This is a genomic window from Mesorhizobium sp. WSM4898 (assembly GCF_029625845.1).
Lineage (GTDB): Bacteria > Pseudomonadota > Alphaproteobacteria > Rhizobiales > Rhizobiaceae > Mesorhizobium.
On the sequence record NZ_JARTVQ010000004.1, the window covers coordinates 1 to 56,663 of the forward strand.

Consider the following 56,663-nt stretch of genomic DNA (forward strand, 5'->3'; position numbering starts at 1 on the left):
ATCTGTTATCCCCAACAGAATGCAGAAACTACTTCACTGCCGCAGGCTATGGACGCACATGAAAATCCGCCGCTCTATATCCAGCAGCAATGGCTCGGCGTCGCGATCTGGGCGGTCATCGCGATCGCGATCGTTGCCTATTACGTGCACGGAAAGCTTTATGCGACGGCCGGCGAAGCGACTTGCCACTGCAAGAATACTCGACCGATGGCGGCGCCTGCTTGGCGCCGTCATCCCAATTTGCGATGATCGGCGAGCACTTCGTCGATCACCCGGCGCTGCCTCCCGACCTCGGCCTGGTTGGCGTCGTGACCGGCAACGGTGATGAGCGCCTTCCACAGCGTCCAGCCGCGTCCGCGCGCCCAGGTCGCGTCATCGACGGCGATGCGCGCGCGGAATGCCTCGCGGCTCTCGCCCTCGAACAGCGTCCAGGCAATCGCCAGATCGCAGGAGGGATCGCCGACGCCCGACGTGCCGAAGTCGATGACAGCGCTCAGACGGCCGTCCTCGACCAGCAGATTGCCTGAGGCGACATCGCCGTGGAACCAGACGGGCGAGCCGTGCCAGCCGGCAGCAAGCGCCGCCTTCCAGACGGCAGTGGCGGCTTGCGTATCGATCCGGCCTTCAAGCGCAGCGATGGCCTGTCTCGCCTCGCCGTCATAGACGGCCAGCGGGCCGCCGCGATAAAAATTGTGCTGGCCAGGTGCCGGCCCCGCGGTCGGATCGATCCGTTTCAGGGCTACGAGGAACTCAGCCAGCGAGACCGCGAACGCGCGAAGGTCGGCGATGTGACCGACTTTCGCCGTCTCGCCTTCGATCCAGCGGTAGACGGACCAGTGCCAGGGATAGCCCGCCGCCGGCTCGCCCATGGCGAGCGGCTCGGGAATCGGCAGTGGCAGAAGCGGCGCAAGCTTGCGCAGCCAGCGATGCTCCTTCTCGACCTGCAGTGCATAGGGAGCAGCACTTGGCAGCCTGACCGCCATCGCGTCGCCGAGATGGAAGGTGCGGTTGTCCCAGCCGCCGAACGCGACCGGCTTCACAGGCAGATGCCGCCATTCGGGAAACTGCGCGTCGACGAGCCGCCGCACGAGAGCGGTGTCGATATCTATCTTCGGGCTGTGCATGTCGTTATCCCAAAACCGCGTCGCTTTTGGGCGACATGGATCAGTTGGGAAACTCCAATCCCATCTCGCGATAGCGCTCGCGGTCATCGCCCCAGTTCTCGCGCACCTTGACGAACAGGAAAAGATGCACCTTCTGCTCGAGGATCTCGGCGATCTCGGCGCGCGCGGCCTGGCCGATGGCGCGGATCGTCTCGCCCTTGTGGCCAAGCACGATCTTCTTCTGGCTCTCGCGCTCGACATAGATGACCTGCTCGATGCGCACCGAGCCGTCCTTCTTCTCCTCCCACTTCTCGGTCTCGACATGCGAGGAATAGGGAAGCTCCTGATGGAGTCTCAGATAAAGCTTTTCACGCGTGATGTCGGCCGCGAGCTGGCGCATCGGCAGGTCGGATATCTGGTATTCCGGATAGTACCAGGGACCGGCTGGAAGCGTCTCGGCAAGATAATCGAGCAGGTCCTTGCAGCCGGAGCCGGTGAGCGCCGAGACCATGAAGGTGCGCTTGAAAGGCACTCTTTCGTTCGCTGCCGCGGCCAAAGCAAGAAGCGTCTCCGGCTTGACCCGGTCGACCTTGTTGAGGACGAGCAGCATCGGCTGCTTGACGTCCTTCAGCCGGTCGAGGATGGCGTCGGCATCGCCTTTGATGCCGCGTTCGGCATCGATCAGCAGCACCACGACATCGGCATCCTTGGCGCCGCCCCAGGCGGTGGTGACCATTGCCGTGTCCAGCCGCCGCCTCGGCTTGAAGATGCCGGGCGTGTCGACGAAGACGATCTGCGCGTTGTGATGCGTGGCGATGCCGCGCACGATGGCTCGGGTGGTCTGCACCTTGTGGGTGACGATCGACACTTTCGCGCCGACCAGCTGATTGACCAGCGTCGACTTGCCGGCATTGGGCGCGCCAATCAGGGCGACGAAGCCTGAGCGCGTAGGAGGCGTTTCGGAGGTTTCGGTGGCGGTCATGCAGCGCTCCATACGCCTTCGCGCAGCAGCAACGCGGCCGCCGCCGCCTGCTCCGCTTCGCGCTTGGAACGGCCGCTGCCGATCGCCGGCGCGAAAGAGCCGACCTTGACGCTGACGGTGAACAGCGGGTCGTGGTCGGGCCCTTCGCGAGCATCCACCCGGTAGGCCGGCACCGCGCCCGACGCCGCCTGGTGCGCCCACTCCTGCAGCTCGGTCTTGGCGTCGCGGCGGGCAGCACCGATCGCCTGCGAGCGCGGCTGCCAGTAGCGATGGATAAACGCGCGGGCAGTCTCAAGGCCACCATCCAGATAAAGCACGGCGATCAGCGACTCCAGCGCGTCGGCACGCAGATTGGTTCGCTTGCGGCCTTCGAGATTGCGCACGTCGGAGCCGGCGCGGATCAGCTCCGGCAGGCCGATCTCCTCGGCGATCTCGGAGAGCGCCTCGGCATTGACCAGCGCGTTGAGGCGAAGCGACAGCTCGCCCTCGGCGGCATCCGGAAAGGCAGCGAGCAGCATGTCGGCCACGACCAGGCCGAGAACGCGGTCGCCCAAAAATTCGAAGCGTTCGTAGTCGACGCCGGCATGCGTCGAACGCGCGCTGGCATGGGTCAGCGCGCGCTGCAGACGCTGGCGGTCGGCGAAGGCGTGGCCGGTGCGCTCGACAAGCGCTTCGGCAAGGGCATCGGCGGTCAAACGCTTGGTCGCCGCCATGACCTTAGTGGACGAGATGGAACAGGCGGCCGGCACGCATCAGCGACGGCCACTTCCAGATTTCCAACGGGCTTGCGCCGTCGGCGATCGAGAAGAAGATGACGTTGGCGCGGCCGACGAGGTTCTCGGCCGGCACGAAACCGACGGTGAAGCGGCTGTCGGAGGAATTGTCGCGATTGTCGCCCATCATGAAATAGTGGCCGGGCGGCACGTCGAACTCGCGCGTGTTGTCGCCGATCGAATTGGCCGTCAGATCGAGCGTGTCATAAGTGACGCCGTTGGGCAGCGTCTCGCGATAGACGTCGACGGGACGGTCGACCTCAGTGATGTCGGGATTGTCGATCTGGCCGACCTTTTCGCGCGGCACGGCGGTGCCGTTGATGAAGAGCTGGCCGTCCTTGACCTGGATCTTGTCGCCGGGCAGGCCGACGACGCGCTTGATGTAGTCGACGGACGGATCCGGCGGGAACTTGAACACGACCACGTCGCCGCGCTTGGGCTCAGAGCCCCAGATGCGGCCGGAGAAAATGTTGGGGCCGAAGGGCAGCGAGTAGCGCGAATAGCCATAGGCCCATTTGGTGACGAACAGATAGTCTCCTTCGAGCAGCGTCGGCCGCATCGAGCCGGAGGGGATGGAGAAGGGCTGGAACAGCAGCGTGCGGATGACAAGCGCGAGCAGCAGAGCCTGGATGATGACGGAAAAGGTTTCCCCAAGCCCGCCGGATTTCTTCTGCGATTTTTCAGCCACGCTCATGTCGTCCTCGATTGTGCGTTGGTTGGTATAGAGTCTCGGCGCGCGCTGGGCAACGTCATGCCGCCCGTGGTCAGATGGAATCAATGTGGCGCTTGTTCGGCGGGCACTGCCTCGATGATCACAAAGGCTTGAGCAAGTGGAAAATCGTCGGTGATGGTGAGGTGGATCAGCGCATGGTGGCCCTTGGGCAGGATTTTTTCCAGCCTGGCGGCAGCGCCGCCGGTGAGCGCCATGGTGGGCGCTCCGCTGGGCAGGTTGACCACGCCCATGTCGCGCCAGAAGACGCCCTCGGCCATGCCGGTGCCAAGCGCCTTGGCGCAGGCCTCCTTGGCGGCGAAGCGCTTGGCGTAGGAAGCGGCACGGGCCGCGCGCTTCTCCGACTTGGCCTGCTCGACCTCGGTGTAGATACGCTGGATAAAGCGCTGGCCGTGCCGTTCCAGGGACTTCTCGATACGTCTGATGTCGATCAGGTCACTGCCGATGCCGATGATCATTCCGCGGGAACTTCCCGTCCGCCCTGCCGGGCCTTCCTGGCTCGCTCGGTCATTCGCCGCTGCCGTTGCGCGCGAAAAGCGGTCATGCCCCACCGCGTGACACCATAGAAGACGAGCCCAAAGACCAAGCCGAGGGGCACCGCGCCGAGAAGCATCGGCTCCAGGATCGGGTGCCACAGCTTGGCGAAGGAAAGCGTGTGCATCATTTCCCCGAGATGCTCCGGCGGCCCATGCCTGGGCAGATGTTCATGCAGGATGAGCTTGCCAGTCTCCCAGGACGCGCCCCAGAGCAGCGGGAAGGACAGCGGATTGCCGAAGAACACCGCACCGAGGGCTGCCGCCACCAGATTGCCGGCGATCACCCAGCAGAGCACGGCGGCGATGATGAAGTGGAAGCCCAGCGGGAAGAAGGAGGCGAAAACGCCTGCCGCGACTCCGGCGGCCACCGAATGGGGCGTCGCTTTCAGCCGCAGAATGCGCTTGGAGAAATACTGAACGGAGCGCGAGAACGAGCGGCGCGGCCATAGGTAAGTACGCACCCGCTCAAGGAGGCCATCAGGCTCTCGGCGTCGAAAAAGCACTCTGTTTCGGTTCCTGGTCCAACACACGCTTCCCTGCCAGCCGGGTCGCGTCAACATATCTTGCGCTTCACCGGCGCAGGAAGGCAACAAAACTTTGCTATAGCGGCGATTGCCAGACCACGGAACAGCGAAACGTCGCCGCGATGGTCTGCCGCAGGCTCTTACATGAGCGCCATTCTGGCGAAACTGAGGAAGACTGGGCAAAGCATGTTTGGCCATTCGTCCTTGCGCGACCGCGGCGCCGAGGTATCGGACGCGGTCAGCCTGGGCTTTTCAGCTAAGTTCGATATTCGCTGACCTCGACCAGGTTGTCGTCGGGATCCCGGAAATAGACCGACATCATCCTGCCGCGACCACCGGTGCGCTCGACAGGTCCGACTTCGACCGCCACACCGTTGGCTTCGAGGCTGGCGCGGATGTCGGCAAGAGGCACCGCAGCAATGAGGCAGAAATCGCCGGAGCCCGGGGTCGGCGCCTTTGCCTTCGGCTCAAAGGTGCGAGCGACCTCGTGCAAGTTGATCTTCTGCGATCCGAACAGAAGCGCGGTCGGCCGGCTCGGCTCGTCCAGCCGCCCCATGCCCAGCACGCGCTGATAGAAGTCGCAAGTCGCTTCGACAGACCGGACCGTCAGGACGAAATGATCGATGCCGGCTATCATGGGGCCTCTGCGCGCTTCGCTGGCAAAGAGATTCAACCGGCACCCTCAGGTGCTTGTTTTCATTCATCGCCAGATCAGATATTTCGGCTTCCCGGCTTAACGGCAGGGATGGCGGCAAGTTCCGGCGGCAGGCGGTCGGGCGGGTAGGCCGGCACCTCATATTCGGCGAGCGCAATCAGCGGCACGCCGACATCGGTCTTGCCGGCCGAGCGGTCGATGATGCAGGCGGCCGCCACCACCTCGGCGCCGAGCTGGCGAAGGCAGTCGATGGTCTCGCGAATCGAGAGACCCGTGGTGACGATGTCCTCGACAATGACGACGCGCGATCCGTTGGCGATCTCGAAGCGGCGGAGCCGGAACTCGCCCCCTTCCCGCTCGACCCAGACCGCCGGCGCGCCGAGATGGCGCGAGGTCTCGTAAGCCGGGATCAGGCCGCCGATCGCCGGGCCGACGACATAGTCGATCCTACCCGGCACCGCTTCACGAATCTTCTCGGCCAGCGCCTTGCACAGGCGCTCGGTCTTGTCGGCATGCATGAAGACGCGCGCCTTCTGCAGGAAGATGGGGCTGCGCAGGCCGGACGTCAGGATGAAATGCCCTTCGAGAACCGCGCCGGCCTCGCGGAAAATGCCCAGCACTTCATCGGTTTTCATTGTTCGCTCCATGCCCTTGGCGAGCGGTGAGTAGTGAGTAGTGAGTCGAAGGGTGAATGGTGAATGGTGAATGGCAGTGAGAGCAACCTATTCACTATTCACATTCACTATTCACTATTCACCCATTCACACGCCGTGCGTCGCTGACGCTCGAATTGTCCTTTAGCTGTGACAGCAGCCGGTTGAGGTGCTTCAGGTCCCAAACCTCGAGGTCGATCAGCATCTCGGTGAAATCGGGCGCGGTGCGCACCATCGACAGCGTGTGGATGTTGGCATCGTTGGACGCGACGACCTGCGCGATGTCGGCGAGCGAGCCCGGCGCATTGATGGCTGTGACCGAGATGCGGGCCGGGAAGCGCTCCTTGGTCCGCTCGTCTATATCCCAGCGCACATCGATCCAGCGCTCGGGCTGGTCGTCGAAAGCCTGCAGGGCCGGCGACTGGATAGGATAAATGGTGATACCGGTTCCCGGCTGGATGATGCCGACGATGCGGTCGCCGGGCACCGCCCCTTCCGGCGCGAAGCGCACCGGCAGGTCGCCGCGCACGCCGCGGATGGGCACCGCACCGTCGCGCTGCTGGTCCTTGCCCTTGCGCGCGGCGCGGCCGGGCATCTGGAACAGCATGCCGGCGGCGTTGCGGATCTTGGACCAGCCTTCCTCGCGCTGCTTGGGCGCCGCGACCGTGACGCGCTCGTCCTTGTAGTCGGGGAAGACTGCTTTCATGACATCGGTCGAGGCAAGCTCGCCGCGGCCGACAGAGGCCAGCACGTCCTCTATGTCCTTGCGCGCCAGGCGATGCAGAACCGGCTTCAGGCTTTCCTTGGTGAAGTTCTTGCCGGCGCGCTCGAAGGCGCGTTCGAGGATGCGGGCGCCGAGCCCGGAATATTGCTTGCGGATGGCATTCTTGGTGGCGCGGCGGATGGCGGCGCGCGCCTTGCCGGTGACAACGACCGATTCCCAGGCTGCCGGCGGCACCTGCGCCTTGGAGCGGATGATCTCGACCTCGTCGCCGTTCTTCAACTCCGTCATCAGCGGCATGATGCGGCCGTTGACCTTGGCGCCGACACAGGTGTCGCCGACATCGGTGTGGACGGCATAGGCGAAGTCGATGGGGGTGGCGCCGCGCGGCAGGGCGATCAGCATGCCCTTGGGCGTGAAGCAGAACACCTGGTCCTGGAACAGCTCGAGCTTGGTGTTTTCCAGGAAATCCTCGGGATTGTCGCCCTCGGCCAGTTGCTCGATGGTGCGGCGCAGCCAGGCATAGGCGTTGGTCTCCTTGGAGATCGCGTGCGCTGCGCCGTTCGGCTTGCCGCCGCTGTCCTTGTAGATCGAATGCGCGGCGACGCCGTATTCGGCGATCTTGTTCATCTCGCGGGTGCGGATCTGCAATTCGACGCGCTGGCGCGACGGGCCGACAATGGTGGTGTGGATCGAGCGGTAGTCATTCTGCTTCGGCGTCGAGATGTAATCCTTGAAGCGGCCAGGCACCATCGACCAGGTGGTGTGGATGGCGCCAAGCGCGCGGTAGCAGTCCTCGACGGTGTCGACGATCACACGGAAGCCGAAGATGTCGGAGAGCTGCTCGAAGGAGAGCGCCTTGGCCTCCATCTTGCGGAACACCGACCAAGGCTTCTTCTGCCGGCTTTTGACGCCGGCTTTGATCGCGTGTTTTTCGAACAGGCCGGACAGCGCCTTCTCGATCTCGTCCAGCACCCCCTTGTTGCGCTCGAAGATTTCGGCGAGCCGCGCGGTGACGGCGCGATAGGCTTCCGGATTGATGTAGCGGAACGCGATCTCCTCAAGTTCCTCGCGCATGCCCTGCATGCCCATGCGGCCGGCGAGCGGCGCATAGATATCCATCGTCTCCTCGGCGATGCGCAAGCGCTTGGACTCGGGCATATGGTCGAGCGTGCGCATGTTGTGCAGGCGATCGGCGAGCTTGACCAGCAGAACGCGAATATCCTCGGAGATCGCCAGCAGCAGCTTGCGCAGGTTCTCGGCCTGCTCGGCCTTCTTGGAGACGAGGTCGAGCTTCTTCAGCTTGGTCAGTCCCTCGACCAGCTTGCCCATCTCGGGGCCGAACAATTCATCGATCTCGGCCCTAGTGGCGGTCGTGTCCTCGATCGTGTCGTGCAGCAGGGCAACGGCGATGGTCGCCTCGTCCATATGCATCTCGGTGAGGATGGCCGCCACTTCCAGCGGATGCGAGAAATAGGGATCGCCCGAGGCGCGCTTCTGGTGGCCATGCTTCTGCATGGCGTAGACATAGGCCTTGTTGAGCAGCGCCTCGTTGACGTCAGGCTTGTAGCGCTGCACGCGCTCGACAAGCTCATACTGACGCATCATGGGCGAAATCTCGCGGTGATGAAATGATTGATGCGCCGCACCGGCGTGCGACGCATCCCATAGATAGCCACGAAACTGACGATACGGAAGTCCCGGATGCTTGATCCAGGCCCGTGTCCAAGAGCTTAGTAGTCGTCGCTCTTTTCCGGCGGCACCAGACCCTCGATGCCGGCCAGCAGGTCTTCCTCGCTCATGCGGTCGAAGGCGATGTTCTCTTCGGCATCGTCGGTGTCGGCAGCAGCGGTGGCAGCGCCGGTCTGATCGGCGATGGCCTCGCCCTCGGCCTCCGGCTCGTCGACCTCGACATGCTTCTGCAGCGAGTGGATCAGGTCTTCCTTGAGGTCGTCCGGCGACAGCGTCTCGTCGGCGATCTCGCGCAGCGCAATGACCGGATTCTTGTCATTGTCGCGAGGAACGGTGATCTGCGCGCCCTGGCTGATCTGGCGGGCACGGTGGCCGGCGAGCAGCACGAGCTCGAAACGGTTGTCGACCTTGTCGATGCAATCTTCAACGGTTACGCGGGCCATGGACTGCCCCTTTCATGCGTGGATTTGATGGAAAACTGGCGGGCTCCATAACAAGGACGCCGCCGAAATACAAGCTTTATGGCGGGCACCGCCGAAGCACGAGCCCCTGTCCGCTCAATATCGGACTTCGCCTTGCTTACCTGGTGCCGATCACAATTGCTTGCAATGCGCGCCCTGCCCTTGGATATCCATAAATCTGGCGTTATCTCGAAAGGGGCGGGAAGAGGGACCATTATCGGGCCTACCCGTCACGTCCTTTTAGACGACAGAAATTTTTGAAAAGGGATATTTTTCAATGTTCGATCCCCGTGAAAAGATCGCTCTTTTCATCGACGGCGCCAACCTCTACGCCACCTCGCGGGCGCTGGGCTTCGACATAGACTACCGCAAGCTTCTGTCGAGCTTTCAGAAACGCGGCTACCTGCTCAGGGCCTATTACTACACCGCGCTGGTCGAGGATCAGGAATATTCCTCGATCCGGCCGCTGATCGACTGGCTGGACTATAACGGCTTCAAGGTGGTGACCAAGCCAGCCAAGGAGTTCACCGACTCGACCGGCCGGCGCAAGATCAAGGGCAACATGGACATCGAGCTCACCGTCGATGCGCTGGAGCTTGCCGATGTCGTCGACCACTATGTCATCTTCTCCGGCGACGGCGACTTCCGCACGCTGGTCGAGGCGCTGCAGCGGCGTGGCCGCAAGGTGTCGATCATCTCGACCATGGCCTCGCAGCCGCCGATGATCTCCGACGACTTGCGCCGCCAGGCCGACCACTTCATCGACCTCATGACGCTGAAGCATGAAGTCGGCCGCGATCCATCGGAACGGCCGGTCCGCCGGCCTGAGCCAGCTGAAGCCGACGAGGACGATTATTGAGCGCGGCAGCCTTGAGCGCTGCGCCCTCCCCCGAGCCTGACCGCGATTGTCCGCTTTGTCCGCGGCTGCACGACTTCATCGCCGCCTGGCGCCAGCGCGAGCCGGGCTGGTTCAATGCACCGGTGCCGACCTTCCTGCCGCCGGAGGGCGAGGACTCGGTCAGGCTCCTCATCGTCGGGCTGGCGCCCGGCCTGCGCGGCGCCAACCGCACCGGGCGTCCCTTCACCGGCGACTATGCCGGCGACCTGCTCTACGCAACGCTGATCGCTCAAGGGTTGGCGCGCGGGGAATTCAAGGCCAGGCCCGATGACGGGCTGGAGCTCGTCGGCACCGCGATCACCAATGCGGTGCGATGCGTGCCGCCGGAAAACAAGCCGGTCGGCGCCGAGATCGCCACCTGCCGCACCTTCCTCAAACCGACGATCGCGCGCTTTGCCAATCTGCGGGCCATCCTGACGCTGGGCTCGATCGCGCATCAATCGACGGTGCGGGCGCTGGGCGGGCGCGTCGCCACCCTTCCGTTCCGCCACGGCGGACGCCAGCAGGCCGGCGGCATCACGCTGTTCTCCAGCTATCACTGCTCGCGCTACAACACCAACACCGGTGTCCTGACGGAAGCGATGTTCGTCGATGTCTTCAAGGAGATAGCAGCCTTCCTGAAGAGCTAGGGTCCGGCGCCGCGGCAAACAACTCCGACAGCCTCGCCGGCCCGCCCTTCAGCACATTCAGGTCGACGTCGCCGTCGATGCCGTCGACACGGCCTGTGTCGAGATATTGCCAATAGACCCAGTCGTCGTCGTTCAGCGGCCCCCGCACAGAGCGCAGCCAGCGCTGGCGAACCGCGATATGAGCGGCATAGGTCGGTGCCGTCTCATCGGTAATATAGAGAATGGCCGGCTTGCCGTAAGCCGCCTCGACCGGGCCAAGGAATGCCAGCAGTTCGGCGTTCAGCTCGGCGGGCGAAGGGCGTCGCGGACAATTGCCGTGGAACTCGATGTCGACTACCGGCGGCAAGAGCTGCTCGCCGCGCGGCACGACCGAGATGAAATTCCTGGCCTGGTCGGCACCCGGGCGGCAGAAGGTGAAGAAATGATAGGCGCCGACAGCGAGGCCCGCCGCGCGGGCCTGGCGCAAATTCTCAGCAAAGGCATCATCGACATAGTCACCACCTTCCGTCGCCTTGATGATGGCGAAGACGACATCGTCGGCCGCGACGCGCGGCCAGTCGATCCTGCCCTGGTGATGCGAAACATCGATGCCCCTTATGGGGAATTCGCTGCGATCCGGCGGGAAAGCACGGGGTCGGAAAAAGCCCTCTGCCCATGTGGCAAGCGCCAGAACCACGAAAGCCAGGGCCAGGGCAATCAAGCCGTTCCTCAAGCCTTGGCTCCCTGCTCGCCTTGCCCGCATATCGAAGGTGGCTTTATCCGCGCTCCTTAAGGAGCCGCCCCTTCTCGCGCGACCAGTCGCGCTGCTTTTCGGTCTCGCGCTTGTCGTGCAGCTTCTTGCCGCGGGCGATGGCGAGCAGGAGCTTGGCGCGGCCGCGATCGTTGAAATAGATTTTCAGCGGCACCAGCGTCATGCCTTCGCGCTCCACGCTCTGGGCAAGCTTAGCCATCTCGCGCTTGCTGACGAGCAGCTTACGGCGCCGGCGCGGCTCGTGGTTGAAGCGGTTGGCCTGGAGATATTCCGGCAGATAGGAATTGATCAGCCAGATCTCGCCGCCTTCGGCGGAGGCGTAGCTCTCCTGGATGTTCGCCTGGCCCTGGCGCAGCGACTTGACCTCGGTGCCGGTCAGCACCAAGCCGGTCTCGATCGTGTCGAGCACCTCGTAGGAAAAGCGCGCCTTGCGGTTTTCGGCGACCGTCCTGTTGTTGGGGTCGGCTTTCTTGACTTGATTCATAATGCGGAGAGGTGGCGCCTCATCCCTAATTAATCAAGCCGGCGTGCTTCAGCGCCGCGTCGAGCTTCTCGGCGGTCGAAGCTTCGACCGTCACCAGCGGCGAGCGGACCACGTTCTCGACCTTGCCCAGCTTCGACAGGGCGTATTTGGCGCCGGATACGCCGGGCTCCACGAAAATTGCTTTATGCAGCGGCAGGAGACGATCCTGCAGTTCTAGCGCCTTGGCGCTGTCGCCGGAGAGCGTGGCTTCCTGGAACTCGGCGCAAAGGCGCGGCGCGACGTTCGACGTCACCGAGATGCAGCCGACGCCGCCATGCGCATTGAAGCCGAGCGCGGACGCATCCTCGCCGGAAAGCTGGATGAAATCCTTGCCGCAGCTCATGCGCTGTTCCGAGACGCGCTCGACCTTGCCGGTCGCATCCTTGACGCCGGCGATGTTCTTGAAGTCGTGGCGCAGCCTGCCCATCGTCTCCGGGGTCATGTCGATCACCGAGCGCGGCGGGATGTTGTAGATGATGATCGGCAGCTTGGTTGCCCTGGCAACGGCTGCGAAATGCTCGTAGAGGCCGCGCTGGGTCGGCTTGTTGTAGTAAGGCGTGACGACCAGGGCTGCATCGGCGCCTGCCTTTTCGGCATATTGCACCAGGCCGACGGCTTCCTCGGTGTTGTTGGAGCCGGCGCCGGCCACAACTGGAACCCTGCCCCTGGCGACCTCGATGCAGACCTTGACGACATTGCGGTGCTCGTCATGCGACAGCGTCGGCGACTCGCCGGTGGTGCCGACGGGCACGAGGCCCTTGGTGCCCTCGGCGATCTGCCATTCGACAAACGCGCGAAAGGCTTTCTCGTCGAAACGCCCGCTCTTTTCGAACGGTGTCACGAGCGCAGTCAGCGAGCCTCTCAGCATATTGTCCAAACTCCTTGGGACTTTGTTGGTCTAAGCATGTCGCTCTCCCAAAGCCGGGTGCCCACTTTGGGCGACATGCATCAGCGTTTTGTCGATGCGTTAATTTCGGCGCCTTCTAATCGAAAGCGAAGCCGCGCACCATAGTCTCGACACGGTTCAGCGGCAAGCATTGCTGTAGTGCCAGCAAGCGTAATTCGAACGGCCTCGATAACCTTTTGTTTACGAGCCTTTCACGACCTAAGTTTAGGCTCCGGGTCGGCCTCGAAGGCCCAGCCTGCTGACAATGTGCCGGGGTGGAACATGCCGACAAATCGGCCTCATCTGTTCGCGCTTTTGAGCGCGGCCGTCGCGCTGATACCGGGTATGGCGATCGGCGGCAGCGTCGACGTGCGTGTGACGGCGGCGATTGCCGCGCCGGGCTCGCCGTCGGCCGCGGACCAGGCGCAGCAGCCTCAGCCCCCGGCCAGCATCGCGCAATTGAAGAGCGGTCTCGACGCGCTCGCGGTGAACAACATCGCCGCGGCGCGCAATGCTCGCGACACGCTGCCCGCCACCTCGCTCGACCGGCACATTCTGGCCTGGGCGATCGCGCTCTATGGCGGCGACCAGGTGCCGAGCGGCGAAATCGCCGATGCCGCCAAGATGCTGCCTGGATGGCCGGGCACGATCGCGCTGCGCAGGAACAGCGAGCGCGCGCTCTATCGCGAGAACCCGCCGCCGCAAGTGGTGGTGCGGGCCTTCGGCCGCAGCCAGCCGCTGACGCCGGAAGGCGTGATCATCCTTGCCCGCTCGCAGGTGGCGCTGGGCGATCAAGCGGCGGCGCGCGCAGTGCTGGTGCCCTTCTGGCGCACGGAGAAGCTGGATGCCCAGGACGAAACTTCCATCATCAAGGAATTCGGCACGCTGATCCCTGCGGCCGATCATCGCTATCGCATGGAGCGCATGTTCTATGCCGACCGGCCGTCCTCGGCGCTGCGCGTCGCCGGCATTGCCGGCGCCCAGCAACTGGCGGATGCCTGGGTGGCGGTCGATAAAGGCGAAAAAAACGCGGCGAAACTGTTGAAGGCGGTGCCGGCGGCGCAGCGTTCGGCCGGCTATTTCTTCGCCGAGGCAGAATATCTGCGCAAGCAGCAAAAACTTGCCGATGCCGCGGCAGTCGTGATGAAGGCGCCGACCAATCGCGACGCGCTGGTCGATCCCGATGCCTGGTGGGTGGAGCGGCGCGTTCTTTCGCGCGAGCTGGTCGATCAGGGCGACATAAAGACCGCCTACAAGATTGCCTCCATGCATGCGGCCGAAAGCGCGGCCAGCGCCGCGGAAGCCGAGTTCCATGCCGGCTGGTATGCATTGCGCGGTCTCAACGACCCGGCAGCGGCCGCCTCGCATTTTTCACGCATCGCCGAGCTCGCCCAGGGACCGGTGTCGCTGTCGCGCGCCTATTACTGGCTTGGCCGCGCCGCGGAAGTCGGCGGCCCGGGCAGCGCCAAGGACTATTTCACCCGGGCAGCCAGCTACGGCACCACCTTCTACGGCCAGCTTGCCGGCGAGCGTGTGGGCCTCAGAACCTTGAGCATCGTCCATCCCACTCCCAGCGCGGCCGACCGCCAAAGCTTCGAGGGCCGCGAGGCGGTGAAAGCGATCAAGCGGCTGCAGGAGGCAGGGTATGACCGCTATGCCGAGACGCTCTACCGCGACCTCGCGGGGCAGCTGACCAGCCCCGGCGAGCTTGCGCTGCTGGCGGGGCTTGCCGAAAAACAGGGCAACCATTTCATGGCGCTGAAGGTCGGCAAGATCGCCGCCCAGCGCGGCATCGATGTGGGTGCGCTTTCGCATCCGTTGGGTGTCATTCCCGATTCGGCCGATATCTCCGGCTCCGGCAAGGCGCTGGCCTATGCCATCGCCCGCCAGGAGAGCGAGTTCAATGTCGCGGCGATTTCCAGCGCGGGCGCGCGCGGCCTCTTGCAGTTGATGCCGGGTACCGCCAAGCAACTGGCGAAGAAGGCCGGCATGACCTTCTCGCAAACGCGGCTGACGACCGATGCCGGTTACAACGCGACGCTGGGGTCAGCTTTTCTCGGCGAGCAGCTCGACCGCTTCAACGGCTCCTATGTGCTGACCTTCGCGGGGTACAATGCCGGCCCAAACCGCGCCGCCCAGTGGGTGGCGAAATACGGTGATCCGCGCGGCAAGGACGTGGACGCCGTCGTCGACTGGGTCGAGCGGATCCCCTACACGGAAACAAGAAGTTACGTGCAGCGCGTGATGGAGAATTATGAAGTCTACAAGATGCGTATTTCCGGCAAATACGACATCGTCGGGGATCTGGTGAACGGGCGGAGTTGATCGCCGTGGGGCGTATGCAAGCCTCAGGTTGGCGATCCTTCGCGCCCCTCTGTCCTGCCGGACACCTCCCGCACTTGGAGATTGGCAGTTTCGCTGCCGGCTCGTTCATGCCGCTTTGGCGATGGGTAAAAGCTTAGATGACAGTCAATCCCCTTGCGGGGAGATGTCCGACAGAACAGAGGAGATGCTGTCCCGCCAGCGTGGCAAGGTTGTGTAACGTGCCTTCCCATCATTTGACCGCGGCCGCCCTCGCCTGTAGCTGTCGGTCACCTCAGCGAGGAGCAGCATCCCGATGGCGAGCGACGGTTTCTCCGACTTCTTCTATGCCGCACCCGATGGGCTGAAACTGCATGCCCGCATTTATGGCGAGGCGAACGGTGGCTGGCCGATCGTTTGCCTGCCCGGCCTCACCCGCAATGCGCGCGACTTCCATGAGCTCGCGCTTTACCTCTCCGGCAAGGCGAAGACGCCGCGCAAGGTCGTCGCTTTCGACTATCGCGGCCGTGGCCGATCCGACTACGATCCCGACATCAGCCACTACAATGTCGGCGTCGAAGCCGGCGACGTGCTCGCTGGCTTGTCAGCGCTGGGTATCGAAGAGGCTGGCTTCATCGGCACCTCGCGCGGCGGACTGATCATCCATGTGCTCGGCGCGCTGAAGCCGGCCGCCTTGAAAGCCATTGTCCTCAACGATATTGGCCCGGTGATCGAGGCGGAAGGTCTGGCCCATATCCGCTCATATCTCGATCGCGCGCCGAGGCCGAAGACATTCGCCGAGGCGGTCGACACGCAGCGGCGCGTGCATGGTGCCGGCTTCCCTGCGCTCACCGATGCCGACTGGGCGCGTATGGTTGGCGCCATCTGCCGCGACACGGATGCCGGGCTGGTGCCCGATTTCGATCCTGCCCTGGTCGAGACCCTGGCCAATGTCGACTTCAGCAAGCCACTGCCGGATCTTTGGCCACAGTTCAACGCGCTTGCCGCCGTGCCGTTGCTCGCCATACGCGGCGGCAATTCGACGCTTCTCTCCACCGCGACGATCGAGGAGATGGCAAAGCGTCATCCCGGCATGGAGACGATCACGGTGGAAGGCCAGGGACACGCGCCCTTGCTGGAAACCGGCAACCTGCCGAAGAAGATTGCGGATTTCCTCGATCGCGCCGAAGTCAAGTCCACGTAAAGTAAAGCCCGAGACTAACTCCGCCCCGGGCCTGTTTTTGAAATATAGATTCCCGGCGCGTGTCGTGCCGCCTATTTGCCCTTCGAGCTCTTTCGGCCTGCCTTCGCCGGCTCCGAGCCGCTCTCCTTGCGGGCGGCTTTGGTCGGTGACGGCGTGGTCAACGGGGACGCAAACACCGAGTTCTCTGCCGGCCGCGGCGCCTCTTCGGCGCGCGGCTTCTCGAGCACCACGACGCAGCCATCGAGGTCGTTGGTGGCGAGGTGCGCGTAACGCATGGTCATCGACAGCGTCTGGTGGCCGAGCCACATCTGCACGCGCCGGATATCGATGCCGCCCTGGACGAGTCGCGAAGCGCAGGTGTGGCGCAGGATATGCGGCACCACCTGCTCATCGGCGCCAAGACCGACTTCGGCCTTCGCCTCGTTCCAGATGGCGCGGTACTGCGCCTGGGTGAGCTTGGTGAACGGACCCTTTGGCCGGCGGCCTTCGGTGGTCGGCGGCAGCTTGATCACCTCCTTGACCCGTTCGGTCATCGGGATGGTGCGGCTGCGGCCCGACTTTGTGATCCAGAAGCTGACGCGGTGTTCCTGGATGTCGTTCCAGATCAGGCCGAGCGCCTCGCCGAGACGGCAGCCGGTGTCGACCAGGAAGACGGAAAGTCTGTAAGCATCCTCGCTGCGGCTCTTGATGGCGGCGAACAGCCTTGTCTCTTCGTCCCTTTCGAGGAAACGAATCCGTCCCGCCCGCTCCTTCTGGCGGCGGAACTCGGGCAGGCTGTGGATATCTCCCATCTTATGAGCCTTGCGCAGCAGCTTGCTGAGTGCAGCCATCTTGCGATTGATGGTTGCGTTGCTGTTCCCGCGCTGGCGCAAGGTGCCGACAAGATTGTCCAGGGTGTTCTGGTCAAAGGTGCTGAAACGCTCTCCCAGAAGGATCTCGTCTATTTCACCGATGAATGAGCTGACATTGTATTTATGCCGCCCATCATCCCAGAGTATATCCCGGTATGCTGTAAAGAGCTCACTGACCCTGTACGATTTTACTTCCCGGATCTTGTTATAGGTGTACCTAAACTTCGAATTCTGAGAAGAAAATACCGCAAAATGACCAGAGGGCTCCCCCTCTTGAACCGCTTCGTTCGACATTTTTAGCCACACCCCCTGTGGTTAAGGGACCAGCCCTAACCGCTCGGGAGCATCCTTTCAAGAGTTTTTCGAGTCTGGCCTCCGACCCCATCCGCCGATGGCGGATCCCACAAAGTCGCTCTACAGACCCGATCAGCTTACCGTTTTCACCCCCATCCTTTCGTTGCGTCGATCCATCGCGAAAAGCAAAACGGCCCGGGCGCAGAGATGCCCGGGCCGGATTTCAGTTGTAGCAGTCCAGCCCTTAGAAGGAGCGCTGGAAGCGGAGCATGCCGCCGACGCTGTTCTTCTTGTCAGCGCCGGTCCAGTTGAGCCTGTCGGTGCTGGTGGCGAAATCGTCGAACCTGCCAGCGTGCAGGTAGTCGACTTCGGCCGTGATCGTCATGCCGGGAACGATGTCGTAAGCGACGTTCGCGGCGATGCCGAGATTCTTCCATTCATCATAAGACGCCTGGAGGTTGAACGAGGTCTTCTCGTTGAACTTGTAGGTGCCGCCGCCCCAGACTGCCCAGTTGCCGCCCCACTGCTTGTAGAAGCCGCGGCCACCGGCCGGGATCGCCCAGGTCGCGTCGCTGAGGTTGTCGTCGGTGCCGTAGCCAGCCATGATGAACAGCGAGATCGCGTCGGTGGCGTTCACGTCCAAGCGAACCTTGCCGGCCACTTCTTCATAGTTGCTGTCGTAAGCGATGACGCCAGTGATGGCGCCCCAGCCCTGCGTCCACTTCAAGCCGCCGACGACGTGCGGAACATAGCTGTCGATGGTGCCGATAACGCCCGAACCTTCTTCGAGCGAGAGGACTGCCGAGAAGCCGTTGCCGGCGTCGAAGTAGTACTGGACGACGTTGGTGTCGAAGTCGCCGTACGGGACCAGCGTATCGTTGATGACGTTGCCGGCGTAGCCGATGAACGTATTGAAGGCCGATTCGTCCTTACCGACGCGGAGGCCACCGAGCTGGATCCAGGCGAAGTTCAGCGAGACGGCCTTGTTGCCAGCGGGATTGCCGAGGAGGGCGGTACCGCCGCCGGTCGTCGCGGTGACGGCGCCGAAGCCGTTGCGGTTGCCGAAGTTGAAGCGCGTCTCGGTATAGGTCTTCAAAGTGCCGAGCTCGGTTTCCTGGCCGGTCCAGGTCTTCAGCGTGAAGCGGGCGTTCTTGTAGAACGTATCCTGCTCATCGCCGTCCTCGTGGTCGAAGGACCTTGCGCCGGTGAACGAGCCGACGTCGCCGACGCCGATGTCGTAACGGACATAGCCGCCGATGCGCAGGCAGGTTTCGGTGCCGGGGATGTAGAAGTAGCCCGAACCGTACACGTCGCAGATCTTGACGTATTCAGCCGGTTCCGGCTCGGCGACAGTCACCGCGTCGGCGGCGCGAGCACCGGAAACTGCGATCAGGGCCGCAGCTGAGCCGAGAAGAAGGCTCTTGATGTTCATTTTCTGACCTCCAGTCAAAAGTTAAAAAACGGGTCTGGGTATTTTTTGCTGAAGGACAGCGTTCCCTGCCCCATCCCCACTTACCGAAAAAGATGCGCACCGCGCCGCTCCTTCGAACGCGACCTTTACCCAGGCGGCGGCGTCGTTCAACCATGATCGTATCGGCAGAAGCCCCGTCCAGACGCTATCACCGGACGTTGTTGCACAAATGACACGATTTGGCCTCACTCCGAAAGTTCTCATTAACCATTAAGGCCTGCAGCCGGGCGAATCCGGCGATGGCGGCCGAAATTGCGGCGCCAGCTGCGAGTCGCCGGCCGGGAATCGCCATGGAATCGCCGCATGAGGCCATCCCTATTGCCGCCGATGCCAAATTTTCGGCGATTATGGCGCCGGCTTGTTGATTGTGGCGGCGCTTTTCTTTATCCAGCGGCGCGACGGAGAGGTGGCCGAGTGGTCGAAGGCGCTCCCCTGCTAAGGGAGTAGAGGTCAAAAGCTTCTCGTGGGTTCGAATCCCATCCTCTCCGCCATCCTGCTTCGCGCTGCGCGCTTCGCAGGACAAGCCCTACAGTTCGTGCGAAGCAGGATGGCGGAGAGGATGCCCTCCGAAGCCTTGGCGAAGGAGGGCCGGTTCGTGTGAGTACGCATGCCTGATTGAGAGCGAGGCTTTCGTAGGCGAGCGTTATATCGGCATAACATCGGACCTGCGGCGACGATTGCTGAGCATAACGCCGGAACGTCCAGTCACACTTCCAAATTTCTCCCGTGGCGAATCGTGACCTACATGGCCTTTTCAAGCCGAGCAAAGGCGACTTCGTTCGAGCGCTATCTCAAATCGGGATCCGGGCACGCGTTCGCCAGCAAACGCCTGTGGTAGCGGCCACTCGGCAAAAAAATACAGCAATAACAAAGCACTGGCACCGGTGACAGTCGAGTGAAATCGACGCTGCCGTTCGATTCTGACTGGAGGTCAGAAAATGAACATCAAGAGCCTTCTTCTCGGCTCAGCTGCGGCCCTGATCGCAGTTTCCGGTGCTCGCGCCGCCGACGCGGTGACTGTCGCCGAGCCGGAACCGGCTGAATACGTCAAGATCTGCGACGTGTACGGTTCGGGCTACTTCTACATCCCCGGCACTGAAACCTGCCTGCGCATCGGCGGCTATGTCCGTTACGACATCGGCCTCGGCGATGTCGGGTCGTTCGACGGCGCGAAGTCATTCGACCATCAGAATGGCGACGACCACAGCACCTGGTTCAAGAATACCCGCTTCACGCTGAAGACCTGGACAGGCCAGGAGACCGAGCTCGGCACTTTGAAGACCTATACCGAGACCCGTATCAACTTCGGCAATCATAACGGCTATGGCGCCTTCGACACAGCCGGCGACCCGATCGGCAATCCGGCCGAAAACAAGGGCATCACGCTGAACTTCGCCTGGATCCAGCTCGGAGGCCTCCGTGTCGGTAAGGACGAATCGGCCTTCGATACGTTCATCGGCTACGCCGGGAACGTCATTAACGATACGATCGTCCCCTACGGCGATTTCGACACCAACGTCGTCCAGTACTACTTCGATGCGGGCAACGGCTTCTCGGCGGTGGTCTCGCTGGAAGAAGGCGAAGGTCCGGTCGGCACGATCGACAGCTACGTTCCGCATGTTGTCGGCGGCGTAAAGTACACGCAGGGCTGGGGCGCCATCACCGGCGTCGTTGCCTATGACAGCAACTACGAGGAAGTGGCCGGCAAGGTTCGCCTGGACGTCAACGTCAGCAACGAACTGTCGCTGTTCGGCATGTTCGGTTACGGCACCGACGACAATCTCAGCGACCCAACCAACACCATCGACGCTCATGACCGCGGCTTCTATAAGATCTGGGGCGGCAACTGGGCATTCTGGGCCGGCGGCACTTACAAGTTCAACGAGAAGACCTCGTTCAACCTCCAGGTATCAGGCGACCAGGACAAGAACTACGGCGTGGCGGCAAACGTTGCCTACGACATCGTCCCCGGCTTCACGGTCACGGCCGAAGTCGACTATGACCATTTCGGTCGCTTAGACGACTGGAATAGCGGCGCAGACATCACTAACTGGACCAATGCCGACAAGAAGAACAGCGTCGGCGGCATGCTCCGCTTCCAGCGTTCGTTCTAATCAGCAGCGTCCAACTGAAATCGAAACCCGGCGGGCAACTGCCGGGTTTTCTCTTTTCTGCGGCAGTTCCTCAAAGCACCATTGCGCAGTGCTGCACTCGGTAGGATGGCAGACATCCGCCGATCACGCCCGGATCCTGGTATCCGCCGCTTCCCTCCTTGCTTCGCCAGAGAATGATGAAACAATGAACGTTCCGCCAATCGCCACACGAGCAATTTTGCGTTGTACCCTTCCGGCCAGAATTTCTCTACTAGGAAACTAAATTACAGGTCAACCTCAGCCAAATTGCCCAGGGCTTCGATCAGCGGTTGGATCTCGCCTTCATAGTTCTTCCAACGCTTGACGGACGACTTGTATATCGGCTGGCGAACCTGCCAACGGCTGTAAGTATTTACCGAGCCGTCCCTATCGAAAAAGCGCAAGCAGGCATCGTCCCAGGGCAGCCCGAGATAATCTATGAGACGACGCGACTGCTGCTCTTGATCCTCGATCATTGTTTCGTATCGGTTCTCAAAAATGCGGCCCGGGAAAATACTTTCCCAGTGACGCATCAGTCGAACATACTCCCGGTAGTAAAGTCCCAGCGTCTGAAGGTCGCCACTGTAGCTGTGCGCCTCACTGAATTGCAGCACGAAACAGGAGATGCAATTGTCGATAGCATCGCGGCGGCAATGAACTATACGCGCGTTGGGAAACAGAATGCCGATCAGGCCGATCAACTCGAAATTGTGGGGCATCTTGTCGACGATTCGGAGCGCGGCGGGACTCCGCTCGCGGAGATAGGACAGGTGCTCCTCGGCCAAAGTCCTGGTCAGATCCGGAGTAATCGTCGCGACGGATTTGCCGAGGCTTGCGTCGGAGCCTTCTTTGAGGCCTATCGCATTGGCCATTCGTCTAAGCTTGCTGAGCTCGCCGGCGCCATGAACCTCAGGATGGCTGGCGCAGATCTGCTCCGTCAGCGTCGTGCCCGAGCGAGGCATGCCGACGATGAATACAGGTACCTCCGAGGGGTTGCCGTGAGCCGCCAATGAAGCCACCAGTTCCGGCGTAAAGATTTCGATCGTGGCATCGACCCAGCGACGGTAGTTTTCCAGATCGAATTTTTGGCCCCTGGCTTGATTCCCTTGCTTGAAGTGGTCCATCGCTTCCTTGTAGCGACGGAGGTCGTTGAGTACCTTTCCGGCGGCGTGATGGAGCACTGCCGCTCCGTGCGACCCATGGCCCGGGTCTCGGAGCTCCGTTAGGATTGCCGCGAGCTCCGCGGGCTCTTCGGCGAATTTGCGCGTGTGTGCTAGTGCATTGTAGGCGGTTGGTACCGCGATGCGCCGCTTTATCGCCTCTTTCAGATGAACTGCGGCTTCATCCATACGACCCAGGCCAGCGAGTGCACTAGGCAGCCCGATCCGAGCCAGAGGATGATCCCGGTCGATCTCCAGCGCCTTCTCAAAGAGCGGCAGCGCCAACTCCCCCTTATCAAAGGAATTGTAAGCATCGCCCAGGGCGCAAAGCGCTTCCACCAGATCCGGCTTCAGGGCCAAGGCCTGTTGAATGTGCCTGATTGCCGGCGTAAACTCGCTTAGCTTCAGGTAGGTCTCACCGAGGCTAAGGTGGTAATAAGGATTTCGCGGCTCCTCTCCCACGGCCCGGGCGAAGTAGCGCAAGGCCTTCTCGTTGTCGTATCCGATGCCGAGGGTTCCCAGGATATAAAAAGCCAGCGGATGGTTTGGGGTACGCGCGAGGACACGAAGGCAGAGTTCCTCTGCCTCCGGCAATTGCTCAGCTTTCTGAAGCTCGAGCGCCTGCCTCAACAGCATGTCGTCGGCTTCCGCGCGAGACGGACCGGGCTTCAGCTGTGCTTTGGGTGCCACGGTTTTCGGCGGTGCCGCCTTAGCCGAGGATTGAGTTTTCAGGTGCTTTGCCCAGGCGGGCGGCAATCGGTTGCTCATCCTGCGTCGCTAGCAAAAGCGGGCGGGAGAATCTAGTCCGGCTATGGTGCGTCTTCGGCCGCTCCTCGCGCAACTTGCACCTACGCACCAGCCACGCTAGCAAGAAGCCTCCTCTCAACCGAGCTATTGCCATGCGCCCGCGCCCTTCCCTTACGCCGATCGTCGGCGCGCTTCCCACCACGGTGCCGTTTGTCGGGCCGGAGGCGCAGGAGCGCGAGCGCGGCCGGCCTTTCCGCGCCCGCATCGGCGCCAATGAGAGCAGCTTTGGCCCCTCGCCGCGCGTGATTGCCCGCATGGAGAGCGTTGCGCGCGACCAGTGGATGTATTGCGACCCCGACAATTTCGAGCTGAAGGTCGCGGCGGCCGCGCATCACAATGTCGGCGTCGAGAACGTGGTGGTCGGCGAAGGCATTGACGGACTGCTCGGCCTTGTGGCGCGCATGTATGTCGCGCCGGGCGACGCGGTGGTGACCTCGCTTGGCGCCTATCCCACCTTCAACTTCCACATCGCCGGCGTCGGCGGCCGGCTGGTGACGGTTCCCTACGCCGACGACAAGGAGGACCTCGACGGACTGCTTGCCGCTGTCGCCCGGGAACGAGCGCCGCTCGTCTATCTCTCCAATCCGGACAATCCGATGGGAAGCTGGTGGGAGGCGCCGGACGTCGTCGGCTTCATCGAGGCCCTGCCGGAAACCACCATGCTGGTGCTGGACGAGGCCTATGGCGAGCTCGGACCGGCCTCGGCGCTACCGCCGATCGACGTCGCGCGGCCGAACGTCGTGCGCATGCGCACCTTCTCCAAGACCTACGGGCTTGCCGGCATTCGCTGCGGCTATGCGGTGGCCGAACGGGAAGTGATCCGCGACTTCGAAAAGATCCGCAACCATTACGGCGTCAGCCGCATGGCGCAGATCGCCGGGCTCGAGGCGCTGGCCGATCAGGACTATCTGAATTCGGTGGTGGCGCGCGTGGCCGCGGGGCGCCGGCGCATTGCGGCCATCGCCGAGGAAAACGGGCTGAAGCCGCTGCCCTCGGCGACCAATTTCGTCACCATAGACTGCGGCCGCGACGGCGCCTTCGCGCTGAAGGTGATGCAGGCGCTGCTCTCGCGCGACGTCTTCATCCGCAAGCCGATGGCGCCGCGGCTCGACCGCTGCATCCGGGTCAGCGTCGGCCTCGACCATGAGCTCGACATCTTCGCCGAGGAATTGCCTGGCGCGCTGGCGACGGCGCGGGGGAACTAACGGCGATCCACAGCCGTTGCGTTTGCGCGGCGCCGAGCCGGATTCCGTAAGGCTTCGAAGGCGGAGACGAGCATGGTCGAGCAGAAGAGAACCGTTCGGGCGCGCATCTCCGGCAAGGTGCAAGGGGTCAGCTACCGGGTTTGGGCGCGGGACGAAGCCGTGCGCCTCGGACTGACGGGCTGGGTGCGAAACGAGCACGACGGTTCGGTCACGGCGCTCATCGCCGGCGCCGACGCAGCGATCGACTCGATGGTCGATCGGCTGTGGCGGGGGCCTAGGGGCGCGACGGTCATCAGGGTCGAGGTCGAAGAACGCACGGACGACAGTGCACCTATCGGCTTCAGGATCATCGCCTAGGCAAGTCCGCCGAAATCAGCTTCCATCCACCCACGATATATGTGCGTATATTCCGATTTGTTACTTTAGCGCCGCATGATGAACATATTTGCTCCATAGCCGGAAAGGCGGGTGACGGAGATCAGGGGGCTCACCAAACAGTATCAACGGGGATATCCGATGCCGCAGCACAGTGCCAACGAGCAGTATCTGCTCGAGCTCATCAATGCTGAGCGCGCCAAGACCGGCGCCCAGCCCCTGGCCTTCGACAACGATCTCAGCGAAGCCGCCGAGGGCCACGACAAGTGGATGCTGGCCACCGACACATTCTCCCACACCGGTTCCGGGGGTTCGTCGCCGACGACGCGCATGACGAATGCCGGTTATACGCTGAGCGGCTCATGGGCCACGGGCGAGAACATCGCCTGGGCAACGACCCGCGCGCCGACCGGCTATGTCGACGAGGTCAAGCTTCTCCACACCAATCTGATGAATTCTCCCGGGCACCGGGCCAACATCCTCAATTCCAACTTCCGTGAAGTTGGGCTCGCCTTCGAGGTCGGCGACTACAAGGGCCGCAGCAGCGCCTTCGTCACCGAGGATTTCGCCAAGAGCGGCACGGATCTCTTCCTCACCGGCGTCGCTTTCGACGACAAGGACGGCGACCGTTTCTACGATCCGGGCGAAGGGCTGGGCACCATCACTGTGACCGCCAGGAACTCAGCCGGCCAGACCTTTAAGACCACGACCTCGGCCGCCGGCGGCTATGATCTAGCGCTGAAGCCCGGCACCTATAACGTCACTTTTTCTGGCGCCAATATCGCCACTTCGACGCAGACGGCGACAATCGGCACCAAGAACGTCAAGCGCGACCTGATCGACCCGGCAATGAAATCGGGCACGCTCGCGGCGACGGCATCGGCAGAAGATTCAGGATCCGATTCAAGCCACGCCCCGGCCGCGCCGACCAGCGGACCGAACACGGGCAACGGCACCAAAAACTGGCTCGCCGACTTCTTCGGCAAGCATCCTGTTGGCGACCGGGGCACGCCTGGTCTCACCGACTCCACCGACGCGCCCAAGCATGATGCGGTGGCCTTGGACAGCGACCAATTCTTGTTCCGTCACGCCTCGCACGCCAATCCGGACAACGCGCCGGATCCGTCGGACCATGTCCAGCAGGCTGTGGAACGGGCGGCAGCGGGGCTGCACGACCACCTGCCGGCCGACAATCCGGTCTTTGCCGACGCGGCCGATGCGGCGCAGTCCGCGATCACCAAGATCCTGGCGCAGATTGCCGGCCATTCCGACCATCAAACGACGGAACTCGTCGGCTGATCCATTCACCGCGGGCCGCGCCTCGATCGCGGCCCGCCAACCCGCCTCAAGCCGGGCGCGGTTTTTTCGGGGGTAACCATCTGACACGCTCGCCTTTAGCTGACCTGAAACCTTCCGAGCTTCGCAAGGCGCTCGCCTCCTTCCGCGGCCCGTATGCGGCCGTCGCCGGCCTCAGCGGCCTCATCAACGTGCTGATGCTGTCCGGTTCGCTGTTCATGCTACAGGTCTATGACCGCGTTCTGCCTAGCCGCAGCGTGCCGACGCTGGTGGCGCTGATCATTCTGGTCGCCGTGCTTTATGCCTTCCAGGGCGTCCTCGAAGCGATCCGTGCGCGCGTGCTGACACGCATCGGCGCCGGCATCGACGAGCTCATCGCCGGCCGCGTCTTCAACTGCCTCGTGCGGCTGCCGCTCAGAACGCCTGATCGCGGCGAAGGCCTGCAGGCGCTGCGCGACCTCGACCAGGTCAGCGGCTTCCTTTCCAGCCCCGGCCCGGGTGCGCTGTTCGATCTGCCATGGATGCCGCTCTATGTTGTGATCTGCTTTCTTTTCCATCCGTGGATCGGCGTCGCGGCGCTCATCGGCGCGCTGCTGCTGATCGCGCTGACGGCACTCACCGATCGCCTGGTCCGCGCCCCGACCAAGGCAATGTCCGGCTTCGGCACAAGGCGCGGCGCGATCGCGCAGGCGAGCGCCCGCAACGCCGAAGTGCTGGCCGCCATGGGCATGGGCGAGAGGCTGGCCGGGCGCTGGAGCCAAGCAAACAACGCCTTCCGCGAGGCGCAGGCGCAGGCGAGCGACCTGACGAGCGGATTGGGTGCGGCTTCGCGCATCATGCGCATGATGCTGCAGTCGATGGTCCTGGCGCTCGGCGCCTATCTGGTCATTTACCAGCAGGCCACGCCCGGCATCATCATCGCCAGTTCAATCCTGACATCGCGGGCGCTGGCGCCGATCGAGCTCGCCACCGCGTATTGGAAGCACTTCCTCAGCGCGCGCCAGAGCTGGCAGAGGCTGGTCGATCTGTTTGCCGCCTTTCCGGTCGACGATGGCGGCATGGAGCTTCCGGCGCCAAACGCGACACTCGCTGTGGAAACCGTCGGGGTGACGGCGCCTGGTGGACGGCGCATCCTGCTGGAGGATATCGACTTTTCGCTCGACGCCGGCTCCGGCATGGGCCTGATCGGCCCGAGCGGCTCCGGAAAATCCTCGCTCGTGCGCGCGCTCGTCGGCGTATGGCCCACGATGCGCGGCAAGATCCGTCTCGACGGCGCTGCAATCGAGCAGTGGCCGGCGCAGGCGCTTGGCCGCCATATCGGCTATCTGCCGCAGGATGTCGAATTGTTCGCCGGTACGGTCGCCCAGAACATCAGCCGCTTCGACGAGAACGCCATGCCGGAGGCGATCATCGAGGCCTCCCAGGCTGCCGGCGTGCACGACATGATCCTGCGCCTGCCCGAAGGCTATCAAACCGAGATCGGCGAGAGCGGCGCGGCACTTTCCGCCGGACAGCGTCAGCGTCTAGGCCTGGCGCGCGCGCTGTTCGGCAATCCGTTCCTCGTCGTGCTCGACGAGCCGAATTCCAACCTCGATGCCGCGGGCGACCAAGCGCTGACGCGTGCCATCGAAGGCATCAAAGCGCGCGGCGGCATCGTCATCGTGGTCGCGCATCGTCCCAGCGCCCTCGCCGCGCTCGACCACTTGCTGGTGCTGAATGGCGGCAGGCAGCAGGCATTCGGGCTGAAGAGCGAGATCGCACGGCAGGCTTTGCAGCCGGTGACGAAACCGCTGCATGCGGTCGGATCGGCGGGCTGAGATGAGGTCGGCAACTCCCGATTTCAAAGCCGATGCGTTGCGCGTGGTGCGCGACTTCGCATTGTCCGCCAGAGCGCGCGCGATCGCGCTGCTCGACCGCGGTTCGAAGCCGATCGAAGGTGCTTCGCCCCAGCAGCAGCGCTTGCGTCAGGCCATTCGCAGGAACGTCCGGGCGGGAGCGATCGCAGCGGCGCTGCTTGTCGGCGGGCTCGGCCTTTGGGCGGCATCAAGCAGTCTTGCCGGAGCCGTGGTCGCAGGCGGCCATCTGGTCGTCGGCTCGAACGTGAAGTCCGTCCAGCATCCGCAAGGCGGCGTCGTCGGCGCTCTCAACGTGCAGAACGGCAGCACGGTCGAGGCGGGCGACGTCCTGGTGCGGCTGGACGACACGGTGGCGCGTGCCAATCTCGCCATCGTCGACAACGGTCTCGACGAGCTCTCTGCCCGCCGCGCCCGGCTGATTGCCGAACGCGACGGCGCCCAGGCGGTGCTCTATCCCGAGCAGCTGTCGGGAAACGCGCATGCCCCTCAGATTGGTCATCTCATCGACGGCGAGAACAGGCTGTTCGCGCTGCGGCGGCAGGCGCGCGAGGGCAAGATTTCACAGCTACGCGAGCGCATCGTGCAGTTCCGTCAGGAGATCGCGGGTATCGAGGCCCAGCTCAGGAGCAAGCAGCAGGAGATATCCCTCACCAAGATCGAGCTCGAGGGCATGCGGGACCTCTGGAAAAAGAAGCTGGTGCCGATCTCGCGTCTGGCCGATCGCGAACGCGCCGAGGCAAGGCTCGACGGCGAAAACGGGCAGTTGATCGCCGCCGCCGCGCAGACGCGCGGGCGCATCAGCGAGATGGAACTGGCGATCATCCAGATCGATCAGGACCTGCGCAGCGAAGTGGCGGGCGAACTGAGGGAGATCGACGGCAAGATGAGCGAACTGCGCGAGCGTCAGATCGCGGCCGAACAAACGCTGAAGCAGATCGATATCCGCGCCCCGCAATCGGGCCGGGTGCATCAGCTGGCCGTGCACACGATCGGCGGCGTGATCGCGCCCGGCGAGGCGATCATGCAGATCGTGCCGAGCGCCGACGCGCTGGTGGTCGAGGCGCGCGTCGCGCCGCAGGACATCGACCAGGTGCGCATCGGACAGAACGCCACGCTTCGCCTTTCGGCCTTCAGCCAGCAGATCACGCCGGAAGTCGAGGGCCAGGTTGACCGTATCTCGCCCGACCTCATCGAGGACCAGAAAGCCGGGGTCGCCTATTACGCGGTGCGCATCGTGCTGACGCAAAGCAGCCTCAAACAGGCGGGATCGCTGGAACTGAAGCCGGGAATGCCGGCGGAGGTGTTCCTGAGAACCGGCGACCGCACGGTGCTTTCCTATCTGCTTAAGCCCCTGACTGATCAGGCGAGCCGCGCTTTCCGCGGCGATTAAGTCGCTCCGCTCTACAGATCCAGCCGAGGCTTGCGTCAGACCGAGTGCAGGCCCTTGCCCTTCGGCCTGAACACCTTCGCTTGCCCGCTTGAATTAATTGAACGTTCGTTTTATTATCTGCTTCGCAGAGGCAAACATGGCACGCACCACGGGTTCAGATGGCGAAAAAACCGAGGCGGCCGTTCGCGAGGCGGCGGTCGGCCTGATCGCGCGGCTCGGCTATGAGGCGATGTCGATGCGCCAGCTGGCGACCGAAGTCGGCGTGCAGGCCGCCGCGCTCTATCGCTATTTTCCCACCAAGGAGGATCTGCTGTTCACGCTGATGCGCGAGCATATGGAAGGCCTGCTCAAGGCCTGGGATGACGCGCGCCCGGCAGCGGCCGATCCGGCGGCGCGGCTCGCCGCCTATGTCGAGAACCACATTGCCTTCCATATCGAGCGGCGCCGCGCCACCCATGTCTCCAACATGGAATTGCGCAGCCTCTCGCATGAGCGGCTGACGCAGATCCTCAAGATGCGCACGGCCTATGAGAAGGAATTGCGCGCGATCCTGCGCGACGGCGCCGACGCCGGCATCTTCGAGATCGACGATGTCGGCCTGACCGCCATGGCGCTGATCCAGATGATGACCGGCGTCATCGTCTGGTTCCGTCCGGGCGAGCGGCTGTCGATCTCTGAAGTCACCACGACATATCTTTCGATGACAAGGCGGCTCGTCGGCGCGAAGATCGGCGCCGGCAGCGCAACGCGTCCCGTCCGACGCGCAAAGGAGGCCGCGGCACTTTGATTTCGCGCATTATCCTTATCGAAGTCGATTTCGGGGTCATGCGCCGGGAGGAACGCCATGTACACCAATACGCTGAACTTCGGGCTTGATGCCGACATCGAGGCGTTGCGCAATACCGTAAGGCGCTTCGCACAAGACAGGATCGCGCCAATCGCGGCCGATATCGACCGCTCCAACGAATTCCCGGCACATCTGTGGGGGGAGCTCGGCGAGCTCGGCCTGCTCGGCATCACCGCCGATCCCGACTTCGGCGGCAGCGGTATGGGCTATCTCGCGCATGTCGTGGCGATGGAGGAGATTTCCCGCGCATCCGCCTCGGTCGGCCTCTCCTACGGCGCGCATTCCAATCTCTGCGTCAACCAGATCAACCGCTGGGCAACGCCGGCACAGAAGGAGAAATACCTCCCTGCGCTCTGCTCGGGCGAAAAGGTCGGCGCGCTGGCGATGTCGGAATCCGGATCAGGCTCGGACGTCGTGTCGCTGCGGCTGCGCGCCGAAAAGCGCAACGACCGCTATGTGCTCAACGGTTCGAAAATGTGGATCACCAACGGACCCGATGCCGAGACCTTGGTGGTCTATGCCAAGACCGATCCGGAGCGCAATTCGCGCGGCATCACCGCCTTCATCATCGAAAAAACCTTTGCCGGGTTTTCGGTGGCCCAAAAACTGGACAAGCTCGGCATGCGCGGCTCGAACACCGGCGAGCTCGTCTTCGAGAATGTCGAGGTGCCGTTCGAGAATGTGCTGCATGAGGAAGGGCGCGGCGTCGAGGTGCTGATGTCGGGCCTCGACTATGAGCGCGCCGTGCTCTCCGGCGGGCCGATCGGGCTGATGGCGGCCTGCCTCGACGTGGCGGTGCCTTACGTGCATGAGCGCAAGCAGTTCGGCCAGCCGATCGGCAGTTTTCAGCTGGTGCAGGGCAAGCTTGCCGACATGTATTCGACGATGAACGCGGCGCGCGCCTATGTCTACGCCGTGGCCGGTGCCTGCGACCGCGGCGAGACCACGCGCAAGGACGCCGCCGGCTGCGTGCTCTTCGCGGCCGAAAAGGCGACGCAGATGGCGCTCGATGCCATCCAGCTGCTCGGCGGCAACGGCTATATCAACGATTATCCGACCGGGCGGCTTCTGCGCGACGCCAAGCTCTACGAGATCGGCGCCGGCACCAGCGAGATCCGCCGCTGGCTGATCGGCCGCGAGATCATGGCGGAGGGAGTGTGATGTCTCCCTCCGTCACCTCAGCAGAACGCCTTGGGCAGGTCGTCGGTCGGCTTGGCGACGATCTGATGCTCATCGCGCCACAGAACCTCACGCTGGCGCCGGGACGTGATCGAGCGCACAGGCAAGCCGCCCTCCTCGATCAGCCAGGCGCAATAGCGCGCACGGCTGATGGCTTCCTTGGCGTTCGGGTGGAACCAGCAGACGCCCCAAATCGGCTCACGGCGCTTGAAATGCCGCCCAACCCGGCCAGGAATGGGCAAATGCCGATTGAACCAGTCGAACTGATCCTCCAGTTCGCCATCGATCCAGTCCGGGCAGCCATTCCGGTACAAGTACCAGGACGCATGGAAAAAGCCGCTCTCTACCCGGCTCTTCGGATGGATCAGCGGCGTTACAAACCGCACATACATAGTGACACCCACAGCGCTTGCAGGCGCCGTGTTCCTTTTGCTCAAATCCGGGACGTGGAAAGCCGCCCTTCGGCGGCGTCAGGCCATGGCCGAGGGGAGACATTTGGTGAAACGCATATCGATGCCTTTCATCGTCGCCTCCTGAGGTGTCATTCGTACAAAAGATGCCGCGCTGCGCACGCAGCATCCGGGTGCGGGCTGTTACACTGGTTGCGTTGCGGCATCAAGAGGTGTGAGGAATAACGTGGCCACACTCCAAACCCAAATCTCCCCCTCCTCGGAAAGCTTCCGCGCCAATGCCGAGCGCATGCGGGCGCTGGTCGACGATATCGCCGAGAAGGCGGCGGGCATCGAGCGCGGCGGCTCGGACGAGGCGCGCGAGCGCCACCAAAGCCGCGGCAAGCTGCTGCCGCGCGAAAGATTGGCGCAACTGCTCGACACCGGCTCGCCTTTTCTCGAGGTCGGCCAGTTCGCGGCATGGTCGATGTATGGCGAGGATATTCCGTCGGCCGGCATCATCACCGGCATCGGCCGTGTCGAAGGCCGGGAGGTGATGGTCGTCGTCAACGACGCGACGGTGAAAGGCGGCACCTATTATCCGGTGACGGTGAAGAAGCATCTGCGCGCGCAGGAGATCGCGCTGCAGAACAAGCTGCCTTGCGTCTACCTGGTCGACAGCGGCGGCGCCAACCTGCCCAACCAGGACGAGGTCTTCCCCGACCGTGAGCATTTCGGCCGCATCTTCTACAACCAGGCCAACATGTCGGCAGCCGGCATCCCGCAGATCGCTTGCGTCATGGGCTCCTGCACGGCGGGCGGGGCCTATGTGCCGGCGATGTCGGACGAAACGATCATGGTGCGCAACCAGGCGACCATTTTTCTTGGCGGCCCGCCGCTGGTGAAGGCTGCCACCGGCGAGGATGTCAGCGCCGAGGAGCTCGGCGGCGCCGAGGTCCACACCAGGCTTTCCGGCGTCGCCGACCACTATGCCATGGATGACGAGCACGCGCTGGCCATTTGCCGACGCATCGTCAAGAACCTGAATCGGAACAAGGCCGTAAGCCTGAACTTACAGAAACCAGTATCACCGCTTCACGATCCGCATGAACTCTACGGCATCGTGCCGACTGATTTGCGCCAGCCCTATGACGTTCGCGAGGTGATCGCGCGTCTGGTCGACGGTTCCGAGTTCGACGAGTTCAAGCAGAATTACGGCACCACCTTGGTCACCGGTTTTGCGCATCTGCACGGCATGCCGGTCGGCATCCTCGGCAACAATGGGGTGCTGTTCTCGGAAAGCGCGCTGAAGGGCGCGCATTTCATCGAGCTCTGCTGCCAGCGCGGCATTCCGCTGATCTTCCTGCAGAACATCACCGGCTTCATGGTCGGGCGCAAGTATGAGGCCGGCGGCATCGCCAAGGACGGCGCCAAGCTGGTCACGGCGGTCGCCACGGCACGCGTGCCGAAGCTTACGGTGATCATCGGCGGTTCGTTCGGCGCCGGCAATTACGGCATGTGCGGCCGCGCCTATTCGCCCCGCTTCCTGTGGATGTGGCCGAATGCGCGCATTTCGGTGATGGGCGGCGAGCAGGCGGCGACGGTGCTCGCCATGGTCAAGCGCGAGGGCATCGAGCGCAAGGGCGGTGAGTGGAGCGCCGAAGAGGAAGCGAAATTCAGGAAGCCGATCCTGATGAAATACGACCATGAGGGTCACCCGCTCTATTCTTCGGCAAGGCTTTGGGACGACGGCATCATCGATCCGGCCAGGACGCGCGAGGTGCTGGCGCTCAGCCTCTCGGCGGCGCTCAATACCGGGGTCGAGGAAACGAAGTTCGGCGTGTTCAGGATGTGACGATGAGCGGCGTCAGCGATAGGATCCGCGTGCATACCGGCGACATCACCAGGCTTAAGGTCGATGCCATCGTCAATGCCGCCAATTCCTCGCTGCTCGGCGGCGGTGGTGTCGACGGCGCTATCCACCGCGCCGCCGGGCCGGAGCTGGTCGCCGAATGCCGCACGCTGAACGGCTGCAGGACCGGGGATGCCAAACTGACGAAAGGCTACCGGCTGCCGGCGCGCTATGTCATTCACACTGTCGGCCCGGTCTGGCACGGCGGGGGCGAGAGCGAGGCGGAGTTGCTCGCCTCCTGCTATCGGCGCTCGCTGGAGATTGCCACCGGTAAGGACTGTCGAACGATAGCATTTCCGGCGATCTCGACCGGCATCTACGGCTATCCGAAAGATCAGGCTACCGAAGTAGCCGTCGGCACGGTTGCTGTTTTTCTAGGCGAAAACGCCATCCCCGAGACCGTCACTTTCTGCTGCTTCGACGATCTGACTGCCAGACTATACAGCTCAGCCGTTGCTGCGATTGGGGGAGCCTGAACTTTATGACAAAGACGTTCCACCCGTTCACGAGATCGAGATTCTTGAGTGACCATCTAGCGACGCCGGCAAATATTCGATATTGCTCATCCTGCATTGTCTCATGGGGATGGGGTAAAAATGGCACGAGAATATCTGCGGAAAGCATCCGCGTCGATACTTGCAGGAATGCTTATGTGCGCCTCGTGCGGCGCTGTCGTCGCCGGGTCGCTGGCTGGAAGCGAGGGGGACAAGCGCTTTCCACCCTACATCCCACGCAGTCCCAAGGATCCGTGCAACAGGGCGTACAAGGCCTATCTGGCGGCGAGCGGCCATTCAGCCTACGCGACCACGCCTTATGCCCGGATCATGTCGTCTTATATCATCTGTGGTGGACACCTGAATGCGCCGTCCCAAAAAGTTGCGGAAGAGCTGGCGATGAAATCCTGCCTGGCCACGCGCGCGCACTACAAGGTGACTACGGGCGGCGCCTGCGAGATCGCCGCATCGAAGTAGGCCCGCGCCTGCCGAATTGGCGCTGCCCGTCGCAAACTCGGGAGGCTTCATGTTCGGCAAGATCCTGATCGCCAATCGCGGCGAGATCGCTTGCCGCGTCATCCGCACCGCGCGCAAGCTCGGCGTGCGAACAGTCGCCGTCTATTCGGAGGCCGACGCGCGAGCGCTGCATGTCGAGATGGCCGACGAGGCGGTGCATGTCGGCCCCTCGCCGGTCGGTGACAGCTATCTGCGCGGCGACAGGATCATTGCCGCGGCGCTTGCCACAGGCGCCGAGGCAATCCACCCCGGCTACGGCTTTCTGTCGGAGAACCCCGACTTCGTCGACCAGGTGACGGCGGCGGGCCTCATCTTCATCGGCCCGTCCGCCGCCTCGATCCGCGCCATGGGGCTGAAGGATGCCGCCAAGCGGTTGATGGAAAAGGCCGGCGTTCCGGTGGTGCCCGGCTATCACGGCGAAGCGCAGGAGATTGTGCTGCTTGCCACAAAAGCGCGCGAGATCGGCTACCCGGTGCTGATCAAGGCGCGCGCCGGCGGCGGCGGCAAGGGCATGCGGCGCGTCGACCATCCGGACGACTTCTCCGAGGCGCTGTCCGGAGCGCGGCGCGAGGCCAAGGCTGCCTTCGGCGACGACCGCGTTCTGGTCGAAAAATATGTCGACAAGCCGCGACACATCGAAGTCCAGGTGTTCGGCGACAATTTCGGCAATGTCGTGCATCTTTTCGAGCGCGACTGCTCGGCGCAGCGCCGCCACCAGAAGGTGATCGAGGAGGCGCCCGCCCCCGGCATGACGCCGGCGCTGCGCAAGGCGATGACGGAAGCGGCGGTGAAGGCCGCCAAGGCAATCAGCTATTCGGGCGCCGGCACGATCGAGTTCATCGTCGATGCTTCCGAGGCCCTCAAAGCCGACCGCTTCTGGTTCATGGAGATGAACACACGGCTGCAGGTCGAGCATCCCGTCACCGAGATGGTCACCGGCGTCGATCTGGTCGAATGGCAGCTTCGTGTCGCCGCCGGCGAAAAACTGCCGAAGGCGCAGAACGAGATCGCCCTTGCCGGACATGCCTTCGAGGCGCGCATCTACGCCGAGGACGCGGCCAAGGGATTCCTGCCGGCGACGGGCACGCTTTATCATCTCAAATTCCCCGACACAGTGCCGGAGGATGCCGCCATGCGCATCGAGACCGGCGTGCGGTCCGGCGATGCGATCTCGCCCTTCTACGATCCGATGATCGCCAAGCTGGTGGTGCACGCTAGGGACAGAACCACCGCGCTTGGCGCGCTGCGCAAGGCGCTGGCCCGAACCGAAGTTGCCGGCTCGACGGTCAACACCGCCTTCCTTGCAGCACTCGCCGCCGACGCCGATTTCGCGGCGGTCGATATCGACACCGGCCTGATCGGCCGGCATCAGGATGCTCTCGTCGCTGTTCCCCCGCCAAGCGATGAAGCGATCGCCGCGGCGGCGCTGGCAGCGACCGACGCAAGCACGGCGGGTCCGGCCGCCGATCCGTGGTTCTCGCTCGCCGGCTATGCGCATTTCCATACGCTGGCGCGCCGCACCCGGTTGCGTTACGGCGAGGAGAACATCCTGGCCCGGGTATCGGCGCGGCCTGACGGCCGCTTCCGGGTGGCGCTGGAGGCGCCGCATGACGCGATCAACGCGCACGACCTCAGGAGCATGCCGCGCAGCGCGCGCTGGCCGGGCCATGTCACGGTGTTCGAAGGAGCGGTCGGATATACATTCACGGTGCCGGATCCGCTGGCCAAGGCGGATGAGGCCGCGGCCGCGTCGGACAGCCTGCGCGCGCCGATGCCGGGATTGGTCAAGCTGGTGCGCGCGGCAGCGGGCGATACCGTTATCAAGGGCCAGCCGCTCCTAATCCTCGAAGCGATGAAGATGGAGCACACGATCGCCGCACCCCATGATGGGGTGATTGCCGAGATCGCGGCCGAAGGCGCGCAAGTGAGCGACGGCACGGTGCTGGTGCGGTTCGAGGACGCACGGGGCTGAGCTGCCGGTCGCCTTGGATCGGCAACGGGACAAACTGGCTGGGGCGGCAGGACTCCAGGGGGGCGCCGTAGAGCGCCGAACTGGCCTCCAAATCAGTGCCAAGGCACATACGAAAACGGCCGGGACAAATCCCGGCCATTTCCAATCGATCTGCAGAACGAATTACGGCTTGATCGGCGCGTATTTGCCGTCGTGCCACTGGTTGATGTCGTAGCTGGCGTTCTTCAGGTCGCCCTTCTCGTCGAAGATCACGTCGCCGACCACGGTGCTGATCGGCTTGCCGTCCTTCAGCGCCTCGGCGACCTTGGCCGGGTCGTCGGTGCCGGCGCGCTTGACGCCTTCGGCCACCGCCTGGATCACTGCATAGGAGAACAGCGTGAAACCTTCCGGTGTGAAGCCGCCTTGCTTGATCTTGGCCACGGCCTCCTTCGCTTCCGGCTTCGACTGCGGATCCGAGGGGAAGACGAACATGGTGCCTTCACCGGCCGGGCCGGCGATCTGCCAGAATTCCGGCGAGGCGATCGAGTCCGGCATGATCAGCTGGAACTTGACGTTCTGCTCCGCTGCCTGGCGCAGGATCAAGCCGGCCTCCGGATGGTAGCCGCCGAAATAGACGACGTCGGCCTTGAGCTCTTTCAGCTTGGTGACCAAAGCCGAATAGTCCTTCTCTCCGGCATTGATGCCTTCATAGTCGACCTCCTTGAGGCCGCCGGCATTCATGGTCGCCTTGACAGCATCGGCAACGCCCTGACCGTAGGCGCTCTTGTCGTGCAGGACGACGACGTTCTTGCCGGCATATTTCTTGGCGATCCATGGACCGATGAAAGCGCCCTGCGCATCGTCACGCGTGTAGAGGCGCATAATCGTCGGCCAGCCGGCCTTGGCCGCGGCGTCGGTCAGTTCCGGATTAGACGAGGCCGGGCTCATCATCAGGGTGCCGGCTTCGGCGTAGACGGCGGAAGCGGGAATGCTCGAGCCCGAGCAGGCATGGCCGTCGACGAACTTGACGCCGTTGGCAACGATGCGGTTGGCGACCGACACCGCCTGCTTCGGATCGCATTGGTCGTCCTGGATGTCGATCTTGATCTTGTTGCCGTTGACACCTCCGGCGGCATTGATGGCATCCGCCGCGGCCTGCGCGCCCTGCTTGAACTGATCGCCGATGTTGGCGAGCTGCCCGGTCATCGGGCCGACCACCGAAATCGTGATGTCGTCGGCGAAGGCAACCGATGCGCTCATCGTCAGGCCCAATGCGGCCGCGCTCAAAATACCCAATCTTTTCATGACAATAGAACTCCTCCACTTGCGCGCGGCCGTTCCGGCCACGCTTCTTCCAGAGAGCCGGGACAATTTCACCCTTCGCCGGAACTGTCGAGAGCACAATGTATCGGGATTTGGTTCATTCCGACGGGGAGTTCTTGGGCCAAGCCGCCGTTCCCATACAGGCGGTGACTGCGCAAATGCAAAAGCCGCGCCGGCCTTGTCCCGGCCGGTCGCGGCTTTTGCAGTCGAGCTTCCCGGCACCCCGCGCACCTGAACCCGCTCGCTTCCCTGTGTTGTCGCACGGCTTGAGTTCGTTGACCTGCCGCGTTCTTGGTCTGGTTAACCGGCCTTTTGCGGCCTTGTCCCTTAAGAGCTTCCGGCCCTTACCCCGCAAAATCAGTGCATCGTCATCCATTCGCGCGCTTCGCGCAGCGCCTTGGCGATCTCGGCCTTCGACATCGATGCCGACAATTCCGAGCGCAGCTCGGCGGCGCGGAGCGATCCCTTGATCGCGGCGATGTTGAACCATTTGTGGGCGGCAATGACGTCGGTCTCGCAATCGCGGCCGGTCGCATACATCATGCCCAGTTCGAAAAGAATGTCGGCCTGGGCAGTTGCCCCCATGGCGCCGAAGCCGGCTTCAAGCATTTCAAAGCGTGCCATTTCAATCCCCTGTCTGCTCCCGAGAGCTGCCTCCTTCTGTCCCTGGAATTCCCCTGGGCGGGCCGCTCTTTCGATGCTTTCGAGGATGACGGCTCGCCTTGAATCCGTCGTTAAATGGCTTGCTTAATTTGAAGAAAACAAAGCTAAAACAAGAGGTAAACGCGAAGAACCGTTAAGCATAGGAATCCAGCAATTCAGCCGATCTGCGCCAAATTCGTCGAAAATTTGAGGCGCGGGAATCAAGACTTCGCTAACCACGGAAACCGAAGCCTTTTTCGCCATCCGTTCATTTCCAGCGACCGACGCGGCCGAAATCCTTACAAGCTTCCGTCGCGGCACCGCTTTCGTTTTGGCGATGGCTGGATTAGCTTTACGTTTGCGTAAGGGACAGAGAGGCGGAACGAGGCCCGCCGGAACCCTAAAGGGAGGACAAGCATGTTTCGAAAAGTCAGCCTGGCCCTGGCGGCCACCTTGATGATGGCAGGCGCCGCGTCGGCCGACCCGATCGAGGGCAATTGGAAGACGCAGGCCGGATCGACAGCGGCGATCGCCGGCGGCGGGGCGTTTTCCATCACGCTCAAGTCCGGCAAATATGCCGGCAAGACGATCGGCTCCTTCAAGGCGACCGGCGACAACAAGTACACCGGCACAATAACAGACCCGGAAACCGACAAGACCTATTCCGGCAAGGCGACGCTTTCCGGCACCTCGCTAAAGATGAGCGGCTGCGTTCTGGGCGGGCTGATCTGCAAGACCCAGACCTGGCACAAGCTCTGACAGTCGAACGGATGACGATGCAAAAACGGGGCCCGGCGCCCCGTTTTCTTTTTGAGCGCCGTTTCTGAGCGCAGCGCTGGACAAGGCATTTCGCAGGCCTTGGCCGGGTCATGACCCCATCAGCCAATTTGAACCGCAGATGAATACCGGTCTCAGAACCGGTTCAGAGGCGTTCGGGCATTCTCCTCGCCATTGAAGGAGAGACCAATGCTTGTCCGCCGCTTCACCATCGTCTGCCTGCTGATGAGCCTGTTCGGCATGTTCTTCGCCATCCTCGTGGCCGAAGCCGGCCGTCCGGCGCGCTCACCGCGAATGGCCGATACCTGCCGGCTGGACTGCATGAACCATTTCGGCCGCTGACCAATACTCGAAACCGGAACGACCACCATGAACCGCATCGCTGCCTCCACCCTCAAAGCTCTTCGGCTCCTGCCGCGGGCGATGCTCATCCTGATGGTGCTTGCCGCTCCTGTGCTGGCGGTGCCGATGATGCGCGCCAACGCCGGTTCGGTCATCGAGGCGCCAACGCCGAAGAAGGCAGGCATCGGCTTCGTGCTGCTGGTCAGCCTGCAGCGTGGCTGACACGGCCAGAGAAAAATACTCCGCAAGGCGGGCTTCGCGCCCGCCTCCCCCTCCCAAGCGCTCTTCCAAATCCCTATATTGGGCCATGGAAAAGCGAATCTACCCCCAAGCCATCGAATCGGTCGTCATGCCGGAGCCTTTCGGCAGGCAGAGTTTTGACGACGCCAAGAAGGCGGTCGCGGCGCTGGAGGCGCTCTACGACCGCAACACCAAATTCCTGCGCGATTCCTTCGCCAAGCTCGCCGCCGGCGGCGACGAGAGCAGGCGCTACCGGGCCTTCTATCCGCAGATCGGCGTCACCACCACCTCGTTCACGCAGATCGACTCGCGCCAGGCCTACGGCCATATGCCGACGCCCGGGCATTTTGCCACCACCATCACCCAGCCAAAGCTGTTCGAGAACTATCTCGTCGAGCAGCTTCGGCTCATCATGCGCAATCACGGCGTCCAGGTCACGGTGTCGGAATCGACGACGCCGATCCCGCTGCATTTCGCCTTTCTGGAGGGCACCTATGTCGATGGCACGGCTGCCGAGCGGATCAGGCGGCCGATCCGCGACCTGTTCGACGTGCCGGATCTCGACGGCACGGACGACCAGATCGCCAACGGCACTTTCGAGGTGGCGTTCGGCGAGCCGAGGCCGCTGGCGCCGTTCACGGCCCAGCGCATCGACTATTCGCTGCACCGCATGACGCACTACACGGCGACCAGCCCGCAGCATTTCCAGAATTTCGTGCTGTTCACCAATTACCAGTTTTACATCGACGAGTTCGTGGCGCGGGCCCGCGAGCTGATGGAGAGCGGCGGCGGCGGTTACAGCGAATTCGTCGAGCCGGGCAACCTCGTGACTAAGGCCGGGGCCGGCGCGGCGAGCGAAGGCACCCCGCCACAGCGCCTGCCGCAAATGCCGGCCTACCACCTGAAGAAGTCGGGCCATGGCGGCATCACCATGGTCAATATCGGCGTCGGCCCGTCCAACGCCAAGACCATCACCGACCATATCGCGGTGCTTCGGCCACATGCCTGGGTGATGCTCGGCCACTGCGCCGGCCTGCGCAATACGCAGGCACTGGGCGACTATGTGCTGGCCCATGCTTATGTGCGCGAGGATCATGTGCTCGACGACGACCTGCCGGTCTGGGTGCCGATCCCGCCGCTGGCCGAGATCCAGGTGGCGCTGCAGGAAGCGGTCGCCGAGGTAACGGGACTTTCCGGCTACGATCTCAAGCGCATTATGCGCACCGGCACCGTCGCCACCATCGACAACCGCAACTGGGAACTGCGCGACCAGCGCGGACCGGTGCAGCGCCTTTCGCAGTCGCGCGCCATTGCGCTCGACATGGAATCGGCGACGATCGCCGCCAACGGCTTCCGCTTCCGCGTGCCCTACGGCACGCTGCTGTGCGTCTCCGACAAGCCTTTGCATGGCGAACTGAAACTGCCCGGCATGGCGACGGAATTCTACAAGCGGCAGGTGGCGCAGCACCTCACCATCGGCATCAGGGCGATGGAGAAGCTGGCCGAAATGCCGATGGAGCGGCTGCATTCGCGCAAGTTGAGAAGCTTCTCCGAGACTGCTTTCCAGTAGCCGAGGCAACTCATCGTCTTGCCCGGGCCGCAATTTTGCCGATAAGCAGGCCTGAGCGAGAGTATGTCGCTGCAAAAAGATGCCGGCGACATTCGGCAGAACACGACTGACCATGACAACAGGCGGCGCGCGCTCAAACATGACGGCTGGGGTGGCATTCCTGGCGATGACGGCACTCACGGCCGCGCTGCTGGCCGGATTCCTCGGCGCGCTGCATCCGGCCCTCGATTCGTTCTCGCATTTTCGTATTCACCTGAGCGTGCTCACGGCGCTCCTGGCGGTGGCGCTGCTTGCCAGTTCGTACCGGCTGCAAGCGGCAGCAGCGCTGCTCTTCGCCCTCGCCTGCCTCGCCACGACGGCCAGCGCACTGCCCAGGTTGTGGCCGCAGCAGGCGGTCGCCAAACCTGCCGACCGTATCGTCTACAGCCTGCTGCAGATCAATCTTCGCTTCGACAATCCGACACCCAAGAAGGTGCTGTCGCTGATCGGCCGCACCAATCCTGACGTGATCACCCTCGACGAGGTGTCGGGAATGTGGACGAGAGAGCTCGGCTATATCACCGGCGCCTATCCGTACCGCATCCTCTGCCCCTACCCCAACGGCGTGTTCGGCGTCGCGCTGCTCTCGCGACGGCCTTTTGCCGCCGGCACGGCGCCGCATTGCGAGCCGCGCGGCGCGATGGCTACCGCCACGATCGATTTCGGCGGCACCGGCGTCGATGTCGCGGCAATCCATTTGAGCTGGCCGTGGCCGCGCGAGCAGTACTGGCAGATCGGCGAGCTGGCGGGGCCGCTTGCCGCGCTCGGCGAAACCGCCATCATGGCCGGCGACTGCAACGCCGTGCCGTGGAGCGCTGCAGTGCGTCGTGTCGCCTCGCTCGGCGGACTGAGCGTTATGCCGTCGGCCGGGCCGACCTGGATCCATCGGAAGCTACCGGATTTCATCCGGCGCTTCGCCGGCCTGCCGATCGACCAGGTGTTCAGCAAGGGCGCCGTGACCATCCACTCGGCGACGCGGCTGGAAGACGCCGGGTCCGACCACTTGCCGGTGCTGATCGAGTTCTCGTTGCGGTCCGACGGCCGACAGCCCGAGGACGAGCATCAGTCGGCGCTGGCGGCAAACGCACAACTTGGCAACACGGGCGGTTAGCGTCGCATTGCTTCCCGCCGCATCGCCGGTTTCTGCTTGTGCCGCTAAGGCCTGATCAAAGCAGCGACGAGGTGCTCGACATGACCGCCTTCGCGGTGCTCGCGGGCATCGAAGGCATTTTGCCTGGCCTCGTATTCGGCATAGACGGCCTGGATGCGCCGGCGCGCCTCGCTGCGCGCCTTGTAGCAATAAGGGTCGTTAGCGACCCTAAGACCGGTGATCGAGCGATCGGTGACGCGCATCATTTCCCGGGCAATGCGGCCATGGGTTCCCTCGTGGGCGCGCACGCCGGCGAAGAACCGGTTCCAGCGCTTCTTCAATGCAGGCGTGGCTGGCGACGCCAAGCGGGGGAAAGTGTAGAAGAGACTGAGCGTTCCGTTTGCCTGCCGTATCCGGCACGAGCCCTTGTCCTGGATAACGCCAAGCTCCCAGTCGGCCGTATAGGCGGTCTGGGCGATGGCATGCGTCATGAAGCCGTGCTTGGGACCTTTGCTGCCCATCGCCTCGATGAGCGCCGCGCCCGAATTGCCGGCAATGTCATAGGTGCGCGTCTGGACCAGCACCCTGGTGCCGGCCGAAGCCTGCGGCGCGCAGAGCGCGCCGAGAGCGACAAGGCATGTCAGAACCGCCATGCGCATAACCGTCTCCTCCCTATCCTTAGGGAAAGGGAACACAAGCAGGCAGCGGATTCAACAGCCTTGAGGTTGCGCCGTCGCAACCGGTATTGCTCGTAGGTGCCGCCTGTTACCCGGCTCTCGCCAGCCGCAGGATGGCGGCTGGCGAGCCGGCCCGGCCAGACGTGGGGCTCACATGCCTTGGTAGACCGGCCCCTCTCCGCCTTGCGGGGGCACCCAATTGATGTTCCGGTTCGGGTCCTTGATGTCGCAAGTCTTGCAGTGGACGCAGTTCTGCGCGTTGATGACGAAGCGCACGTCCTTGGCGGACGGATCGGCAGCGGCATTGCCGTCCTTGTCCACCCACTCATAGACGCCGGCCGGGCAGTAGCGGGTCGATGGCCCGGCGAACACGTCGTGCTCGGAACGCTGCTGCAGCGCCATGTCGCCGACGATGAGGTGCACGGGCTCATTTTCCTCATGGTTGGTGTTGGACAAAAACACCGAGGAGAGCCGGTCGAAGGTCAAGACGCCATCCGCCTTCGGATAAGCGATTTTCTGGTGCTTGGAGGCGGGCTCGAGCGTCGCATAGTCGGCCTTGCCGTGCTTCAGCGTGCCGAAGGGCGAGAAGCCGAACAGCGTGTTCAGCCACATGTCGAGACCACCGATGCCGACACCGACGATGGTGCCGAAGCGCGACCACAGCGGCTTCACGTTGCGCACCTTCTTCAGGTCCCTGCCGATGTCGCTGCCGCGCCAGGCGTCTTCATAGGAGGCGAGCTCGTCATTGGCCCGGCCGGCGGCAATGGCGTCCGCGACATGCTCGGCCGCCAGCATGCCGGACAGCACCGCATTGTGCGAGCCCTTGATGCGGGGCACGTTGACGAAGCCGGCCGCGCAGCCCATCAGCACGCCGCCCGGGAATGAAAGCTTCGGCACCGATTGCCAGCCGCCCTCGGTAATGGCGCGCGCGCCATAGCCGATCCGCTTGGCGCCCTCGAAGGTGCCTCTGATCGCCGGATGAGTCTTGAAGCGCTGGAATTCCTCGAAGGGCGAGAGCCAGGGGTTCTTATAGTTCAGATGGACGACGAAGCCGACCGCCACCTGGTTGTCTTCGAGATGGTAGAGGAAGGAGCCGCCGCCGGTTTTCATGTCGAGCGGCCAGCCGAAGGAGTGCTGCACCAGCCCCGGCTTGTGGTTCTCAGGCTTGACCTGCCAGAGTTCCTTGAGACCGATGCCGAATTTGCCGGGCTCGCGGCCGTCGGCAAGCTGGTATTTGTCGATCAGTTGCTTGGCCAAAGAGCCGCGCGCGCCCTCGCCGATCAGCACGTATTTGCCCATCAGCGCCATGCCCGGAGCGTAGGCCGGGCCATGCGTGCCGTCCTTCTCGACGCCCATGTCGCCAGTGATCACGCCGGTCACGGCGCCGGCTTCGTTGTAGACAAGGCTCGCCGCGGCAAAGCCCGGATAAATCTCGACGCCGAGCGCCTCGGCCTTGGTCGCCAGCCAGCGGCAGACATTGCCGAGCGAGACGATGTAATTGCCGTGATTGTTCATCAGCGGCGGCATCAGGAAGTTGGGCAGGCGGAAGGACCCGGCGGGGCCGAGCACCAGAAAATGATCGTCGGTGACAGGCGTCTTGAAAGGGTGCCCTTCCTCCTCGCGCCAGCCCGACAAAAGGCGGTCGATGCCGATCGGGTCGACGACGGCGCCGGACAGGATATGGGCGCCGACCTCGCCGCCTTTTTCCAGCACGACGACGGAAAGGTCGGGGTTGAGCTGCTTCAGGCGGATCGCCGCGGCAAGGCCGGCCGGACCGGCGCCGACGATGACCACGTCGAATTCCATGCTCTCGCGTTCGATTTCGCTCATCTGCCCCTCGCTGGCTTGCCCTATTCTCGCATTTTGCTGGCTCACGCGCTGCATAGCGCATCAATTCGCGACGCGAAACCGGCGCTGACGTGACAAAGCCGATTTCGACAAAAAGTCGCGGTGTTCCATGCGAAACAGCCATCAGACAGGCGACGGCGAAGCATAGGCCAGGGCCATGCAGTTGGAAGGCCAGGCCTGTCCGGCACGTTTTTAATTGTTCGACGGCTTGCTTATCGGCAATACTTGGCCCCATGCGCACTCCCGAGCCAACCGGCTTTTCATTGAAGCGCTTACTCTTCACGCCCGGCGTGCTCTGCCGCGCGGTTCTTCCGCTCCTCTTTTCGCTCGGCGCGGCCCAGGCCGATCCGCAGAAAGTCTGGGCGGCCGGCGCCTACTCCTTTTCCGACGAGCTCGGCGGCTTCCGCATCACCGGCGCTTCCGGAATTGGCACCAAGGATGACCCGCTGGTCATCACCGAGGAACTGAATTCGGCGACGCCAGTGACGCTGACCATCCGCGCGATCAGGCCGATCGAAGCCTTCGGCAGGGCCGGCAACGTGGCCAATGGGGTTATGTACATGCGCATCGACGTGCTCAACAACAGCTCCCTGCCCTGGGTCGAGTTCCAGTTCGAGTTGCAGGAAATCCTCGACCAGCCGAGCGTGTTCGGCGACGGCCTCTCCTTCGACCAGCGCAACAAGAATCCCGACAACATCGTCTCGAGCAACTTCGCCGATTTCGACCGCCAGTTCGAACCCTATGACCGGCTCTTGTTCAAGAACGGCAAGGTCGACCCGCTGAAGACGGCGACGTTCGAGTTCCTGATCACCGACTACACGCCGCGCTGGACATTTTTCCTGGTGCAGGATCCGCGCATACCGACGGGCTGACAGACATTGCGCTGAATGGCGAATTCCCGGCGGTTGCAAATCTTTGCCGCGCGGACGATGGTGGCGCCATGACTGCCGCCTCCCCCAACAACCCGATCGATATCGCAGAGCTGCTGGCCTTCTATGCCAGCACCGGCGTTGACGAGGCGCTGGAAGACACACCTGTCAACCGCTTCGCCGAGGCCAAGCCGAAGCAAGCCGAGCGCGCGCCGGCGCAGGCGGCGACCGCGCGTGAAAGCATGCCCCTGGAGCGGCCGGCATCGGAGCCCGGATTGGAGGCAGGCCGGGCGGCGGAACGGCCGGCGGCATCGACGGGACTTGACGCAAGCCAAGTGCCCGATGCGCCGCGGCGCCCGACGCTCACCACCGCCACGGTCCCCGACGAGGGGCAGATCAAGCTCGCGCGGCAGCTGGCGGCGAGCGCCTCGACGCTTGACGAACTGCGCCAGCAGATGGCGGCGTTCGACGGCTGCAATCTCAAATTCACCGCCAAGAACCTGGTCTTCGCCGACGGCAACCCGAATGCCGACCTGATGCTCGTCGGCGAGGCGCCGGGCCGCGACGAGGACCTCGAAGGGCTGCCCTTCGTCGGCCGCTCCGGACGGCTGCTCGACAGCATGCTGGCAGCGATCGGCCTCGACCGGACATCGGCCTATATTGCCAACGTCATCCCGTGGCGCCCGCCGGGCAACCGAACGCCGACGCCGCACGAGACCGAGATCTGCCGCCCGTTCATCGAAAGGCAGATCGAGCTGGTCAATCCGAAGGTGCTGGTCAATCTCGGCGGCCCTTCCGCCAAGACGCTGCTCAACACGACCGAGGGCATCCTCCGCCTGCGCGGCAATTGGCGCGTCCACACCACCCAGTCGGGCATTGCCATTCCAGCGATGCCGACGCTGCATCCGGCGTATCTGCTTCGCACGCCTGCACACAAGAAGCTGGCGTGGCGGGATTTTCTCGAGGTGAAGGCGAAACTGAGGGCGTTGGGGTGAAGCACCTCCCCTTCTCCCACAACAAGGGAGAAGGGGAGCGATAACCTCTAAGGTAATTGAATTACTCCCCTCGCCGGCCTACTCATCCCCCATGACAACACCCGACGTCTCAGCCGGCAGCCTCATTCGCGAGTGGCGCACGCGCCGGCGCATGAGCCAGCTCGACCTCGCCATGGAAGCCGATATCTCGCAGCGGCATCTCTCCTTCGTCGAAAGCGGCCGCGCCCAGCCTTCGCGCGAGATGGTGCTGCATCTGGCCGAGCAGCTTGCCATTCCTCTACGCCAGCGCAACCAGCTTTTGCTCGCGGCCGGCTTCGCGCCGAGCTTCAGCGAAAGGCGGCTGACCGATACGACGCTGGCGCCGGCGATGGCTGCGGTCGAGACGGTGCTCAAGGGCCACGAGCCCTTCCCGGCGCTGGCGGTCGACCGGCACTGGAACCTCGTTTGCGCCAACGCGGCGATCGGCCCGTTCCTGGCCGACGTCTCGGAGCCGTGGCTGCTCAAGCCGCCGGTCAATGTGCTGAGGCTCAGCCTGCATCCCGGTGGCGTCGCGCCGCGCATCGTCAACCTCGCGGAATGGCGCGCGCATCTGCTCGAGCGCCTCAAGCACCAGAACGACGCCACCGGCGATTCCATGCTGATCGAGTTGGAGAAGGAATTGCACGGCTATCCGTCCGGGCTGAGGAGCAGCCGGCCGGCGCCGGTCGAGCCAAGCGGCATCGTCCATCCGCTCAGGCTCGCGCATGGCGATCAGGTGCTGTCCTTCATCAGCACGATCACCGTCTTCGGTACGCCGCTCGACGTGACGCTGTCGGAGCTGGCGATCGAATCCTTCTTCCCCGCCGACGACCAGACGCGGACCGTGCTGGTGCGGCTGGCGAAGGAGCGGACGGCCGCTTCGTAGGCTTACCCCTGCGGCGGCGTCGCCCTTCGGGTGCGCGTGCGCTCGAGGCCAAGTTGCCTTTCGCGCCAGATGATGAAGATGCCGGCGGCAATCACAATCACGCCGCCGATCAGCGTGTTGAGCGACGTCACATCGCCGAACACAAGATAGCCGATGACGACGCCGAGAATCATCGAGCTATATTCGAAAGGCGCCACGACCGAAGCCTCGGCGTGGCGGTAGGCGGCCGTCATCAGGATCTGACCGAGCCCGCCGCAGAAGCCGGCCATGACAAGCAGCGCGGCTTGCATCGGCGTCAGCATCTGCCAGCCGAAAGGCAGGGTGAGCAGCGCCAGCACGCTCGCCGTCGAGGAAAACCACAGCACGATGGTCGCCGTCTTCTCGGTCTGCACGAGATTGCGTACCAGAAGCATGGCGACGGCCGAGATCGCCGCGGCGATCAGCGCCGCCATGACGCCAAGCACTTCCTGGTCGTCGAGCGCCTCGCCGGAATTCAACAGCGTCAGTTCCGGCCAGGAAACGATAAACACGCCGACGAGGCCGAAGGCGACCGCGGTCCAGCGATAGACGCGGATCGTCTCGCCCAGGAAGATCGAAGAGAACACCACGACCAGCAGCGGCTGGGCATAATTCAGCGTGATCGCTTCGGGAAGTGGCAACCTGGTCAGCGCGAAGAAGCCGAGCCCCATGGCGCCGACGCCGACGACGCCGCGCGCGATGTGGTTGAACGGCCGTTTCGTGGTGAATGCGGTGGCGAGCTGTCCCTTGAAGGCCAGAAAGGCGATGATCGGCAAGATGGCGAAGAAGGAGCGGAAGAAGACGATCTGTCCGGCGGGCACGGCGCCGGCCGCCTTGATGCAGGTCTGCATGCCGACAAAGACCGCCACGGAGACGATCTTCAGCGCAATGCCGCGCAGCGTATTGTGGCCGACGGGATGATCGACGGTCATCTTGCCTCGTGACGATGGTCGGAAAACGAAGCTCAGAAATAGACCCTGGCGCAGTTTTGTCGAGTGACCGTTTGGTGTAAAGAGCGCGGACTTTAGAATTCCCTCACCAGCAAAGCCTACTGCCCACCCGAATTGATAGGAAAAACGACGGAAATGCGCACAGATACCGGCCATGTCTTCAAGCTCGAAGACTACCGCCCCAGCGACTATCTCATTCCGCGGACCAGCCTCGATTTCCGTCTGTCTCCGGATGCCACCCGCGTCACTGCCGTGCTCACCGTCGAGCGACGCCAGGGGGTCGCCGCTTCGACGCAGCTGGCACTCGACGGCGACGGGCTGAAGCTGCTCAGCGTTGCCATCGACGGGCAGGTACTCCCGGAAGCCGACTATCAGGCTACGCCCGACCAGCTGATCATTCCGACGCCGCCGGCGGCACGGCGCTTCGAGCTTCGTCTCGAGACCGAGATCGCGCCGTCCAGCAACGAGGCGCTGATGGGCCTTTATCGCTCCAACAATGTCTATTGCACCCAATGCGAGGCGGAGGGGTTTCGCCGCATTACCTATTTCCTCGATCGTCCAGACGTCCTCTCGGTCTACACCGTGCGCATCGAGGCGCCGCACAACGAGGCGCCGCTGCTGCTGTCCAACGGCAACCCCGTAGAAAGCAGGGCGCTCGCGGATGGCCGGCACTATGCCGTCTGGCACGACCCCTTCCCGAAGCCTTCCTATCTCTTTGCGCTGGTGGCTGGCGCGCTCGGCATGGTCGCGGGAAGCTTCACCACCCTATCCGGCCGCAAGGTCGAGCTCGGCATCTATGTCGAGCCCGGCAAGGAGCGGCTCGCCGGCTACGCGATGGATGCGCTGAAGCGCTCGATGAAATGGGACGAGGAGGTCTTCGGCCGCGAATACGACCTCGACGTCTTCAACATCGTCGCCGTGTCAGACTTCAACATGGGCGCCATGGAGAACAAGGGCCTCAACATCTTCAACGACAAATATGTGCTGGCCGACGAGGAGACGGCGACCGATGCCGACTTCGCCAATATCGAGGCGATCATCGCGCATGAATATTTCCACAATTGGACAGGCAACAGGATCACTTGCCGCGACTGGTTCCAGCTCTGCCTGAAGGAAGGGCTGACGGTTTACCGCGACCACGAATTCTCGGCCGACCAGCGCTCGCGCGCGGTAAAGCGCATCGCCGAGGTGCGCACGCTGCGCGCGCATCAGTTCCCCGAGGACCAGGGGCCATTGGCGCATCCGGTCAGGCCGCGCCGATACCGCGAGATCAACAACTTCTACACGGCAACAGTCTACGAGAAGGGCTCGGAAGTGGTGCGCATGATCCGCACCATCCTCGGCGCGGAGACCTTCCGCGCCGGCATGGACCTCTATTTCGAGCGGCATGACGGCGAAGCGGCGACGATCGAGGACTTCCTCAAAGTGTTCGAGGACGTCTCGGGCCGAGACCTCGGGCAGTTCGCGCTCTGGTACCATCAGGCCGGCACGCCGAACCTGACGGTGAGTTCCTCCTACAATGCGGCGGCCAAGGCATTCACGCTGGAGATCGAACAGTCGGTGCCGCCGACGCCGTCGGAAAGCCGCAAGCGACTGATGCATATTCCCCTCGCCTTCGGCCTGGTCGGCGCCGGCGGCAAGCCTGTCGCCTGGACAGCCGTCGATGGCGCCACCGTCGAGGACGGCATCATCCATGTCCGAAAGCGGCGGCACACGGTGCGCTTCTCGGGGGTTTCGGAGCGGCCTTCGGTGTCGCTCAACCGCGGCTTCTCGGCGCCGATCACGCTCTCGGTGCAGCAGAAGGCCGACGACCAGTTCTTCCTGGCCAGCCATGACAGCGATCCTTTCTCGCGCTGGCAGGCCTTCAACACGCTGCTCACCGACGCGCTCATAGCGGCGTTCCGCCAGCTGCTGGGCGGCAAAGAGTCGGCCTTCGACGCAAAGCTCGCCGAGCTTGCCGGAAGCATTGCCCGCGACGAGACGCTGGAGCCGGCCTACCGGGCGCTGGCTCTGTCGCTGCCCGGCGAGGCCGATATTGCGCGCGACATCGGCCAGGGCATCGATCCCGACGCCATTTTCGTCGCCCGCGAGGCGCTGGCGCGGACGATTGCCATGGCGAATCGCGAGATCTTCTCGGCCCTTTACGCCAGCCTGGCCGACAACGGTCCGTTCACGCCCGACTCGGCAAGCGCTGGGCGCCGCGCGCTGCGCAACATCCTGCTCGATTACCTGTCGCTCCTGCCCGATGGCGCGGCGCTTGCCGCGCGGCATTTCAACGCCGCCACCAACATGACCGACCGCGCCGCGGCGCTGACCGTGCTGGCGCACCGTCATGCCGGCTCCGCGCAAGCGGAGGAGGCACTGTCGGCCTTCGAGATGAGATACCGCGGCGATGCGCTGGTGCTCGACAAATGGTTCCAGATCCAGGCCGGAGTGCCGGGACCGCTGACCGTCGAAAACGTGCGCGCGCTGATGCAGCACCCTGCCTTCTCGATCGCAAATCCGAACCGGGTGCGCTCGCTGATCGGCACCTTCTCCAGCGCCAACCAGACCGGCTTCCATCTTTCCGGCGGCCACGGCTACCGCTTCTTCGCCGAGACAGTGCTGGAGGTCGAGAAGCGCAACCCGCAAGTGGCAGCACGGCTGGCGACGGCGCTCAGGTCCTGGCGCTCGCTGGAACCGGTCCGGCAGAACAAGGCAAGGCAGGCACTGCTGCAGATCGCGAACGCCGACAACCTGTCGGCCGACTTGCGCGACATCGTGGAGCGGACGCTGGTGTGATTAGCAATCTCCCCCCTCGTGGGGGAGATCAGCAGTTTCGACGAATTTCAATCAACTTTTAATCTTTTTTGGCCGCGCCTCTGGACAAGGCGAATCACCTTTGATTCCTTATTGACGATTCGGACGTGCGGCGTAGCCGGATCGTCAAGTATGCGGCAAATCGGGGAGTGCCATTTATGGCCAAGACGGACGCGTGGGGCGCGCCCGGAGGGAGAGCTTTTGCGCGTCGCGAGGCAAGGAGCGGCGGGCCTGCCGGCAATGCGCGTCTGATCGCCGAACCCGCCTACCAGCGGCTGCTGGCGGCGGAACCGCTGCTGCGCCGCTCCATCCCGGCACTGATAATCATCTTCCTGATCGTCATCGCCGCACTGCGCTTCCTGTCGCTGGTGAACGACCGCGACGAGGTCGAACGCGACGCCAAGTCGGTGCTGGCGTTAGCCGCCGGCCAGATGGCACAGGCGATTACGGCCGACCCGAACGCAGCCGGCGTGAATGCGACGGACCTTCTGGAGAAGACCAGCCGCCAGGGCGCCATGGGTCGCAACCACGTGCTGGCCATCACCGACGGCGCTTTCAAGATCGCCGCGGTAACGCCATTGTCGACCGGCTGGCAGGGACGCTCGCTGGACAGCCTCGTGCTCGGCGGCCAGCCGCTGTTCATGTTCGGCGACCGCGCCGGCGTTATGGATGTCAGCATCGGCGGCAAGGACTGGTTCGCCGCCGTCAGCCTCACCGGCGACCGCAAGAACGCCGCGGCGGTGCTGGTGCCCAAGGAGGCGGTGTTCGACAGCTGGCGCAAGACGGTGTCGCTCAACGTCACGTTGTTCGTGCTGACGGCCGGCGTGCTGATCGTCATCCTTTACGCCTATTTCGGCCAGGCGGCGCGCGCCCAGGCGGCCGACCGCATCTATCTCGAAGCGCATCAGCGCATCGACATGGCGCTGGTGCGCGGCCGCTGCGGGTTGTGGGACTGGGACATGGTGCGCGGCAAGATGTACTGGTCGCGCTCGATGTACGACATGCTAGGCTACGAGCCTTGCGACACAATGCTGTCCTTCGGCGAGGTCGACGAGATCATCCATCCCGAGGACGGCGACCTCTTCGAGCTCGCCAACTGCATCGTCGAGCGCGAGATCGACCATATCGACCAGGTGTTCCGCATGCGCCACGCCGACGGCCAATGGGTGTGGATGCGCGCCCGCGCCCAGGTGATCGACCCGGAAGCGCCCGAGATCCAGCTGATCGGCATCGCCGTCGACGTCACCGAGCAGCGGCATCTCGCGCTGCGCTCGGAAGCGGCGGACATGCGGCTGCGCACGGCGATCGAGAACATCAACGAATCCTTCGTGCTATGGGATGCCGCCGAACGGCTGATCATGTGCAACTCCAAATTCCAGCAGGACAACGGGCTCTCGGACCGCGACGTGATGCCGGGCGCAACCCGCGACATGCTGGAGGAGCGCATGCTCGCCTTCGCCTCGGAGCGCAGGCTGGCCAACGCCAACGGGCCGCATGGCGGTGTGACGCTGGAGCGCCAGCTCGCCGACGGACGCTGGCTGCAGGTCAACGAGCTCAGGACCAGAGACGGCGGCATCGTCTCGGTCGGCTCCGACATCACCCAGATCAAGCTGCATCAGGAAAAGCTGGTCGACAGCGAGCGCCGCCTGATGGCGACCATCCACGATCTTAGCCTCGCCCGCCGGGCCGAGGAGGAACGCGCCAAGGAGCTTGTCGAGCTCAATCGCAAATACATGAAGGAAACCGAGCGCGCCGAGGCCGCCAACCGGGCGAAGTCCGAATTCCTCGCCAATATGTCGCATGAACTGCGCACACCGCTCAACGCCATAATCGGCTTCTCCGAGCTGATGCAGCAAGGCCTGTTCGGACCGCTGGGTTCGGAGCGCTACGAGGAATATGCCAGCGACATCAACGGCAGCGGCAAATACCTGCTCGGCGTCATCAACGACATTCTCGACATGTCGAAGATCGAGGCCGGCCAGTTCTCGCTTGACCGCGAGGAAATCGACCTCTGCCCGCTGATCAGGGAAACGGTTCGCGTCATCTCGCTGCAGGCGGCGGAGAAGTCGATCACGGTAGAGACGCGCATCGCCGATGCGATGCGGCTCTACGCCGACCGCCGCGCGATCAAGCAGATCGCAATCAATCTGCTCTCCAACGCGGTGAAGTTCACCGGACAGGGCGGCAAGATCACGGTCAGGGCGCGCAGCGCCTCAGGCGCGCTGGTGCTCACCATCGAGGACAATGGCTGCGGTATCCCGAAGCAGGCGCTGAGCAAGCTCGGGCGGCCGTTCGAGCAGGTGCAAAACCAGTTCTCCAAGAACCACACCGGTTCCGGCCTGGGCCTCGCCATCTCGCGTTCGCTCGCCGAACTGCAGGGGGGCGCGCTGAAGATTCGCTCCACCGAAGGCGTCGGCACCATCGTTTCGGTGCGCATCCCGCTGAAGAAGGCGCCGCCCATGGTCAAGGTGGCGGCTTAGCTGGCGCGCTGAAATTCGAAACGCCGGCGTCAAGGAATGACGCGTGGATTACCCTCGCGAGATCGACGCTCCCGCGCGAAGCAGAAGGTCGAAATCCTTCCGAATCTTTCGCGACGTCTCCTTGAGATGTGCTTCGAGCACACCGAAATCCGGCAGGTCGGTGGCCGCCAGAAGCAGATCAGAAAGCCCAGGCGGAACATCGTCGCGCTGGAACTCGCCGGTAAGGCAGAGCCTGATCATCTGGGTCAGCGCGAGATAGAGCCTCCAGGCCTCGCAAAGCTCCTGCCGAACATCAGGCGCCGCGTAACCGGGGGCCAGCCGCGCCAGCACTTCCGCCGTCGCGGTTGCCCGCCTACCAGCCTCGACCGCGCCGGTGATGACCGCGACCTGGGCGATGAATTCAAGGTCGATCAGGCCGCCGGGGATCAGCTTGATGTCCCAGAGATCGCGCGGCGGCTTTTCCGTGTCGATCAGCGCCCGCATCTCGGAGGCATCCGCCTTCACCTTGGCGCCGTCGCGCGGCTGGGCGAGAACCGCCGCGACCTCGTCCTCGACCTCGGCGCAAAGCGCTGCGTCACCGCCGATGGCGCGTGCTCGTGCCAGCGCCATATGCTCCCAGGTCCAGGCATCCTGCCGCTGATATTTCTTATAGGCATCGACATGGGTGGCGACGGGCCCCTTGTTGCCGGAGGGGCGCAAGCGAAGGTCGAGCTCATACAGGACGCCTTCGGCCGTCGGCGCCGAGACGGCGGCGATCAGCCGCTGCGTCATGCGGGTGTAGTAGTGTGAGGGCGCCAGCGGCTTCTCGCCATCGGAGTCTTCCGCATCCGCATCGTGGTCATAAAGCAGGATCAGATCGACATCCGAGCCGGCAGTGAGCTCGCGGCTGCCCAGCTTGCCCATGCCGAGGAGCGCGACCCTGCCCCCGGCAATCCTGCCATGGCGCAACGCGAACTCGGCGATGACTGCGTTGAGCGCCGCTTCGATCGTGAGGTCGGCCAGGTCGGAGAAGGCGCGACCGGCGCGCCCGGGATCGATGGAGCCCGCAAGCAGCCGCACGCCGATCAGGAATTTCTGCTCGGAGGCGAAGATACGCAGCCGGTCAAGCACATCCTCATAGGCGCGGTCGCCCTCGATGAAGGCCGCAAGCCGCGCCGAGAGGTAGGCGCGGTCGGGCAGTTCCGCGAGCAACGCCGGATCGAGCAGACCGTCGAACACATGCGGGCGGCGCGTGATGATGGCGGCGAGCCGCGGAGCGGCGCCCATGATCGTCGCCATCAGCTTGAGCAGTGCCGGATTGGACTGCAAAAGCGAGAAGAGCTGGATGCCAGCCGGCAGGCCGGCGAGGAACTCGTCGAAGCGGATCAGCGCCTCGTCGGCGCGGCGCGTCTGGCCGAAGGCTTTCAGCAGCGCCGGCGTCAGTTCCGTCAGCCGCTCGCGCGCCTCCGCCGACTGGGTGACGCGGTATCGGCCGAAATGCCAGCCGCGAATGACACGGCAGATGTCGCTCGGCCGCTGAAAGCCGAGGCGATGCAAGGTCTGCAGCGTGTCGGGATCGTCGACATCACCGGTGAAGACCAGATTGCCGACGCCGGCCGACAGTTCGGGTGCCGTCTCGAACAGCGCCGCATAATGGCGCTCGACCTGCTGCAGCGAGGCGCGGAAAGCTTCCGCGAATTCCGCCTCGCCGGTGAAGCCGAGCATCAGCGCGATACGCTCCAGTTCCTCGTCCTCTTCCGGCAGGACATGTGTCTGCTCGTCGGCCACCATCTGGACGGCATGCTCGACACGGCGCAGGAACCAGTATTGTCGGGTGAGCGCATCGCGCGCATCGGCGGTGATCCAGCCGCGTGCGGCGAGCGCGTCCAGCATCGGCACCGTTTCGCGGCCCCGCAGTTCCGGGAAGCGGCCGCCGGCAATCAGCTGCTGCGTCTGGACGAAGAACTCGATCTCGCGGATGCCGCCGCGGCCGAGCTTGACGTTATGGCCTTTCACCGCGATCTCGCCGTGGCCCTTGTGGGCATGGATCTGGCGCTTGATCGAATGGACGTCGGCGATCGCGGCGTAATCCATGTATTTCCGCCAGACATAGGGCTGCAATTCCTTGAGGAAGGCCGAGCCCGAGGCAAGGTCTCCGGCCACCGGCCGCGCCTTGATCATGGCGGCGCGCTCCCAGTTCTGGCCGCGGGCCTCATAATAACGAAGCGCCGCCTCGACCGGGATCGCCAGTGGGGTCGAGCCGGGATCGGGGCGCAACCTCAGATCGGTGCGGAAGACATAGCCATGCTCGGTGCGGTCCTGCAGGATGCGCACGAGACGGCGGGTGAGGCGCGAGAACAGCTCCGTCGCATCGAGCGGATCGACCACCGCCGGCGCCTCCGGATCGAAGAAGACGACGAGGTCTATGTCGGAGGAAAAATTCAGCTCATGCGCGCCGAGCTTGCCCATGCCGAGCACAATCCAGCTCGAGCCGCGAGCCGGGTCTTCCGGATGGGGCAGCTTGAGCTTGCCCTGCCCGTGCGCGTCGAGCAGCAGGAAATCGACGGCGGCGCGTGTGCAAGCATCCGCCAGGTCGCTCAGACGGCGCACCGTCAGCGCGGTTTCGGCCTCGCCGGACAGATCGGCCAGCGCGATCAGGAAATGCGCTTCGGCCTTGAACTGCCTGAGTTCCATCATCAGGCTCGATTCCGAAACATTGTCGGCCCGTGCAGCGCGATCGACCGCCTCGCCGATCTCGTTGAGACGCGCTTCGATCGTCTGGTCGAACAGCTTGTCGAGAATGGCCGGCCGGCGGCGGGCCGTATCACGCAGGAACGGCGACAGGTCGAAGATGGCGGCGAGCAATTCCTGCAGTGCTCCCTGGCCGGCGAGGAACGCGGCCAGACGCGGAAGGCCGTCTTGCTCGGCCGCGTCAGCGATCTCGGACAATTCCCTCCGGGCATGGTCGCCGCCG

Annotated in this window: 51 protein-coding genes, 1 tRNA gene and 1 pseudogene (1 of these 53 running past the window's edge); 30 read left to right on the forward strand and 23 right to left on the reverse strand. The window is 63.7% G+C overall.

From position 1 onward, the window contains the following. The coding region (locus tag P9228_RS19290) for a hypothetical protein (protein ID WP_278054971.1) at positions 1–249 on the forward strand (249 nt) is incomplete at its 5' end. Here the strand turns inward: P9228_RS19290 and P9228_RS19295 are convergent. From P9228_RS19295 to P9228_RS19320, 6 genes are all read right to left on the reverse strand, one after another. Continuing rightward, positions 231–1,124 carry an aminoglycoside phosphotransferase family protein gene (locus tag P9228_RS19295; RefSeq protein ID WP_278054972.1) on the reverse strand — a complete coding sequence of 298 codons (894 nt, stop codon included), beginning with the start codon at positions 1,122–1,124 and terminating at the stop codon, positions 231–233. The genes P9228_RS19290 and P9228_RS19295 overlap by 19 nt on opposite strands. Before the next feature lie 40 nt (positions 1,125–1,164). Then, a complete protein-coding gene (gene era, locus P9228_RS19300; protein WP_278054974.1) occupies positions 1,165–2,097 on the reverse strand; it encodes a GTPase Era in 933 nt (310 codons plus the stop codon). Next, the gene (gene rnc / locus P9228_RS19305) at positions 2,082–2,798 is read right to left on the reverse strand and encodes a ribonuclease III (RefSeq protein ID WP_066997455.1); all 717 of its coding nucleotides are present in this window, start codon (positions 2,796–2,798) and stop codon (positions 2,082–2,084) included. Before rnc ends, era begins: the two co-directional genes overlap by 16 nt. Before the next feature lie 4 nt (positions 2,799–2,802). Next, on the reverse strand, positions 2,803–3,552 hold the full coding sequence (lepB, locus tag P9228_RS19310; protein WP_278054976.1) for a signal peptidase I: 750 nt from the start codon (positions 3,550–3,552) through the stop codon (positions 2,803–2,805). A gap of 80 nt (positions 3,553–3,632) precedes the next feature. Continuing rightward, entirely contained in the window at positions 3,633–4,046 is a 414-nt protein-coding gene (acpS, locus tag P9228_RS19315; protein WP_067321104.1) for a holo-ACP synthase, read from the reverse strand. Then, positions 4,043–4,627: a DUF2062 domain-containing protein gene (locus P9228_RS19320; protein ID WP_067321101.1), complete on the reverse strand. Its 585-nt coding sequence runs from the start codon at positions 4,625–4,627 to the stop codon at positions 4,043–4,045. Before P9228_RS19320 ends, acpS begins: the two co-directional genes overlap by 4 nt. A 165-nt stretch (positions 4,628–4,792) precedes the next feature. Between P9228_RS19320 and P9228_RS19325 the strand changes: the two genes are divergently transcribed. Continuing rightward, entirely contained in the window at positions 4,793–4,924 is a 132-nt protein-coding gene (locus tag P9228_RS19325) for a hypothetical protein (RefSeq protein ID WP_259979799.1), read from the forward strand. On the opposite strand, the gene P9228_RS19330 is transcribed toward P9228_RS19325, so the two are convergent. The 4 genes from P9228_RS19330 to rpoZ form a co-directional block, all read right to left on the reverse strand. Continuing rightward, a complete protein-coding gene (locus P9228_RS19330; RefSeq protein WP_278054979.1) occupies positions 4,905–5,285 on the reverse strand; it encodes a VOC family protein in 381 nt (126 codons plus the stop codon). The two genes, P9228_RS19325 and P9228_RS19330, sit on opposite strands and share 20 nt — an antisense overlap. A gap of 74 nt (positions 5,286–5,359) precedes the next feature. Then, complete coding sequence (pyrE, locus tag P9228_RS19335; protein ID WP_278054980.1) at positions 5,360–5,938, reverse strand: orotate phosphoribosyltransferase; 579 nt, start codon at positions 5,936–5,938, stop codon at positions 5,360–5,362. A gap of 118 nt (positions 5,939–6,056) precedes the next feature. Then, entirely contained in the window at positions 6,057–8,285 is a 2,229-nt protein-coding gene (locus tag P9228_RS19340; protein WP_278054981.1) for a bifunctional (p)ppGpp synthetase/guanosine-3',5'-bis(diphosphate) 3'-pyrophosphohydrolase, read from the reverse strand. A 125-nt stretch (positions 8,286–8,410) separates the two neighbouring features. Continuing rightward, positions 8,411–8,812, reverse strand: a complete 402-nt coding sequence (gene rpoZ, locus P9228_RS19345; RefSeq protein ID WP_066997473.1) for a DNA-directed RNA polymerase subunit omega — start codon at positions 8,810–8,812, stop codon at positions 8,411–8,413. Positions 8,813–9,107: 295 nt separating this feature from the next. On the opposite strand from rpoZ, the gene P9228_RS19350 reads away from it, so the two are divergent. Together P9228_RS19350 and P9228_RS19355 are read left to right on the forward strand one after the other, a co-directional pair. Further along, the gene (locus P9228_RS19350; protein ID WP_278054984.1) at positions 9,108–9,689 is read left to right on the forward strand and encodes an NYN domain-containing protein; all 582 of its coding nucleotides are present in this window, start codon (positions 9,108–9,110) and stop codon (positions 9,687–9,689) included. Then, positions 9,686–10,357, forward strand: coding sequence for a uracil-DNA glycosylase (locus P9228_RS19355; RefSeq protein ID WP_164747319.1), 672 nt, complete (start codon positions 9,686–9,688; stop codon positions 10,355–10,357). Before P9228_RS19350 ends, P9228_RS19355 begins: the two co-directional genes overlap by 4 nt. Here P9228_RS19355 and P9228_RS19360 read toward each other — a convergent pair. Genes P9228_RS19360 through dapA form a run of 3 tightly spaced genes read right to left on the reverse strand, consistent with a single transcriptional unit; the run spans position 10,326 to position 12,499 of the window. Next, positions 10,326–11,069, reverse strand: a complete 744-nt coding sequence (locus P9228_RS19360) for a GH25 family lysozyme (RefSeq protein WP_127324050.1) — start codon at positions 11,067–11,069, stop codon at positions 10,326–10,328. The two genes, P9228_RS19355 and P9228_RS19360, sit on opposite strands and share 32 nt — an antisense overlap. A gap of 43 nt (positions 11,070–11,112) precedes the next feature. Continuing rightward, positions 11,113–11,592 carry an SsrA-binding protein SmpB gene (gene smpB / locus P9228_RS19365; RefSeq protein ID WP_067321086.1) on the reverse strand — a complete coding sequence of 160 codons (480 nt, stop codon included), beginning with the start codon at positions 11,590–11,592 and terminating at the stop codon, positions 11,113–11,115. Between the two features lie 25 nt (positions 11,593–11,617). Further along, entirely contained in the window at positions 11,618–12,499 is an 882-nt protein-coding gene (dapA, locus tag P9228_RS19370; RefSeq protein ID WP_095800125.1) for a 4-hydroxy-tetrahydrodipicolinate synthase, read from the reverse strand. 300 nt (positions 12,500–12,799) lie between these two features. Between dapA and P9228_RS19375 the strand changes: the two genes are divergently transcribed. After that, a complete protein-coding gene (locus P9228_RS19375) occupies positions 12,800–14,842 on the forward strand; it encodes a lytic transglycosylase domain-containing protein (protein WP_095800126.1) in 2,043 nt (680 codons plus the stop codon). A gap of 292 nt (positions 14,843–15,134) precedes the next feature. Continuing rightward, entirely contained in the window at positions 15,135–16,022 is an 888-nt protein-coding gene (locus tag P9228_RS19380; protein ID WP_127246247.1) for an alpha/beta hydrolase, read from the forward strand. A 71-nt stretch (positions 16,023–16,093) separates the two neighbouring features. On the opposite strand, the gene P9228_RS19385 is transcribed toward P9228_RS19380, so the two are convergent. Together P9228_RS19385 and P9228_RS19390 are read right to left on the reverse strand one after the other, a co-directional pair. Beyond that, complete coding sequence (locus P9228_RS19385) at positions 16,094–17,167, reverse strand: site-specific integrase (RefSeq protein WP_095800128.1); 1,074 nt, start codon at positions 17,165–17,167, stop codon at positions 16,094–16,096. Positions 17,168–17,411: 244 nt separating this feature from the next. After that, a complete protein-coding gene (locus P9228_RS19390; protein ID WP_095800129.1) occupies positions 17,412–18,599 on the reverse strand; it encodes a porin in 1,188 nt (395 codons plus the stop codon). A 439-nt stretch (positions 18,600–19,038) separates the two neighbouring features. On the opposite strand from P9228_RS19390, the gene P9228_RS19395 reads away from it, so the two are divergent. From P9228_RS19395 to P9228_RS19405, 3 genes and pseudogenes are all read left to right on the forward strand, one after another. Further along, a tRNA-Ser gene (locus tag P9228_RS19395) sits at positions 19,039–19,129 on the forward strand. A 120-nt stretch (positions 19,130–19,249) separates the two neighbouring features. Next, positions 19,250–19,476: pseudogene (locus tag P9228_RS19400) on the forward strand (GIY-YIG nuclease family protein). A gap of 100 nt (positions 19,477–19,576) precedes the next feature. Beyond that, positions 19,577–20,752 (forward strand): porin, encoded by a 1,176-nt coding sequence (locus P9228_RS19405; protein ID WP_278054990.1) that lies wholly within the window; start codon positions 19,577–19,579, stop codon positions 20,750–20,752. A gap of 263 nt (positions 20,753–21,015) precedes the next feature. Here P9228_RS19405 and P9228_RS19410 read toward each other — a convergent pair whose 3' ends face one another. Beyond that, positions 21,016–22,698: a tetratricopeptide repeat-containing sulfotransferase family protein gene (locus P9228_RS19410; protein ID WP_278054991.1), complete on the reverse strand. Its 1,683-nt coding sequence runs from the start codon at positions 22,696–22,698 to the stop codon at positions 21,016–21,018. A 131-nt stretch (positions 22,699–22,829) separates the two neighbouring features. Here P9228_RS19410 and P9228_RS19415 point away from each other — a divergent pair, with 131 nt between their 5' ends. From P9228_RS19415 to P9228_RS19445, 7 genes are all read left to right on the forward strand, one after another. Beyond that, positions 22,830–23,942 carry a pyridoxal phosphate-dependent aminotransferase gene (locus tag P9228_RS19415; RefSeq protein WP_278054992.1) on the forward strand — a complete coding sequence of 371 codons (1,113 nt, stop codon included), beginning with the start codon at positions 22,830–22,832 and terminating at the stop codon, positions 23,940–23,942. A 72-nt stretch (positions 23,943–24,014) separates the two neighbouring features. Then, positions 24,015–24,299, forward strand: a complete 285-nt coding sequence (locus P9228_RS19420; RefSeq protein WP_095827202.1) for an acylphosphatase — start codon at positions 24,015–24,017, stop codon at positions 24,297–24,299. A 159-nt stretch (positions 24,300–24,458) separates the two neighbouring features. After that, on the forward strand, positions 24,459–25,616 hold the full coding sequence (locus tag P9228_RS19425; RefSeq protein WP_278054993.1) for a CAP domain-containing protein: 1,158 nt from the start codon (positions 24,459–24,461) through the stop codon (positions 25,614–25,616). 104 nt (positions 25,617–25,720) lie between these two features. After that, positions 25,721–27,430: a type I secretion system permease/ATPase gene (locus P9228_RS19430; RefSeq protein WP_278055464.1), complete on the forward strand. Its 1,710-nt coding sequence runs from the start codon at positions 25,721–25,723 to the stop codon at positions 27,428–27,430. Position 27,431: 1 nt separating this feature from the next. After that, positions 27,432–28,859, forward strand: a complete 1,428-nt coding sequence (locus P9228_RS19435; RefSeq protein ID WP_278054994.1) for an HlyD family type I secretion periplasmic adaptor subunit — start codon at positions 27,432–27,434, stop codon at positions 28,857–28,859. A 136-nt stretch (positions 28,860–28,995) separates the two neighbouring features. After that, the gene (locus P9228_RS19440) at positions 28,996–29,646 is read left to right on the forward strand and encodes a TetR/AcrR family transcriptional regulator (protein WP_067321049.1); all 651 of its coding nucleotides are present in this window, start codon (positions 28,996–28,998) and stop codon (positions 29,644–29,646) included. 57 nt (positions 29,647–29,703) lie between these two features. Further along, complete coding sequence (locus tag P9228_RS19445) at positions 29,704–30,867, forward strand: isovaleryl-CoA dehydrogenase (RefSeq protein WP_278054996.1); 1,164 nt, start codon at positions 29,704–29,706, stop codon at positions 30,865–30,867. A 17-nt stretch (positions 30,868–30,884) separates the two neighbouring features. Here the strand turns inward: P9228_RS19445 and P9228_RS19450 are convergent, their stop codons facing one another. Then, a complete protein-coding gene (locus P9228_RS19450) occupies positions 30,885–31,277 on the reverse strand; it encodes a hypothetical protein (RefSeq protein WP_278054997.1) in 393 nt (130 codons plus the stop codon). A gap of 244 nt (positions 31,278–31,521) precedes the next feature. Between P9228_RS19450 and P9228_RS19455 the strand changes: the two genes are divergently transcribed. The 4 genes from P9228_RS19455 (at position 31,522) to P9228_RS19470 (ending at position 36,168) form a co-directional block, all read left to right on the forward strand. After that, a complete protein-coding gene (locus P9228_RS19455) occupies positions 31,522–33,129 on the forward strand; it encodes a carboxyl transferase domain-containing protein (RefSeq protein WP_278054999.1) in 1,608 nt (535 codons plus the stop codon). 2 nt (positions 33,130–33,131) lie between these two features. Next, the gene (locus P9228_RS19460) at positions 33,132–33,662 is read left to right on the forward strand and encodes an O-acetyl-ADP-ribose deacetylase (protein ID WP_067321035.1); all 531 of its coding nucleotides are present in this window, start codon (positions 33,132–33,134) and stop codon (positions 33,660–33,662) included. 120 nt (positions 33,663–33,782) lie between these two features. Next, positions 33,783–34,157 carry a hypothetical protein gene (locus P9228_RS19465; protein ID WP_278055002.1) on the forward strand — a complete coding sequence of 125 codons (375 nt, stop codon included), beginning with the start codon at positions 33,783–33,785 and terminating at the stop codon, positions 34,155–34,157. A gap of 49 nt (positions 34,158–34,206) precedes the next feature. Then, on the forward strand, positions 34,207–36,168 hold the full coding sequence (locus P9228_RS19470) for an acetyl/propionyl/methylcrotonyl-CoA carboxylase subunit alpha (RefSeq protein ID WP_278055003.1): 1,962 nt from the start codon (positions 34,207–34,209) through the stop codon (positions 36,166–36,168). Between the two features lie 162 nt (positions 36,169–36,330). Here P9228_RS19470 and P9228_RS19475 read toward each other — a convergent pair whose 3' ends face one another. Together P9228_RS19475 and P9228_RS19480 are read right to left on the reverse strand one after the other, a co-directional pair. Next, the gene (locus tag P9228_RS19475) at positions 36,331–37,452 is read right to left on the reverse strand and encodes an ABC transporter substrate-binding protein (RefSeq protein WP_067321025.1); all 1,122 of its coding nucleotides are present in this window, start codon (positions 37,450–37,452) and stop codon (positions 36,331–36,333) included. Positions 37,453–37,827: 375 nt separating this feature from the next. Next, the gene (locus P9228_RS19480) at positions 37,828–38,094 is read right to left on the reverse strand and encodes a sel1 repeat family protein (protein WP_066997543.1); all 267 of its coding nucleotides are present in this window, start codon (positions 38,092–38,094) and stop codon (positions 37,828–37,830) included. Between the two features lie 435 nt (positions 38,095–38,529). On the opposite strand from P9228_RS19480, the gene P9228_RS19485 reads away from it, so the two are divergent. The 5 genes from P9228_RS19485 to P9228_RS19505 all read left to right on the forward strand — a co-directional run bounded on the left by P9228_RS19485 (position 38,530) and on the right by P9228_RS19505 (position 42,191). Beyond that, entirely contained in the window at positions 38,530–38,871 is a 342-nt protein-coding gene (locus tag P9228_RS19485) for a DUF2147 domain-containing protein (protein ID WP_127217155.1), read from the forward strand. A 207-nt stretch (positions 38,872–39,078) separates the two neighbouring features. Then, entirely contained in the window at positions 39,079–39,231 is a 153-nt protein-coding gene (locus P9228_RS19490) for a hypothetical protein (protein WP_164747131.1), read from the forward strand. A gap of 27 nt (positions 39,232–39,258) precedes the next feature. Continuing rightward, positions 39,259–39,453, forward strand: coding sequence for a hypothetical protein (locus P9228_RS19495; protein WP_278055009.1), 195 nt, complete (start codon positions 39,259–39,261; stop codon positions 39,451–39,453). 127 nt (positions 39,454–39,580) lie between these two features. Continuing rightward, positions 39,581–41,041, forward strand: coding sequence for an AMP nucleosidase (locus tag P9228_RS19500; RefSeq protein WP_245299647.1), 1,461 nt, complete (start codon positions 39,581–39,583; stop codon positions 41,039–41,041). 166 nt (positions 41,042–41,207) lie between these two features. Next, positions 41,208–42,191, forward strand: coding sequence for an endonuclease/exonuclease/phosphatase family protein (locus P9228_RS19505; protein WP_245307403.1), 984 nt, complete (start codon positions 41,208–41,210; stop codon positions 42,189–42,191). Between the two features lie 44 nt (positions 42,192–42,235). Here P9228_RS19505 and P9228_RS19510 read toward each other — a convergent pair whose 3' ends face one another. Both P9228_RS19510 and P9228_RS19515 read right to left on the reverse strand, forming a co-directional pair. Further along, a complete protein-coding gene (locus P9228_RS19510) occupies positions 42,236–42,829 on the reverse strand; it encodes a DUF922 domain-containing protein (protein ID WP_066997555.1) in 594 nt (197 codons plus the stop codon). A 168-nt stretch (positions 42,830–42,997) separates the two neighbouring features. Further along, positions 42,998–44,677 (reverse strand): electron transfer flavoprotein-ubiquinone oxidoreductase, encoded by a 1,680-nt coding sequence (locus P9228_RS19515; RefSeq protein WP_278055013.1) that lies wholly within the window; start codon positions 44,675–44,677, stop codon positions 42,998–43,000. Between the two features lie 251 nt (positions 44,678–44,928). Between P9228_RS19515 and P9228_RS19520 the strand changes: the two genes are divergently transcribed. The 3 genes from P9228_RS19520 to P9228_RS19530 all read left to right on the forward strand — a co-directional run bounded on the left by P9228_RS19520 (position 44,929) and on the right by P9228_RS19530 (position 47,463). Further along, complete coding sequence (locus P9228_RS19520) at positions 44,929–45,567, forward strand: hypothetical protein (RefSeq protein WP_095777876.1); 639 nt, start codon at positions 44,929–44,931, stop codon at positions 45,565–45,567. Between the two features lie 68 nt (positions 45,568–45,635). After that, positions 45,636–46,559, forward strand: coding sequence for a uracil-DNA glycosylase family protein (locus P9228_RS19525; RefSeq protein ID WP_278055015.1), 924 nt, complete (start codon positions 45,636–45,638; stop codon positions 46,557–46,559). Positions 46,560–46,650: 91 nt separating this feature from the next. Beyond that, positions 46,651–47,463 (forward strand): helix-turn-helix transcriptional regulator, encoded by an 813-nt coding sequence (locus P9228_RS19530; RefSeq protein ID WP_278055017.1) that lies wholly within the window; start codon positions 46,651–46,653, stop codon positions 47,461–47,463. 2 nt (positions 47,464–47,465) lie between these two features. Here the strand turns inward: P9228_RS19530 and P9228_RS19535 are convergent, their stop codons facing one another. Next, positions 47,466–48,413: a DMT family transporter gene (locus tag P9228_RS19535; protein WP_278055018.1), complete on the reverse strand. Its 948-nt coding sequence runs from the start codon at positions 48,411–48,413 to the stop codon at positions 47,466–47,468. A gap of 153 nt (positions 48,414–48,566) precedes the next feature. Here P9228_RS19535 and pepN point away from each other — a divergent pair, with 153 nt between their 5' ends. Both pepN and P9228_RS19545 read left to right on the forward strand, forming a co-directional pair. Beyond that, positions 48,567–51,212, forward strand: coding sequence for an aminopeptidase N (gene pepN / locus P9228_RS19540; RefSeq protein ID WP_278055020.1), 2,646 nt, complete (start codon positions 48,567–48,569; stop codon positions 51,210–51,212). Between the two features lie 176 nt (positions 51,213–51,388). Further along, positions 51,389–53,710 carry a PAS domain-containing sensor histidine kinase gene (locus P9228_RS19545; protein ID WP_278055022.1) on the forward strand — a complete coding sequence of 774 codons (2,322 nt, stop codon included), beginning with the start codon at positions 51,389–51,391 and terminating at the stop codon, positions 53,708–53,710. A gap of 48 nt (positions 53,711–53,758) precedes the next feature. On the opposite strand, the gene P9228_RS19550 is transcribed toward P9228_RS19545, so the two are convergent. Further along, positions 53,759–56,663: the 3' portion of a bifunctional [glutamine synthetase] adenylyltransferase/[glutamine synthetase]-adenylyl-L-tyrosine phosphorylase gene (locus P9228_RS19550; protein WP_278055024.1), read on the reverse strand. 74 nt of this gene lie beyond the right edge of the window; the window shows 2,905 of its 2,979 coding nt (coding positions 75–2,979); the start codon falls outside the window, past its right edge; its stop codon occupies positions 53,759–53,761.

Bases quoted from the DNA above. Each gene is read 5' to 3' on its own strand.
- P9228_RS19295 (WP_278054972.1), bottom strand. From the start codon at position 1,124: ATGCACAGCCCGAAGATAGATATCGACACCGCTCTCGTGCGGCGGCTC.
- era (WP_278054974.1), bottom strand. From the start codon at position 2,097: ATGGAGCGCTGCATGACCGCCACCGAAACCTCCGAAACGCCTCCTACG.
- rnc (WP_066997455.1), bottom strand. From the start codon at position 2,798: ATGGCGGCGACCAAGCGTTTGACCGCCGATGCCCTTGCCGAAGCGCTT.
- lepB (WP_278054976.1), bottom strand. From the start codon at position 3,552: ATGAGCGTGGCTGAAAAATCGCAGAAGAAATCCGGCGGGCTTGGGGAA.
- acpS (WP_067321104.1), bottom strand. From the start codon at position 4,046: ATGATCATCGGCATCGGCAGTGACCTGATCGACATCAGACGTATCGAG.
- P9228_RS19325 (WP_259979799.1), top strand. From the start codon at position 4,793: ATGAGCGCCATTCTGGCGAAACTGAGGAAGACTGGGCAAAGCATGTTT.
- P9228_RS19330 (WP_278054979.1), bottom strand. From the start codon at position 5,285: ATGATAGCCGGCATCGATCATTTCGTCCTGACGGTCCGGTCTGTCGAA.
- pyrE (WP_278054980.1), bottom strand. From the start codon at position 5,938: ATGAAAACCGATGAAGTGCTGGGCATTTTCCGCGAGGCCGGCGCGGTT.
- P9228_RS19340 (WP_278054981.1), bottom strand. From the start codon at position 8,285: ATGATGCGTCAGTATGAGCTTGTCGAGCGCGTGCAGCGCTACAAGCCT.
- rpoZ (WP_066997473.1), bottom strand. From the start codon at position 8,812: ATGGCCCGCGTAACCGTTGAAGATTGCATCGACAAGGTCGACAACCGT.
- P9228_RS19350 (WP_278054984.1), top strand. From the start codon at position 9,108: ATGTTCGATCCCCGTGAAAAGATCGCTCTTTTCATCGACGGCGCCAAC.
- smpB (WP_067321086.1), bottom strand. From the start codon at position 11,592: ATGAATCAAGTCAAGAAAGCCGACCCCAACAACAGGACGGTCGCCGAA.
- dapA (WP_095800125.1), bottom strand. From the start codon at position 12,499: ATGCTGAGAGGCTCGCTGACTGCGCTCGTGACACCGTTCGAAAAGAGC.
- P9228_RS19375 (WP_095800126.1), top strand. From the start codon at position 12,800: ATGCCGACAAATCGGCCTCATCTGTTCGCGCTTTTGAGCGCGGCCGTC.
- P9228_RS19380 (WP_127246247.1), top strand. From the start codon at position 15,135: ATGGCGAGCGACGGTTTCTCCGACTTCTTCTATGCCGCACCCGATGGG.
- P9228_RS19385 (WP_095800128.1), bottom strand. From the start codon at position 17,167: ATGTCGAACGAAGCGGTTCAAGAGGGGGAGCCCTCTGGTCATTTTGCG.
- P9228_RS19390 (WP_095800129.1), bottom strand. From the start codon at position 18,599: ATGAACATCAAGAGCCTTCTTCTCGGCTCAGCTGCGGCCCTGATCGCA.
- P9228_RS19405 (WP_278054990.1), top strand. From the start codon at position 19,577: ATGAACATCAAGAGCCTTCTTCTCGGCTCAGCTGCGGCCCTGATCGCA.
- P9228_RS19410 (WP_278054991.1), bottom strand. From the start codon at position 22,698: ATGAGCAACCGATTGCCGCCCGCCTGGGCAAAGCACCTGAAAACTCAA.
- P9228_RS19415 (WP_278054992.1), top strand. From the start codon at position 22,830: ATGCGCCCGCGCCCTTCCCTTACGCCGATCGTCGGCGCGCTTCCCACC.
- P9228_RS19420 (WP_095827202.1), top strand. From the start codon at position 24,015: ATGGTCGAGCAGAAGAGAACCGTTCGGGCGCGCATCTCCGGCAAGGTG.
- P9228_RS19425 (WP_278054993.1), top strand. From the start codon at position 24,459: ATGCCGCAGCACAGTGCCAACGAGCAGTATCTGCTCGAGCTCATCAAT.
- P9228_RS19435 (WP_278054994.1), top strand. From the start codon at position 27,432: ATGAGGTCGGCAACTCCCGATTTCAAAGCCGATGCGTTGCGCGTGGTG.
- P9228_RS19440 (WP_067321049.1), top strand. From the start codon at position 28,996: ATGGCACGCACCACGGGTTCAGATGGCGAAAAAACCGAGGCGGCCGTT.
- P9228_RS19445 (WP_278054996.1), top strand. From the start codon at position 29,704: ATGTACACCAATACGCTGAACTTCGGGCTTGATGCCGACATCGAGGCG.
- P9228_RS19450 (WP_278054997.1), bottom strand. From the start codon at position 31,277: ATGTATGTGCGGTTTGTAACGCCGCTGATCCATCCGAAGAGCCGGGTA.
- P9228_RS19460 (WP_067321035.1), top strand. From the start codon at position 33,132: ATGAGCGGCGTCAGCGATAGGATCCGCGTGCATACCGGCGACATCACC.
- P9228_RS19465 (WP_278055002.1), top strand. From the start codon at position 33,783: ATGGCACGAGAATATCTGCGGAAAGCATCCGCGTCGATACTTGCAGGA.
- P9228_RS19470 (WP_278055003.1), top strand. From the start codon at position 34,207: ATGTTCGGCAAGATCCTGATCGCCAATCGCGGCGAGATCGCTTGCCGC.
- P9228_RS19475 (WP_067321025.1), bottom strand. From the start codon at position 37,452: ATGAAAAGATTGGGTATTTTGAGCGCGGCCGCATTGGGCCTGACGATG.
- P9228_RS19480 (WP_066997543.1), bottom strand. From the start codon at position 38,094: ATGGCACGCTTTGAAATGCTTGAAGCCGGCTTCGGCGCCATGGGGGCA.
- P9228_RS19485 (WP_127217155.1), top strand. From the start codon at position 38,530: ATGTTTCGAAAAGTCAGCCTGGCCCTGGCGGCCACCTTGATGATGGCA.
- P9228_RS19490 (WP_164747131.1), top strand. From the start codon at position 39,079: ATGCTTGTCCGCCGCTTCACCATCGTCTGCCTGCTGATGAGCCTGTTC.
- P9228_RS19495 (WP_278055009.1), top strand. From the start codon at position 39,259: ATGAACCGCATCGCTGCCTCCACCCTCAAAGCTCTTCGGCTCCTGCCG.
- P9228_RS19500 (WP_245299647.1), top strand. From the start codon at position 39,581: ATGCCGGAGCCTTTCGGCAGGCAGAGTTTTGACGACGCCAAGAAGGCG.
- P9228_RS19505 (WP_245307403.1), top strand. From the start codon at position 41,208: ATGACGGCACTCACGGCCGCGCTGCTGGCCGGATTCCTCGGCGCGCTG.
- P9228_RS19510 (WP_066997555.1), bottom strand. From the start codon at position 42,829: ATGCGCATGGCGGTTCTGACATGCCTTGTCGCTCTCGGCGCGCTCTGC.
- P9228_RS19515 (WP_278055013.1), bottom strand. From the start codon at position 44,677: ATGAGCGAAATCGAACGCGAGAGCATGGAATTCGACGTGGTCATCGTC.
- P9228_RS19520 (WP_095777876.1), top strand. From the start codon at position 44,929: ATGCGCACTCCCGAGCCAACCGGCTTTTCATTGAAGCGCTTACTCTTC.
- P9228_RS19525 (WP_278055015.1), top strand. From the start codon at position 45,636: ATGACTGCCGCCTCCCCCAACAACCCGATCGATATCGCAGAGCTGCTG.
- P9228_RS19530 (WP_278055017.1), top strand. From the start codon at position 46,651: ATGACAACACCCGACGTCTCAGCCGGCAGCCTCATTCGCGAGTGGCGC.
- P9228_RS19535 (WP_278055018.1), bottom strand. From the start codon at position 48,413: ATGACCGTCGATCATCCCGTCGGCCACAATACGCTGCGCGGCATTGCG.
- pepN (WP_278055020.1), top strand. From the start codon at position 48,567: ATGCGCACAGATACCGGCCATGTCTTCAAGCTCGAAGACTACCGCCCC.
- P9228_RS19545 (WP_278055022.1), top strand. From the start codon at position 51,389: ATGGCCAAGACGGACGCGTGGGGCGCGCCCGGAGGGAGAGCTTTTGCG.